The following is a 55,579-nucleotide window of genomic DNA, read 5'->3' on the forward strand; positions in this document are numbered from 1 at the left end:
CTCAACGGGAACACGCCGAACAGCGAGAACGCGAGAACCGCACCGAGACCGAGCGCCATGAGGGCGTAGGCGACGCGGCGAGACCGTTCTTTGCCGAGGACGACCACGGCACTTCGCTTCGAGATGGAGCGGTCGTAATCGTAGTCTTTCGCGTCGTCGATGATTTTGATTCCCGAGAGGATGACGAGGAAGACGACTGCGAAGGCGACGACTGGGAGGGTAAGCGTCTGAGTCTGGACGTAGTAGCCCCCAAGGAGCGCGAAGGAGATGCCGAGCGGATAGCCCATCGTCGCGGTGACGGGATGCATGTCGAGTTGGGGGGCGTGGAGGAAGCCGATGAGCCACCCCGGAAGGGTAAGCAGCGCAGCCCAGAAATCGACGGTCAGGCCGATGATGATGAGGCAGGCGAAAAAACCGATAGAGGAGAGCGCGAGCGCGAGTTTCGCGCCGGGTGCGGAGAGGGGATGGTCGTCGTCCTCACCACGGACGTAGAAGTCCACGTAGCCGTCCTTGACGTGGGCGGTGTAGAGCGCGAAGAACGCCGCGAGCATGTGGAGTCCCGCCAGCGTCGGGTCGAGGTCGATGGCGAGGACGGCCCCGAACCACGACGCCGCGATGGGCGGCAGCATGAACACGGGGTGAATCTGGGAGGCGAGGGCGCGGGTCGCCGCGGCCAGACCGGTTCCGTGGCGGGCAACGTGCATGCCTGTAGCATGGACGTGTTGGCTGATAAACGTGTGTGCGAAAACAGCAGGCGGGAGACCGGTCAGCGAACTGCCGTAACGGCGTCGCCCATGATGGAGAGGGCGGTTTTGAGGTCCTCGATGCCCGTCGCGTAGGAGATGCGGGCGTAGCCCTTTCCGTGTTCGCCGAACGCCTCGCCGGGCACAAGGATGACGCCGTGGTCGATGACTTCGTCGACGAAGCCGTCGGGGACTTTCGGCATGGCGTAGAACGCGCCGCGTGGACGCGGGGTTTCGAGGCCGATGTCCTCCAGCCCGTCTACTACCACGTCACGGCGCTCCTCGAATGCGGCGACCATCTCTCCGACGCAGTCCTGTGGCCCCGAGAGGGCGGCCTCCGCTGCGTACTGCGAGGGCGCAGACGCACAGGCCTGCGCGTACTGGTGGACGCGAAGCATACGTTCGATTCGGCGGGTGCTGCCCGTGACCCACCCGAGTCGCCATCCAGTCATCGAGTAGGATTTCGAGCAGGCGTTCACGACGACGACGTTGTCCGACTCGGCGAATTCGAGTGGCGAGTAGTGTGCGCCGTCGAAGACGATGTGTTCGTACACCTCGTCTGAGATGCAGACCACGTCGTGTTCGTCCGCGATGCGGGCGAACTCCTGGATGTCTTCTTTCGATTGGACTGCCCCTGTCGGATTCGCTGGGCTGTTGATGACGAACGCGGCAGTGTCCTCGGTAATCGCTGCCTCGACTGCGGCGGGGTCCATCGTGAGGTCCTCGCGGAGGCCGACGGGTCGGGGAATCCCGCCCGCGATGTGGGTGAGCGCGTCGTAGGAGACGAATCCGGGATCGGGGTAAATGACTTCCTGGCCCTGGTCTACGTGCGCCTGGAAGGCGAGGTGGAGCGCCTCGCTGCCGCCAGCCGTGGCGATGACGTTCTCCGGGTCCACGGTGACGCCGTTGTCGCGTTCGTGCTTGACGGAAATAGCCTGACGGAGCGGGAGAATTCCCTTGTTCGGCGTGTAGGCGTCAACGGCCCCGTCTGCGATGGCCTGCTGGGCCGCTTCGCGAACGTGTGCTGGCGTGGGAAAATCCGGTTGCCCTATGCCGAGATTGATGGCGTCGGGGCCGGCCGCCTCGAACACCTTCCTGATACCGCTAATCGAGACCCGTTCGACTCGTCGCGCAAATTCAGTCATACGAAAACTCAGGTACGGGAGAGAATAACTCTGATGAGTGGTGTGTTGACACAGGCCTCGCGGCCTTCTTTTACGAATCTCGCGTTGCGATCAGTTCTCGAACTCTTCGCGAAGTTCATCGATGCGCAATTCCAGCACTGACAGCGCGGCGTCCGCGTCGGTGTAGCCACGTTCGTACTCGTTGTAGACGCTCTTCGATTTCCGCAAGAATTCGGAGACTGCGTCTTCTAAATCGCTCATAGAAATCCCTAGGACACGGACGTATTTCAAACTGTCAGAATGAACGCGCGGGAGACGGATTCGAACCCCGCCATGACACCGTCACAGACGAACCCTACCTGAAAGCGGCGCGGTTGCGTCGCGGAAGTGATTGCAGTATCAAAGCAGGCCTTGCGGTTTGCGGTGCAGGGCGGTAGCGGTGCGGCGACCGCCAGTGTAGCATCCGAACGCGCCGGTGGCGCGTTCGGCCTTTTTCATGAACGTTTTTGCAAGCGGGGTCGCTTCGCGACCCCGCAGCAAAAAGGTTCATTGGAACATCCGAAGCGGCTTCGCCTGCGTACTTTCCTCGTCTGCGTCCTGCATGCGCTGGGCGAGTTGTTCTTTCGCCTCGCGGATTTCTTCGGCGCGGTCGACGAGGTCGTCGGTGTTCACGTCGATGTCGGCGATGGGTCCGATGCCATGCATGAGCAGAATGCGGGCAGCCTCCGGGTCGGGGAACTGCTTGTCGCTTTCGACGACGAGACCGACGCCGGTCAGGTCAAGTTCGATGGCGCGGTTGATGAGCGAGCCTGTCGGTCCGGTGATGACGCCGCCTTCAGTGGGGGACGCGATATCTGCGCGGTCGAGCAGCGAGGCCCCGTCACCGGTCGAGACGCCGTAGAGGGCGGGTTCGCCGTCGCCTTTCTCGGTCGGCAGGCCGGAGAGGAAGATGGGCGTCGCGCCGTGGTCTGCAATCCAGCCGGTGAGGCAACTCGAGAAATCGGCGGCCTGCGACGGCGAAACCGGAACGTCGCTCTGGAGGACGACGAGGTCGCGGTCTTCGTCCGCATAGAGGCGGACGGGCGCGCGGACGGTCGAGTTGCCCTCGCCGTAGACCGCGACGCGGGGAATGCCCTCGCAGTGGAGCGACCCGAAATGGCTCATCTCGAAGGTTTCGACGAGGTGGTCGGCCGCGATTTTTCCGACGAGACCGACGCCGGGGAGTCCTTCGACGAGTGTCGGCGCGTCGAATTCGAGCGACTCGTCGTGAATCTGGACGTGTGCCATATGCCCACATACTCGTGGAGATCGTATAAGCTTCCGGCCGGTGTGCGCGTTCGAAACCCACAAACGGTCGCCCGAAATAGAGACAGCAAATGGAGGCTCTGGAGCGGTACGAACCGCTGATGGACGACGTGACGGCCTACCGGGAGGCGTGCGCCCGCCCCCTGCCCTCCGTCGTCCGGGTGAACACGCTGAAAGCAACGGGAAAACAGGTTCGTGCGGCCCTCGACGAGGAGGGCGTCGGCTACGAACAACTCGAATGGAACGCAGACCTGTTCAAACTCGACACGCGCAGTCCGGGTACGACGTGGCCGTACTTCCACGGCTGGATTCACGGACAAGAAGAGGTGTCTGCGGTTCCTGCGCTCGCGCTCGACCCACAGCCGGGTGAGCGTGTCTTCGACACCTGCGCCGCACCGGGGAGCAAGACGACGCAGTTGGCAGCCCGGATGGACGACCGAGGCGTGCTCATCGCGAACGACAACAACCTCGGACGGCTCTCAGCACTTCGATTCAACGCGGAACGACTGGGCGCGACCTGTGTCGCGGTCACGAATCAGGACGCCCGCAACTTCTCGATGAAACCGTTCGACTCGCCAGACGAGGGTGGGTTCGACCACTTCGACCGCGTCCTCGTGGACGCGCCGTGTTCGTGTGAGGGGACGGTTCGGAAGAACCCGGACGTCGTGGACGAGTGGACGCTAAACCACGTCGAATCAATCGCCGGCATCCAGAAGGGCATCCTTCGGCGGGCGATGCAGGTGACGCGCCCCGGCGGGACGGTGGTCTACTCGACGTGTACCTTCGCCCCTGAGGAGAACGAGGCCGTGCTCGACCACGTCCTCGAACACGAACCGTGTCGCGTCGTTGATTTCGACCTCGACCTTACCCACGTCCCCGGTGTCACCGAGTGGCGCGGCGAGACGTACGACGAGCAGGTCACCAAGGCAAAGCGCATCTATCCCCAGCACAACGACACCGGCGGGTTCTTCTGTGCGAAATTGGAGGTGGAAGGATGAGCGGAGACGGCAACGTTGGCCAACAGTTCGACCGCCTCCCCGAGACCCACGACCAACAGGAGGTAGACGGCCGCGCCTCCCGCGAGCAGGTCGTGAGCTTCTGGCACGACCGCTACGGCGTGCCAAAAGATGTGTTCGACGACTTTTCCATCTGGGAGAAGGGCGCGGGCAAAATCTGGATTTTCGGCGGCGACGTGGCCTCGCCAATCCACATCGAGGGCCTCGGCATGAAGTTCCTGCGCACCCGCCAAGAACACTGGAAACCGACGACGAACGCTGCCCAGCGCTTCGGTCGCCACGCGACGAAGAACGTCATCGTGCTCGACGACGAACAGGCGGACCGGTTCGCCCACGGGAACGACGTGGACTACCCCGACTGGGACGGCGACTGGGGCTACCTCATCGCCGCTCACGAGCTGGCTGGCGTGACCGAGCCGATCGGCGTCGGCCTCTACCTACACGGCGAACTGCGCTCTGTCGTGCCCAAGGGTCGGCAGTTCGATTAACCGAGGCGTTTTTCGAGTTCCGCCACTCGCGCTTCGAGCGCGTCGTAGCGCTCTTTCGGGACGTACCCCTCCAGATTCAACCCCTCGACTGGCAGTCCCTTGAAGTCGATACAGGGGTCGTCGCCGAGGGAAATTTCGAGCAACTCCTTCTTCCGCCCGAGGTCGTTGATGCGCAGCGACTCGCGGTCGCTATCGACGTAGATGACCACGCGCTCTCCGGCCCGCCGACTGCGGAGGTCGAGAATCGGCTGCTCTTCGGCATCGACCCACAGCCGGACGTTTTCGGGACTCATGAATCGGGCGATGGTGTCGGCCATGCCGCCGCTCATCGAGAGCCGTTTGACCCGCTTTCCGGAGGGGTTGCCGAGCGGGTGTTTGCGCGTGTAGACGCCCCAGTGGTTGTGTTCTGCGTCTGCGGCCGTCCGCGCGAGGAGCGTGCCGTCGGAACCGCAGTAATCGACGAAGCAGGCGTAGGCGTCAGATGACGTGCCTGCCGCGTCGTCCAGTGCGTGGAGCGCCAGTGAGTGTCGTCGTTCGCTCATACCCGAAAGACGCCCCTCACGGGCTACTGGCTTGCGGCCGAGTCGTCCCACAAGTAGCGGCCCAGCGGTGTCGGACCGAGCCATGGCGAAGCGACGGTAGTCCGGAAAGTACCGCTCGCGCTAGTCAATTGACTTTGCTCGCACCGTGCCGCCGGACAATCCCTCCCACTCGACGCGGTAACCGAGCCGCGAGAGAATCGCGCTCGCGTCGTCGAGTCCGTAGGTCGCAAAAACCCCCTCCGCCTCCGACAACGACATCCCGGCCTGAATCTCGTCACGGAGCGAATCGAGTACGGCAGGTCGGACGAGCGTCCGCCCCACTCGCTCGTGGTCGGGGAAGCGTTTCTCGGAGAGCACCGATTCGCTCACGCCGAGGTCGCTGGCAAGGGTTTCGAGCGTAATCACGTCGGCGTCCGGCGACAGTTCTTCCGCAAGGTCAGCGGCGCTCGCTGCGACGAGGTCGGCCTCGTACTCGCGGAGGACGTCCACCACGTCTTTGACCCGAACCGATCCGGTGTAGGGAATCGCGCGGTGGTCTCGGGCGGCGATATCCTCACCAACTCCGAGCGTGCTATCGACTGCGACGAGCAGTTCCACGTCCTCGACGAGGTCCATCTGCCGGAGCTTCTTTTCTACGTACTCGGGCGTCCAGAAGCCCATGATTTCGAAGTAGATTCGGTACTTCGAATGCTTCCAGTCGAACGCGAAATCCGGAATCATCACGCTCGCACCCGCTTCGAGAGGTTCGGGTTCGCGCACGAGATTCCAGTCCAGTCCGAGGGCGCTAAAGCGGGCGGCGAAGTCGGATTCGACGCCGCTGTCGAACGACACTTCTGCGACTGGGTCTGCGTCCGGGACCGCCACGTCTTCGTGAGTGAGGGTGAGCAGGCGCTCTGTTCCGCGGTCGTCGATGGTTGCCTCGATGCGCCACTCAGAGGCCTTCGCCACCGAGCGCAAGAGGCGGGCGAACCGCGTCCCGTAGCGCCGACTCGTCTGGAACAGGCCGGTCGGTCCGGTGACGATGACCTCGCGACCTGCCTCTGTCTTTCGAATCTCGTACATCAGGCGAAGGCGCTTTATCGCCGAGATGAGCGCCTTCGGGTCACTGCTCCGAATCCGCAGTTCCGTGGCGTCGAACAGCGCGGTTTGAGCGAGCGAGAGGTTATATTGGTCAAGCAGGTCGTCCGGGTCCCAGCGCACGCTGAGTTCGTCGAGGATCTGTCGCTCCGTGAGGTCGGCGTAGAGGGATTCTGAGACCTGCTCCGGCGTGGACGCGAGGTTCGTGGCCGCCTGTGAGAGCGCCTCCTCGCGTTCGGCTACCGTGACGACCGACCCCGCCTCCGCAGCGGCGAAGACGGCGGCACGAGTGCGCTCCGGTGGGAGCGGGGCGCGCGTCTCGAACGTCGCTTCGCGTTCGACGAGTTTCGCCAATCCGCGGACGAGTTTGAAGTCCGCGTCAGCTTCCAGCCGGGCGAGCGCCGCCTCCAGGTCGGCGCGGGGTTCGCCGACGTGACCCTGGAAGGTGCCGATGACCCGGGCGGCGAGCGGACGGTCGGCGCGGTCGGCGAACTGTGGAGCGTAGCCGCCACCCGCCCGTGAGATTCGGAGGAGGTCCTTCGTGAGCACACCTAAGCGTGGGAGACGGTCGCACAAAAATCGTCTGACGTCGGCCCCAACACTCTTACAATCGAATGGATACAACAGTAGTATGGAACGTCGGACTTTCCTTCGCAGTGTTGGCGCGACAGCCTCCGTCGCGTCTCTCAGTTTTGCCGCCGGTTGTTCGAACTCTCCGCTCGGCAGTGACGACGAAGAACCGCAAACGACCACACAGGGCGACGGCGGAGAATCCACCGTCTCCTACCCCGAGGGCTGGACCGCGGAACTCAGTAGCCTCGAGACCGACGGCGACGCGCCGTCGAACAAATTTCAGATGGAATCGTTCGACGTGCAAGCAGACGATTCGGGCAACCTCGTCGTCACGGGCACCGTCAAGAACACCGCGAGTGAGACGGCAACGCATGCTGTCGTCGTTCACGTGGACGTCGAAAAGGAGAGCCACAAGGCGGGGAAAGCCTTCGAACTCGACGGCGGCGCAACCAACTCGTTCGAACTCCCATTCCCGGTCACGATGGACGAGTTCAATCAGCAGGGCAGCCTTCGGTTTACCTTCCAGTAATCCGCTACCGTCTCCGGTCTGCGACCCGCTCTTCTGCCGTTTCGCGGCTGACGAGTTCGTACAGCAGCGCCCGTCCACCGTCTGCTTTCGGTCGGAGGATGCGGCCGAGTCGCTGGGTGAACTCCCGTTCGCTCCCGCTTCCGGAAAGGACAACAGCCACGTTCGCGTCGGGCACGTCTACTCCTTCGTCTAAGACGTTTGCCGTGACGACACGCGAGTACTCGCCGGTGCGGAACTTCGCGAGGATGTCGCGGCGCTCTTTCGTCCCGGTTCGGTGGGTGATGGCGGGAATCAAGAATCGCTCGGAGATGCGGTAGACGAGGTCGTTGTGCGCGGTGAACACGATGATTCGATCCCCGCGGTGGCGAGCGAGAATCTCTGCGAGCTCGGCGAGTTTCGCCGCCGAGTTCATCATCACCTCGCGGGCGCGTTGCTTCGCCAGCAGCGCCTCCCGTGCACGCGGGTCCGACCCGGAGCGCATCACGAGTTTCTGGTAGTCGCTGCCGCTCCGGAGTTGCAGGTTCGAAGTGGCGAGATAGTCGGTAAATATCGACTGGTGACGCTCGTACTCGCGGCGTTCGTCGGGTGTCAACTCCACCTCGATGCGCTTTACGTCGTAGTTCGCGAGGTGTTCACCCGCGAGCGTGTCGATTTCGACCGTGTAGACGAGCGGGCCGAGGAGCGATGCGACGACCTCGTGGGCGTCGTCTTCGCGCTCGAATGTCGCCGTCAGGCCGAGGCGGGCGGGTGCGGCGAGCAACCGCGCAATCTGGCGAAAGCCCTCGCCGCCGAGGTGGTGGACTTCGTCAAAGATGACGAGCCCGAACCGGTCGCCGATGGCGTCGGCCTTGAGGTAGGCTGAGTGGTACGTCGAGACGGTGATGGTTTCGAGAGTCTGCTCACCCCCGCCGAGTTGCCCAATCGGCACGTCGAACTCGGCTTCGAGTTCCTCGCGCCACTGGGTGAGCAGGTCGATGGTCGGGACGACGATGAGGGTCGGCGTACAGAGTGCCTCGATAGCGGCGATGCCGATGACGGTCTTGCCACTCCCGGTCGGGAGTTCGAGGACGCCCCGGTCGTCAGCATCGCGCCACGCGTCGAGGGCGGACCGCTGGTAGGGGCGCAACTCGTAGGTGGACTGAAGCGTGGGTACGTCCGGAAGCGAGAGGACGTGATCAGAGACGGTGTGCGTTGTCTTGTCAAGGGCATCGCGCAGGTCCGAGTAGAACATCGCGGGTGCTCTCGCTGTTTTCGACCGCGGGTCGAACCGCGTGTGCGGGAGGGCAGTCGCTTCTGCCTCGGAGAGTCCGTCTACGCGGATAGTTCCGTCTTCGAAGGTGAGCGAGACCGCGGACACGTTTCAAAGACGGCGACGGCCACACTTAACTTCGCCACCCGTCGAGTCGCCGCGAACACATTTCTGAATTTTTATGGCCGCTGGAGCGCCTTGCTCCACCTATGAGCGAAAACCAGGGTGCAGACGAGCAGTCGCCCACGACTGACCCCGAGGAAGCCGCCGAAACCGAGGCCGAACAGGTGGACGCCGACGAGTCGGAAGCTGCCGACGCGTTCGCCGACCTCGTCGCGCGCGTCGAGGAGTCGGACCCGGAACAGCTCGCCCGCGAAATCGAGTCCCTCCGCGAGCGGGCGGCCTCCATCGACGACGTCCAGTCGGAGCGCGAGGACCTCGAAGCACGCCTGAAACGAAAGCAAGCCGAGTTCCAGAACTACAAAAAACGGATGAAAAAGCGCCGCGAACAGGAAAAACAGCGCGCGACGGAGGACCTCGTAGAGCGCCTCATCGACGTGCGCGACAATCTGGCTCGGGCGCTTGAAGAGGCCCAGGAGACGGACGCCGAAGGGTCTGATATCGTCGGCGGCGTCGAATCGACGCTGCGCCAGTTCGACCGCATCTTAGAAGACGAAAACGTCGTCGAGATTCGCCCGGAACCCGGCAGCGAGGTAGACCCACAGCGCCACGAAGTGATGCTCAGGGTGGACTCGGACCAGCCAGCGGACACCATCGCGGAGGTGTACCAGTCGGGCTACGAGATGGCAGACCGCGTCCTGCGTCCCGCGCAGGTGACGGTGAGCAAGGACTGACTGAGCAAGCGCTGACCGTGCAGGCACGCGGCGGTCGAATTGCGGTCATCATATAAGCACAGGGTGTGAGACGCACCCGCACGTTGAAATCGCCCGACTGAGGGGCTGTGTGAAAGGAGTGTGAGGCAGCGTATCTAGCAACTTTTAACCGGACGAAAGCGATAGTAGCCACCAAGATGGCGAGCAACAAGATTCTCGGTATCGACCTTGGTACCACGAACAGCGCGTTCGCGGTCATGGAGGGCGGTGACCCCGAGATTATCGTCAACAGTGAAGGGGACCGAACCACGCCCTCGGTGGTCGCGTTCACCGACGATGGCGAACGGTTAGTCGGGAAACCGGCCAAAAACCAGGCCATCCAGAACCCGGAGAAAACCATTCAGTCCATCAAGCGTCACATGGGCGACGACTACTCCGTCGACATCGACGGAGAGGACTACACGCCGGAGCAGATTTCGGCGATGATTCTCCAGAAGATAAAGCGCGACGCAGAAGACTACCTCGGCGACGAGATCGAGAAGGCGGTCATCACCGTACCGGCCTACTTCAACGACCGCCAGCGCCAGGCGACGAAAGACGCGGGCGAAATCGCCGGCTTCGAAGTCGAGCGCATCGTCAACGAGCCGACCGCCGCGTCGATGGCGTACGGCCTGGACGACGACTCCGACCAGACCGTCCTCGTCTTCGACCTCGGTGGCGGGACGTTCGACGTCTCCATCCTCGACCTCGGCGGCGGCGTCTACGAAGTGGTCGCCACGAACGGGGACAACGAACTCGGTGGCGACGACTGGGACCAGGCCATCATCGACTGGCTCGCAGAGGAGTTCGAGGCCGAACACGGCATCGACCTTCGCGAGGACCGGCAGGCCCTCCAGCGTCTGAAGGACGCAGCAGAGGAGGCGAAAATCGAGCTCTCCAGCCGCAAGCAGACGGAGATCAACCTCCCGTTCATCACGGCCACGGACGACGGCCCGGTTCACTTAGAGAAGGACCTCTCTCGCGCGAAGTTCGAGAGTCTCACGTCCGACCTCATCGAGCGCACCGTTGGCCCAACGAAGCAGGCCCTCGAAGACGCCGGCTATGCCGCCTCCGAAATCGACGAAGTCATCCTCGTCGGTGGCTCGACTCGCATGCCGCAAGTCACGGAGAAGGTCGCAGACGTCGTCGGCCAAGAGCCGAAAAAGAACGTCAACCCCGACGAAGCCGTCGCTCTCGGCGCGGCGATTCAGGGTGGCGTCCTCTCCGGCGACGTGGACGACATCGTCCTGCTCGACGTGACCCCGCTTAGCCTCGGTATCGAAGTGAAAGGCGGCCTCTTCGAACGCCTCATCGAGAAGAACACCACCATTCCGACGGAGGAATCGAAGGTGTTCACGACGGCCGCACCGAACCAGACCTCGGTGCAGGTCCGTGTCTTCCAGGGCGAGCGCGAAATCGCAGACCAGAACGAACTTCTCGGTGAGTTCCAGCTTTCAGGAATCCCACCCGCACCCGCCGGCACGCCGCAAATCGAAGTCACGTTCAACATCGACGAGAACGGTATCGTGAACGTCGAGGCGGAGGACAAAGGCTCCGGCAACGCCGAATCCATCACCATCGAAGGTGGCGCTGGCCTCTCTGACGACGAAATCGACCGCATGACCAAGGAAGCAGAGGAGCACGCAGAAGAGGACAAGGAGCGCCGTCGCCTCATCGAGGCGCGCAACGAGGCCGAAGGCTCCATCCAGCGTGCGAAGACCCTGCTCGACGAGAACGAGGAGAACGTCGACGACGAACTCCGCGAGGACATCGAAGCCGCAATCGAGGACGTCGAAGCAACCCTCGAAGACGAGGACGCGACGGCCGACGAACTCGAAGACGCGACCGAGGACCTCGCCGAGAACCTCCAGGAAATCGGCAAGCGCATGTACCAGCAACAGCAGGCCCAGCAGCAGGCCGCAGGCGGCGCTGGCATGGGTGGCACGGGCGGCGACGCCGATGCCGAGACCAACGGCGGCGACGAATACGTCGACGCCGACTTCGAGGACGTAGACGACGAGAAGGACAACTAACGTCGACTACTGATTCCCGCGGTTTTTCGGTTTTTCGACACCCTCACCAGTCACAGCGACTGCTGTGAAACCATCAGCGACGAACGAACAACCGCGAACTCAGAGTACCTCGTCGTCCCGGTACTCGTACGTGTTCTCGGGAGAATCGTCGGCGAAGAAGCCGAAGGTCTCGTCGTCCCGCCGGAGATAGTCGTTTTCGAGCATCTCGGTGACGACTCGGCCGAGCGAATCGAGTTCCAGTTCGATGTCGTCGACGACCGCCGGGTCGAGTTCGTCGCGGGCGTCGTCGGAGATCGTCGGCGACCGATAGCCAACTTCGTCACTACTGGCATCCCAATAGAAGTCGAACTCCTCGACGAGGTCGTATTCGAGGACGATTTCGAATTGGTCTTCGGACATCCCAGTGTGGGCCGCCCACTCGTCGAAGGCGTCCTCCCACGCACCGTCCGCTAAGATGGTCGCGAGTTCCTCTCGACGATAGTCGTCTTCGGGATTCTCGACCGGATTGGCAATCGCTTCGTAGGTGCCGCGGGACTGTGGCCCAGAGAGCGATGGTGGGTCCGGAATGGAAACGTCAAGCGCCATGCTAGACGATTCGTCGTTTGGTGAGAAAAATACGCCGTCTGCCAGCAGGAAGTCGGCTATTCGGTCGACTCCACGTCGATGTGGTGGACCGCGTTCGGGGACAGCAGGCGGCCACTCGAAACCTCGACCCACCCATTCACCCGAATGCGAGCAGGGCCTTCGTGGAGAACTGTCGATTTGTCTTCGTCGCCGTAGATGACGACGTCGTCGTACTCATCTTCGAAAATTTGCGCGAACTCGTCGGCGAGCGATTCTGGTGAAATCACTATGACTCACCATTGAGCCTGCGAGTGAAAAATGTGGTTCACATGGCGGGAAACAATTATTGAATCTCCGACACGAGGTGGGGCATGTATCGACGAATCCTCGACGTCGGCGTCTTCCTGGTCATCGTCGCCATTCTCGGGTACGGAATCGTCATTCTCCAGCAGGTCCTGTTCGCGCTGGTTGCGGCGGTTGGTCTGTACCTCACGTACGCGGAGTGGAAAGGGGGCAAAGCGGAGCGCGCTCTCGTGCTTGTCTGCATCTGGGGGCTCCTCGCAGGGGCGTTCTGGACCGCGCGTCTCGAATTCGAACTCGGAGCTATCGTCGTGGCCATCATCGGGTATCTCGCGTGGGCGACGACGCGAAATCCCGACGAGCCGACGGTCTGATGGCTATTCCTCGTAGATTTTCTCTCCCCGGTGCAACCGCGACGCAATCGTGAACGTCTGTTCTGCCTCCCGGCGCGTCGGGAAGTGAGCGGCCATGTAGCGGGCCGTCGCCATCAGCGCGAGTCGCTTTTCGGATTTGGACTCGGCCACCTCGAACTGCTTGAACGAGGCTTCTACGTTCTGGAGCGTGTGGAAGTTCGCGTCCTCGCGGAGCAGGGCCTCGCCGAGCGTCTGTATGAGGTCGGCGGGGTCGCCGCCACAGTCGAAGTGTTCACTCACGAGTGCTGCGGCCCGGTTCACCTCGCCCTCCTCGTCGAAGGCGTCCATGAGTTGGGCGCGGATGTCGGCGGGGTCGGTGTCCGACTCGCCGGGTTCGGGAAGTGGCGCTCGCGGCATGTTCAGGAAGCGGTCTAAGTACACCGAGATGGCTCCGTCGAAGACGCCGCGATAGAGTTCGACGGCGTCGGTCCGGTGGGTGGCCTGCTCTACCGCGTTCGCGTAGGTGAACGTGTGGTGAACGGTGTTCCAGTCTGAGAACTCGTTGGACGTGGCGAAGTGAGCCACCCGGCGCATCGCGGCGATGGAGACGGCGTGGGCGAGTTCCGTCGTGGTCGCGCCGGATTCGACGGCTTCTACGAGGGCATCGACGATTGCGTGCGGGTCGTCCTGCAGCAAGGTTTCGGTGAAGTTTTCGGGTTTCTGCCAGGTCTTTCCGCGGCCCGTTTCGACCATCTCGTCTAAGTCTGCGTAGGCGTCTGCGAGCAGGCCGGCCACGTCGATTGGCTGTCGCCACGAGGAGAGTTCCTCGCTGCGGGTCGCGCCGGTCAGTTCGTCGACGAGCGTCGGGAGAACGTTCGGGGCGCTGTCCCAGCCGATGTGGTCGAGCACCTCGAACGCCTTGTTCACGAAGTCGAAGGAGTGGCCGGCGTTCAGATAGCGGTGGTCCGTCGCGGCAGTGTACATGATTTCTGCCACGTCCTCCGGCGGCAGGGAGCCAATCGCGGTGCGGAGGGTGCGTTCAGAGGGGTCGTTGTCCCGAACTTCGATGGTTTCGCGGAACCACGACTTGAGACGCGCTTTCGAGACGTCAGTCGTCGAGAAGCCGGGTTGCTCGAAGCGCGGCGGTTCGCCCGCCGCGTCGTTCGCGACGTACCGGAGGCCGGTGTAGAGGGCGCGTTTCTGGTCGACCTCGGAGAGCGCGGGGAGGATGTTCGCCATCGCGGCGTGGACGGTCAGCCCGCTGCCCCACCCGGCGTCGCGGTACTTCGTGCCGAAATCGACGCCGGTTTTGATGGGCACAGCGGGGTCTTCGCCTTCATCTGCGAGACCGATAACAGCTTTCGCCATGACGAGGCTGAGGTTCTCCTGAAGGCCGTCTGCGAGGCGGTTTCGCCAGTGGGTGGCCGGCGGGACGGACGGTTCTGGGTCGGGGTCGATGAGAATGTCGTCACCATCTACGCGGACGGGGAACGTCTGGACGTCGTCTGCCCACGGGTCGAACGTATCACCGCAGGAGAGTTCGAAGCGGGCGTGGTGCCAGTGGCAGGTCAGGACGCCCTCGTCGACGGTTCCCTTGGAGAGCGGGAATCCCATGTGCGGACAACGGTTGTCCACCGCGTACACCTGGTCTTCGTGGTAGAACAGGGCGACAGAGCGCCCGTGGTGTGAGACGATTTGCGTCCCCTCGTCTTTGAGCTGGGAGAGCGATGCGACGGGGACGAAGTCAGCTTCTGCAGCCATAGATGTGGGTTGTTATCATGCAAACATAACCGTTCGCTGAATCCGATTTTTGTAGATTGTCTGAGGTTTCTGCGGCGAACCGTGACCCGTTCTTTTCAAGTATTTCCGGGGATTACCACGGATAACGAATGAGCGAGGACTTCTACGAAGTGCTCGGCGTCTCGCGTGACGCTGACGAAGACGAGATAAAGAGCGCCTTCAGAAAGAAGGCAGCGCAGTATCACCCTGACGTCAGTGACGACCCCAACGCAGACGAGAAGTTCAAGCAGGCGAAGAAAGCGAAGGAGGTCCTCTCTGACGAAGAGAAACGTCGCGCCTACGACCGCATGGGCCACGAGCGGTTCGAACAGGCCGAAAAACGCGGCGGGTTCGACGGCGGCGCTGGCGGTGGCGGAGCCGGTGGCTTCGGCGGATTCGGCGGCGGCGGTGGCGGCATGGGCGGGATGAACGACATCTTCGAGCAGTTCTTCGGCGGCGGCCGCAACCAGCGCAACGGCCCACGCCAGGGCCAGAACCTGCGCACGTCGATGACCATCACGCTACAGGACGCCCACGACGGCCTCCAGCGCCAGTTCACCCTCACCCGGCCCGAACAGTGTGACGACTGTAACGGGAAGGGCCATCCCGCGGACGCCGACGCGGAGACCTGCCCACAATGTGACGGTCAGGGCCAGACTACCCACGTCCAGCAGACGCCACTCGGACGCATCCAGCAGACGCAGACCTGTAACCACTGTGGCGGCGAGGGCACGCTCTATTCGGAGACGTGTGACACCTGCCACGGCGACGGGCGCGTGCGCCGCGAGGCGACGCTTTCGGTGGACGTTCCGGCGGGCATCCGCGACGGCCAGACCCTCCGGATGGACGGCGAGGGCGCACCAGGTGAGAAAGGCGGGCCAAATGGCGACCTGCTCATCGACATCCAGGTCGAACCGCACCCGGACTTCGAGCGCGACGGCGACGACCTGTACTACCGCCACCCAATCTCCTTCCCGCAGGCCGTCTTCGGCGACAAGGTGGAAATCGAAACCCTCGACGGCAGCGTCACCATGGACATCCCGAAGGGCACGCAATCGGGCGAAACCTTCCGCCTGAAAGGCAAGGGTATGCCGCGCCTGCGCCGCCGTAGCAAGGGAAGCATGTTCGTGAAGGTACAAGTCGTCACCCCGGAGAAACTCAGCAAAGAACAGAAGAAGGCGCTCAAGAAGTTCGCCGAAGCCGGCGGGGAGGAAGTGGACGTGAGCGAAGGCTTCTTCGAGAAGCTGAAGAACAGTTTCTAACCGTCTATGCCAATCGTACTTCTGACCAGCGTCTCGGTCGCCCGGCGAATGCGCTCTGAGGTGGCTTGATTCGACACGTCGAGTTTTTCGGCGAGCCCATCGAGGCTCGTCTCGCGCGGAACCTTGAAGAATCCGAGCGCAACCGCTTTCGTGAGGGTCTGTCGCTGTTTCTCAGAGAGTCCAAAACTCGCTTCCTCGTCGGTCCCGCCGCTCCGATAGAGTTGACGCAGTTCGACGGCGACGTCCGCGTCTCGACAGCGCGACTGAAACTCCTTCAGCGACTCTCTGTCTTGGAACCGCATCCGGACCCTGAGACCGCGATGTGTCGCAACCACCGAGAGTTGCGTCGCGCCGATCTCGACGCTGATGGGGTAAAGAACCACGTTCGCCTCCGGCGACACCGCCACGCGGTAGAGCTTGCGTTCAGAGAGGTCGTCTAATACGGTGTAGTCGAGAACCGTCTCGTCTCCATCCAATCCCGTTTCGAAACGTTCGAAGTCGTCGCCTGCGGCCCAGAGAAACAGTCGCAACTTCGAAGGGTCCGTCGCCACGGCTTGCTCGACGGTGAGTTCGAGGTCCGGAACGGGAGACAACGCTGCCATCAGCGGCAGTTCGTCGCTCGACAACCGGAGCTCTGCAATGACAGTCATTGACTGGCATTACGACTGAACGGACAAGTACCTTCCATCTCGAGCGGGTGGCTCGTGGGGCGACTCGCGCGGAGTTACGTCTCCAGTCCAAACGATTCAGTATCGAGTCGAATCACGCGTCCTTCCGAAGCCTCGCCCTCTGCAACCGCAATCGTTCCCTCGCCGTCGTCCCCGGGGAAGACAATCGTCCCACCGACGACGAGCGGCGCGAGAATCCCGGCGACGACGGTCCCGGGTTCGGTGAGCGGGGTGCGAACGGCAACCTCGTCTTCGTCGGTGAGGTCGTATTCGTCAACCACGCGCTCCGCCGCCGCGAGCAGTTGCCCCTGCGTGTAGACCGCCCCACCCGCCGAAAGCACCTCGTCGTCGGCCGAGATGTCGATGGGCGGAATCACCGGGTTCTCGCTCCAGACCTCCTTCTCGAAGAACATCGTGGAGGGGTCGTCTGGGCGCTCGCCGTAGGCGATTCGCTGGCCGCCGGGTGGCAGTTCGTAGTCTGCAATCGTCGCGGAGGGCGCGACGAGTGCGCGAGCGTCAACCTCCGTTTCGGGTTCGAACTCGACCGTCGCGCCGAGCAGGCCCGCGCCGAGGAACGTGAGGACCGGCTCGGGAGACGGTGAGGCGGCGAGGGCGACCCGTCGCCCCTTCGTGACGCCGACGTGGCGGAGGACGCTCCCCGACTGCCACGAGAGGGTACACAACTGGGTGTAATTGTACCGCCGGACGCGACTCCCGTGTGCCCGGAGGGCCGAGGCGTTGCTCCGGCGGTCGCGGGCCAGCAGGTCGGCGAACGTGTTCATGGCTGGTCGTAGTGACGGCGCGAGCAAAAGTGGTGCGAGTCGAAGCTTACCGAGCGTTCTTGATGGCGTCCAGCGCGTCGGGGTTCTCGATGCTGGAGAGGTCGCCCATGCTCCCGCCGGCGTAGGCCGAAGCGATGGCGCGACGGATGATTTTCCCGCTCTGGGTCTTCGGGAACTCGTTGACGAATAGGATTTCGCGTGGGCGGAACGGCTTGCCGAGTTCTTCGCCCACCTGGTCTGTGAGTTCCGCGCGCAGGTCGTCGGTCTCTTCGACGCCGTCTTCGAGAATCACGTAGGCGACGACGGCGGTTCCGGTGGTGTCGTCGTCGACGCCGACGGCGGCGGCCTGATTGACCGCGTCGTGTTCGATGAGCGCGCCTTCGACTTCCGCCGGGCCGACCTTGCGGCCAGCCACGTTCAGCACGTCGTCGGAGCGCCCGTGGAGGAACCAGAGGCCGTCTTCGTCCTTCTGGGCCCAGTCGCCGTGATTCCACATGTCCCCGAACTTCGACCAGTACTCCTCCAGATAGTGTTCGTCGCCGTCCCAGAGGCTCTTGGTCATCGACGGGACCGAGTCGCGAGCGACGAGGTAGCCGCGTTCGTGGTTCTCGGCGATGGAGTCGCCGTTCTCGTTTACGATGTCGATGGCCATGCCGAGTCCGGGGCCGCCGAGGGTACACGGCTTGAGCGGCTGAATCGGCATCGGCATGAGGAAGCAACCGCAGATTTCGGTCCCGCCGGAGATGTTGATAATCGGCGTGTCGCCGCCGCCAACTTCGTTGAAGAACCACATCCAGGATTCGGGGTCCCACGGTTCGCCGGTCGAACCGAGCAGGCGCAGCGACGAGAGGTCGTGACCCTCGACCCAGTGGTCGCCCTTCTTGCGAATCGCGCGGATGGCCGTCGGAGAGATACCGAACGTAGAGAGTTTGTGCCGGTCGATCATCTCCCAGAATCGGTCCGGGTTCGGGTAGTCAGGCGCACCCTCGTACATCATGATAGTGCCGCCGAAGGTGTGGTTCCCGATGAGCGTCCACGGCCCCATCATCCAGCCGATGTCGGAGACCCAGAAGAAGCGGTCGCTCGGCTTCTGGTCGAATCCGAAGTGAATCTCTTTGGCCGTCATCAGTTGGACGCCCGCGTGGGTGTGGACGATGCCCTTCGGCATGCCCGTCGTTCCAGAGGAGTAGAGGAGCATCGACTCGTCCGAGGAGTCCATCGCGACCGTCTCGAACTCGTCGTCCTGCGTGAGGACGGCGTCCGCCCACCACTCGTCGCGGGCGTCGTCCCACGGCGTATCCTCGTCGTCGAAGCGGTTGTAGACGATAGTGTGTTCGACGTGCCCGGCCTCCTCGATAGCCTCGTCTGCCTGCCCTTTGAGGCGGACTTCGCTGCCGCGGCGGTAGAACCCGTCACCCGTAAAGAGGACGCGACACTCTGCGTCCTCGATGCGCGTCGCCGTCGCGTCGACCCCGAACCCGGAGAAGATGGGCACGGCGATTGCGCCGACCTTGAAACAGCCGTAGAGAATCGAGATGACTTCGGGAACCATCGGCATGTAGAGGCCGACGGTGTCGCCCTTCTCGATGCCCCGTTCTGCGAGCGCGTTCGCCACCTGATTGGACTGACGAGCGAGTTCGTGGTAGGTGAGTTCTCGCACGTCGCCCGGTTCGCCCTCCCAGATACAGGCGACCTTGTTTCGGTTCGGCGAATCGATAGCCGCGTGGCGATCGACCGTGTTGTGTGCGATGTTGAGTTTGCCGCCCGGATACCACTTCGAGAACTGCGGCCCGTCCGTGTCGTCGCGCACCTCGTCGTAGTCCTCGTAGAACTCGATGTCCATCCAGTCGACGAGTTCGTCCCAGAACCACTCCACACCCGACTCGCCGTCGCCTCGGTCGACGGTAGTTCGCTCGATGAGCTCGTCGTAATCTTCGATGCCGTGTTCCTGCATGAACCGCCAGACGTTCGTCGATTCGACGAACTCTTGGGAAGGTTCGTACACGATGTCGTCAAAGTCCTCGAGAGATTCCATGGGATGTCTATATGGAGATATTCAACGGAATACAAAGTAGTTGTGCCACGACATCACAACGCAGTGTCACAGTTTGACACCGAGTGGTGGGGCTTCCTCCCCCGAATCGCGCGCCAAATCCTTTTGCTCGTCGCGCGACAACGACCCAGCATGTACGTCCGAGATGCGAGGAACCGAGATGAGGTCTGGCTGCTCGACCACATCGAGGCGATGGGGCTCGACGGCACGGCCTTTCGCTCTCGGGACTACGTGATTGCGGTCGACGAGAACACGAACGAACGCGCTGGGTTCGGACGCATCCGCATTCACGTCCTCGACGACGACAGCGAGATTCTCGAACTCACGAGCATCGGCACGCTCGAAGATTGGCGCGGCCAGGGTGTCGGCGCGCACGTCGTCGAACGCCTCGTCACGAAGGCGAAAGACGCCGATTTCGAGACGGTGTACGCGCTGACCGGCGCACCGGAGTACCTCGCCCAGTTCGGCTTCGAGTCGATTTCGGCCGACGAGTTGCCCGAAAAGCTCCAGCAGCGACTCGACGAAAAGCGCGAGGAGTTAGAACCCGAGGCGGCGCCGGTCGTGGTCGAAATCGACGACTTCTCGATTCCAGAAGCGCTCAGAGAGCGATTCAAGAACGCGGAAAAGTACGTCGAACCGGAACCCGAAGACACGGCAGAGGACTTCGGTATCGACCCCAAGGGAGCGACGTACAAGTACGACACCGGGCGCTGAGTTTCGTCGGTGCGGTTTTATTCCCGCGACCAGTGCTCGGGGCGCTCTTCGTTTTCTCGCGTCCTGAGCTTCTGCTTCTGTATCTTCCCCGTCGGCGTGTACGGGAACTCGTCGACGAATTCGACGTACTGGGGGACTTTGAACGACGAGAGTTCCGCTTCGCAAACCTCGATGATTTCCTCCGGCGTGAGGTCGTGGCCCTCCTTCTTGATGACGAGCGCCTTCACCACTTCGTCGTAGAACTCGTCTGGACTCGGGATGATGGCGACTTCTTCGACCGCGTCAAGCGCCTTGATGACGCCCTCGATTTCGTACGTCGAGATGTTCTCCCCGCCCCGACGGACGATGTCCTTCTTGCGGTCTAAGAAGTAGACGAAGCCGTCCTCGTCGATTTTTCCGTAATCGCCGGTGTAGAACCACCCGTCGACGACCGCCTCGTCGGTCTTGTCCGGTTGGCGGTAGTAACTCGCGAGCATCGCCGGGCAGTTCTGGATGATTTCACCCTTCTCGCCGCGGGGCACCTCGTTGCCGTCGTCGTCCACGACCTTGATGCGCTTTTCGGCGGGTGGCAGGCCGATGCTTCCCACCTTGCGCTTTGCTTTGTTCGTGGGGTTGAGCATGAGCAGGGGGTCTTCGGTGAGCGAGTACCCCTCCACGATCTGAATGTCGAAGCGTTCCTCGAACGGTTCGAATAGGTCGGCGGGCGTTCCGGCCGAGAAGACGTACTCGACGGGGTTGTCCGCGTCGTCCTCGGCGGGTGGCATGTTGTCGAGCATCTTCAGCATGCTCCCCATCGCGTTGAACTCGGTGACGCCGTGTTCGCGACACCAGTCCCACCAGCTAGAGGAAGAGAACTTCTCGTAGATGACGACCTCCGCCCCGGCGGCGGCCGCGCCGAGCGTCGAGTAAATCTGGGCGTTCGCGTGGAACAGCGGCAGCGCGGTGAACAGCACGTCCTCGTGGGTGAAGCCCATCCGTTTCTGGAAGTCGATGGCCGAGATGGTCCAGTTGCGGTGTTCGCACTCGACCGCCTTCGGCGGCCCCGTCGTCCCGGAGGTGTACATGTGGAGGCCGATTGCCCGGTCGTCAGATGCAGGCGTGGTCACGTCCGTCGATTGGTTCGCCGCGAGCGCCGGCAGCGACTGGTAGTCTTCGACGTCGTCCACGACGAGAATCTCCTCGACGGTGGTTCCGCGGGCCGCCTCGATCGCCGTGTTGAGCAGCGGTTCCGAGGTGACGAGCACCACGGGCTGTGAGAGTTCGAGGGAGTGGCGAAGCGCGCTCGCCTTGTATTCGGGGTTCGAGGGCGCGGTGATGCTGTCGAGGTAGGCGTTCGCGAACATCGTGAACAGGAACTCCGGCCGGTTCTGCAGAAAGAGTGCGACTCGGTCGCCCTGTTCGACGCCCCACTCGGCGAGGGCGTTCGCGTAGCGCTTCGAGGCGGCGACGGTTTCGGCGTAGGTGTACTGCTGCGATTCGAACGTCAGAAACGGTTTCGCCGGCGTCTTTTCGACTCGCATCTCCAGCAACTCGTCGATTCGCATGTGTCCTGTGGTATGAAATACCAGTATAAGGGTTTTCGCAAGCCGTCGGCGGTTGCTGTCACCCCCGGTGACTGTTCAGCCGTCGAATCGCGTCAGGGTGGAGAGTTCATCGGGGTTCACTTCGTCGAAGGCGTCGCGGGCGATGACGCGCTTGTGAACCTCGTCTGCGCCGTCCACGATGCGGAACTGGCGAACTTCCTCGTAGAAGTCAGAGATCGGGAGGTCTTTCCCCATGCCGTTTGCGCCACAGAACTGTAGCGCGGTGTCGATGGCCTCCTGGGCGACGTTCGCGGTGAACACCTTACACATCGAGACGGGGATGCGGGCCTCATCACCCTCGTTCTGTTGCCACGCGGCGTGACGAACCATCGTCCGGGCGGCGTGGAGTTTCGTCTCGTGTTCGGCGATGGCAAAGCGAGGCCCCTGTTTCTCTGCGATTGGACCGCCGAACGCCTCACGCTCTGAGATGTAGGCCTTCGCCACGTCGAGCGACCGCTGGGCCATCCCCGAAAAGCGCATACAGTGGGTCAGCCGTGCGGGACCGAGGCGCTGTTGGGCGTGTGTGAAACCCATGTTCTCGGTGCCGAGGAGGTTTTCCCCGGGGACGCGCACGTCGTCGAACTTGATCTCCGAGTGGACCGTCCCGAGGACGCCGCCGCCGGTGTGCGGGATGTCGCGGACGATTTCCACGCCGGGGGTGTCGATGGGGACGAGGATGAGCGACGCACCTTGGTACGGGTGGGCGTCGAAGTCCGTCCGGGCCATCACGATGAGAATGCTCGCGTCGCTCCCGTTCGTGGTCCACCACTTGTGCCCATTTACGACCCACTCGTCGCCGTCCTTCTCCGCGCTCGTCTGGAGCATCTTCGGGTCGGAGCCACCGCCCTGAATCGGCTCGGTCATCGCGAATCCGGAGTGAATCTCACCCTCGACGAGCGGGCGAAGCCATTCGTCTTTCTGTGCTTTCGTACCAAGCATCTCGAAGGTGTGCATGTTCCCCTCGTCGGGCGCATCGACGCGGAGCGCCGGCGCGCCGAGGAGGCTCCGACCTGCCTCCTCGAAGGCGGGGAGCACGTCGCGGAATTCGAGGCCCATCCCACCGTACTCTTCTGAAATCTGGGGCGCGTAGATGTCGTACTCCTTTGCCTGCTCGCGGAGGTCCGCGAGCGTCGAATCGGAGACCAGCGTGCCCGGTTCGAGCTCTCGCTCTGCTGGAATCACCACGTCGTCCATGAACTCTCGTACCCGTCCCGCGACTTCCTGTGCGAGGGCAGAGTCGTTGTACTGCATTACCTTGTCAAGGGTAACCACGTCCTAAGACGTTTGGGATAAAAGCAACCGTGGCGAGAGCAATCGCCGGAATGACAAGTGCTAACTGCACTCACCCGTAGCTCTGGGCATGCTTTTCGACCACGAATTCGAACGGGCACGGTTCGTGTGGGGCGACGAGAGCGTCTCTCGACTCGACGACCTTCTCGCTGCTGACGCACGGGTGATGGTTGTCACGGGCGAACACGTCGGCGCGACGCCGTCGGTGATGGATCCCGTGAGAGCCGCGATCGGCGAGCGACTCGTCGAGACGTACACGGGCGCGCGGCCGAACGTTCCCCACGAGACCGTCACAGAGGGTGTCTCGCGGCTCGAAGCCAGCGGGGCGGACGCGCTCGTGAGCGTCGGCGGAGGCAGCGCGAGCGACACGGCCAAGGCCATCGCCATCTTCGCCGGCGAGGAGACGGACGACCTCGACCAACTCAGAACGCACACCGTAGACGGTGAGGTGACGGTACCCGACCTGCCGGCGGCGAAGGTGCCACTCTACTGCGTGGTGACGACGCTCTCGGCCGCGGAGGTGACGAACATCTGTGGCGTCTCGACGCCGGAGGAGAAGGTCGTCCTGCTCGACGAGAAGGTGCGACCGCAGGCGTGTCTGTACGACCCTACAGTCGCCGCGACCACGCCCGACGCCGTCATCGCGTCGACCGGGATGAACGCCCTCGATCACGCGGTGGAAATTCTCTACTCGGAGGGGCGAAGCGACAATCCGTTCTACCAGGCCACGGCGGAGAAGGCGATTCGGCTGCTCACCGAGAACTTGCCGGGTGCGGTGTCCGGCGACGCGGACGCTCGGGTACAGACACAACTCGGGGCCGCGCTCTCCGGCCTCGGCGTGGTCGGCGGCGTGAGCATCAATCACGGGGTGAACCACATTCTCTGTGCCCGTCACCCGCTCTCGCACGGTGACGGAAACAGCATCCTCTTGCCTCACGGCGTCCGGTTCACCGCTCCCGAGGCTCCCGAGGCGATTCGACGCATTGCTCGGGCGATGGGCGTCGATGCGACGGGTACCGACGACGAGGTCGTAGACGCCGTCGTTGACGCGATTGCGACGCTTCAGGAGACGCTCGGGACGCCGACTCGCCTCCGCGACGTGGGCGTAGACCGCGACGATTTCGAGGCGGTCGCGGCCATCGCCGTTGGAGAACCGTCGCTCGCGAGCAGCCCGCGCGATATCACGGAGGCAGACATCGTTTCCTTCCTCGACGCAGCCTGGTGATTACTCGCGCGACCGGATGTATTCGAGCGTCTCACAGACGAGGACAGTTCGCCCGTCTCCCGTCGTCACTTCGTCGTGGAACGTGACGATGCCGCCTTCCTCGCGGTCCTCGCGGTCGATGATTTCGCGGGAGACGGTGATGGTGTCCCCGACGAACGTCGGGTTCGGGATGCGCATCTTGTCGAGCCCGTAGTAGCAGATGTTCGAGTCCTCGTGGCGGAAGTCGCTCGTGATGAGTCCCTCCATCATCGAGTAGGTGAGCGGCGCGTGAACCGCCCGCTCGCCGAAGCGCGTCTCCTTTGCGAACTCCTCGTTCATCTGGAGTTCGTTCATGTCGCCCGTGTTGCCCGCGTGAGTGACGAGGTGACTCTCGGTGATGGTCCGTCCGCGCGTCTCGAAGGTGTCGCCGACCGCCAAGTCGTCGTAGAAATACGCCGTGTGTGGCATACCCAGACAGGGTGACACGGCGGCTTGTATCGTCGGATTGGCACCCGTTCTTGCCGTGAAATCCATCGGTTGCGGCAAGGTGAGGCACGAGGCCAATCGTTTTGTGTCGCGTCAGAGAGTCACACACATGAACTTAGGGCATATTCTCCGACGGGCCGCACGACGACACCCGGACCGAACCGCACTCCTCGGACGCGGTGTCCCCGACGGGCGCACCTACGCGGAACTCGACGACCGGGTGGACCGTCTCGTCGCGGGACTCGCCGAGTTGGGCGTCGAAGCCGGCGACCGCGTCGGCCTGATGGTGAAAAATCACGCCGCCTTCGTCGAAACGTCGGTCGCCGCCTACCGCCTCGGGGCGCTCAAAGTGCCGCTCAACACGATGCTCACGCCGGGCGACCACGACCACCTCGTCTCTGACGCCGGCATCGACGTGCTCGTGGTCGAATCACAGTTCGCAGCCCACTGCGCCGAGATGACGGCGCGCGCGTCTCACTACGTCGTCGTCGGCGAGGAGGCGACGTTCCCGGGTGAGACCCACGCCTACGAACGTCTGCTCGGGGCCGACCCCGACTCCCGAGCGGAGGGCAGCGGCGACGACCCCTGTGCGCTGATGTACACCTCCGGGACGACCGGCCTCCCGAAGGGCGTCACCCACACCCACGACACCTGGCTCTCGACCGCCCTCTCGCTCAAGACCGAGCTCGGGCAGCGCGACGGCGAGGTGACGTTGCACGCCGCCCCGCTCACCCACGGGACGGGCTTCCTCGTCGAATCGACGATGCTGGTCGGCGGGACGAACCTGCTCGTAGACGGGTTCGACCCCGATGAGTTCCTCGACGCGGTGGACGACCACGGCGTGAACTCTATCTTCGTCGTCCCGACGATGATTTACAAACTCCTCGACACCTACGACCCCGAGGATGGCCGCGACCTCTCGTCGCTGCGAAATCTCTACTACGCCGGTGCGCCGATGAGCGCCGCCCGCCTTCGGGAAGGGCTCGACACCTTCGGCGACGTGTTCGTCCAGTCGTACGGCCAGATGGAGTGCCCGATGACCATCACCGTCCTCAACCACGAGACCCACCGCCGGGCAGTCGCAGAAGACGAGCAGTTGCTCCAGTCTGCGGGCCGCGAGGTGGACACGGCAGAGGTACGCCTCGTCGACGACCGAAACGAGCCGGTCGAGCGGGGCGAGCTCGGAGAGATTACCGTTCGCTCGCCGCTCGCCACGCCCGGGTACTGGGAGTTGCCCGAGAAAACGGCGGAGACCATCGTCGACGGCTGGCTCCACACCGGCGACGTGGGCCGCTTCGACGAGAACGGCCTCCTCTACATCTTAGACCGCAAGAAGGACATGATAATCACCGGCGGGATGAACGTATACCCCCGCGAAATCGAGGAGGTGCTCGCAACCCACGAGGCCGTCTCGAACGCCGCCGTTATCGGCGTCCCCGACGACTACTGGGGGGAGAAAGTGGTCGCCGTCGTCGAACCGCGTCCCGACGCGGATGTAGACGAGGCGACGCTCGCGTCACAACTCGAAGCCACCTGCGAGGCCGAACTCGCGGCCTACAAGAAACCGAAACGAATCGACATCGTCGACGAGCTTCCGCGCAGTTCCTACGGCAAGGTCCGAAAAACCGACCTGCGAGAGGAGTACTGGGACGACGCGGAGCGAAACGTGAACTGAGTCAGCCGTAGACGCGCTCGCCGTGCTTCACGACCGTTTCGACGAGATTCGTCCCGTACTGATACGGCACGTGAACGTGGTTCGGCGCGTCCACGACGACGAGGTCAGCGGGCGCACCGACGTCGAGGCGGCCAAGGTCCGGTCTATCCAGCGCGAGCGCCGCGTGATCGGTCGCCGCGACGAGCGCCTGTGCCGGCGTCATGCGCATCTCCACGCAGGCGAGCGACTGGGCGAAGCCCATCGAGTGGCTGTGGCAGTTCGGGTTGAAATCCGTCGCGATGGCCACGGGCGCACCCTGGTCGAGCATCATCTCGGCGTCTGCGAACTCTGCGCCGAGGCCGAATGCGGTGCCCGGCAGGAGGACGGGCACGACGCCCGCATCGACGAGCGCGGCGATGTCCTCCTCTGTCGAGTGAAGCAGGTGGTCTGCGCTCGTCGCGCCAATCTCTGCGGCCAGTTGTGTTCCGCCGATGTGCGCCAGTTCCTCGGCGTGAACCTTCGGCGTGAGGCCGTGCGCTTCGCCCGCTTCGAGGATGCGACGAGACTGTTCGACCGAGAACACGCCCTCCTCGCAGAACACGTCGTTGAACTCGGCGATGCCCTGCGCTTCGACGGCGGGCAGTTGTTCGTCGATTACTTCCTGGGTGTACTCGTCTGCGTCCATTCCCTGCGGCACGGCGTGTGCGCCCATGAACGTCGGGACGACCTCGATAGGATGCTGGTCGTCGGCTTCCGCAATCGCGTCGAGCATCCGGAGTTCCGTCTCCGTATCGAGGCCGTAGCCGGATTTGACTTCGACCGTCGTCGTCCCGTGGGCGAGCATCCGGTCTAAGTGTCCCAACAAGTTCGTGACGAGCGTCTCGTCGCTCGCCTCGCGCACCGACCGAACGGACTTGAGAATCCCGCCACCGGCGGCGAGAATCTCCTGATACGTCTTGCCGCGCAGCTTGGCCTCGAACTCGTCGGAGCGGTCGCCCGCAAAGAGGCCGTGGGTGTGTGGGTCGACGAAGCCGGGGAGCACCGTCCTGCCGGTGGCGTCGATTGCCTCTGTGGCGTTCTCTGGCGGGTACTCGCGGATGACTTCGTCTGTTGGGCCGACGGCGACGACCTTCCCATTCTCGACCGCAATCGCGGCGTTCTCGTAGCGTTCGAGCGGGGCGTCCTCGGCCTTTCCAACCACCAGTTCCGCGGCGTCGTAGACGACGAGGTCAGTCACGCCGCCCACCCCGCGAGGAAGTGCGCGACGGTACGCGCGGCCGCATCGACGGTTCGGTTGTTCGCATCGAGTGGAGGTGCGCACTCCACGACTTCAAAGCCTGCGACCCGGTCGTCGCTCGCAGCCATTCGGACCATCCGGAACAGGTCGCCCGGCGAGAGACCACCCGGTGTCGGCGCGCTCGACCCCGGGTAGGCGGCGTCCAGCACGTCGATATCCACGCTCAGATAGAGCGTATCCACGTGAGAGAGCGCGGAGAGGGCGCTGTCGATGGCCGTGACCGGGTCGTCGCGTGCCTCCTCTGCGGTCACGACTTCGCCGTCGTTGTCGCAGACGAAGTCGTGGTACTTCGTGCTCGTCTCGAAGTGTCGCGCCCCGACGCAAGCGTAGCCATCGAGGCCCGCGTCGTGCAGTTGTCGGTACGGCGTCCCACTCGTCAGCCCCGATTCAGGGACTTCGCGCACGTCGAGATGGGCGTCGAAGTTGATGACGCCGACCGAGCCATCGTCGAGAAGTGGAGCCACGTTCGGGAATGTGAGCGAGTTGTCCCCGCCGAGGAACACGGGAATCGCGTCCTGTCCGTGAATCGCGTTCGTGGCTTCGAGGACTGCTTCCTGAACTTCTGCGACTGACCCAGATGGAATCGCCACGTCGCCGAGGTCACCGATTTTCGAGACGGGCCCGGCGTCGAAGTGGTGGCTCTTCGTCCCGGCGAGCGCGTCGCGAATGGCGGCGGGCCCATCCGCCGCGCCCTTCCGCGAGATGACCGCCCCGTCGTAGGGTTCGCCGACGATGACCGCGTCGTACTCGTCCGCTTCGTCGAGCGACGTTTGCTGGACGACGTGGCCGAACTGCTCGTCGTTCGGGTCCGACGAGGTCCCCTGCCAGTCTGCGGGTGGGTTGAATTTCATTGGCGGTCTCGCATCGGAATCGGGACGTTCGACACCGTCGCCTCGTCTAAGGCCTCCTCGTAGCCGGCGTCGGCGTGGCGGATGACGCCCATGCCAGGGTCGGTGGTGAACACGCGGCGGGCCTTCTCAGCGGCGAGGTCAGTCCCGTCGAGGACGACGTGGTTGTTCGTGTGGAGCGCGTTGCCGATGCCGACGCCGCCGCCGTCGTGGACGCTCACGATGTCTGCACCCGCAGCACAGTTGAGCAGGGCGTTGAGAATCGGCCAGTCTGCCACGGCGTCAGAGCCGTCACGCATGGCTTCTGTCTCGCGGTTCGGACTCGCGACGCTGCCCGCATCGAGGTGGTCACGGGTGACGACGACGGGAGCCGAGATTTCACCGTCGCGGACGAGGTCGTTGATTTTGAGCGCGAACTTCGCCCGCTCGGTGACGCCCTCGTCGTCCGTCGAGTAGCCGAGCCAGCAGACCCTCGAAGGGAGGCCCTGGAAGGCGACCTGCTCCTGTGCGAGGTCGATCCAGCGGTGGAGGTGGTCCTTCTCAGGGAACAGTTCTTTGACCGCTTCGTCGGTGCGGTGGATGTCGGCTGGGTCACCCGAGAGTGCGGCCCAGCGGAACGGCCCCTTGCCGCGGCAGAACAGCGGGCGGATGTACGCCGGGACGAAGCCCTCGAAGTCGAATGCGTGTTCCATCCCACGGTGTTCTTTGACCTGCCCGCGAATGTTGTTCCCGTACTCGAAGGCAATAGCGCCCTTCTCCTGCATCGCGAGAATGCCTTCGACGTGGCGAACCATCGTATCAAGGCTTGCTTCGACGTACTGCTCGGGATTTTCGGCGCGCAGTTGGTCGGCTTCTTCGACGGTGTAGCCGGATGGGTAGTACCCCTCTAGTTCGTCGTGGGCGCTCGTCTGGTCGGTGACGATGTCCGGGACGAACCCGCGTTCGAGCATTCCCTCGAACATGTCGGCGGCGTTCATGTGGAGGCCGATGGAGAGCGGTTCGCCCTTCTCTGCGGCTTCCTCGGCCATGTCGATGGCCTCGTCTAAGTCGTCGGTCTTCTCCATGCAGTAGCGCGTCTCGATGCGGCGGTCGATGCGGTGTTCGTCCACCTCCGCGGCGATGCAGACGCCGTGGTTCATCGTGACGGCAAGGGGCTGTGCCCCACCCATCCCGCCGAGGCCACCGGTGACGGTGATGGTTCCGGTGAGGCCCTTCACGTCCGGGAAGTGCTGGCGGCCCGCTTCGGCGAGCGTCTCGTAGGTTCCCTGGATGATGCCCTGCGTGCCGATGTAGGCCCACGACCCGGCGGTCATCTGGCCGTACATAATGAGGCCTTTGGCTTCGAGTTCGTGGAAGTGCTCCCAGTTATCCCACTTACCCACCAGATTCGAGTTCGCGATGAGGACGCGCGGAGCGCGTTCGTGGGTGGTGAACCGGCCGACCGGCTTGCCGGACTGGACGAGCAGCGTCTCGTCGTCGTCGAGGTCGCGGAGTTCTGCGAGAATCGCGTCGTAGGCGTCCCAGCTTCGGGCGGCGCGACCGGTCCCGCCGTAGACGACGAGATCCTCCGGTCGCTCGCCCACGTCCGGGTCTAAGTTGTTGTTGAGCATGCGCAGGGCCGCTTCCTGCCGCCAGCCCTTACACTCGATGTCAGTGCCGGTCGGCGCGCCCTGATACTGTTTCCACTGTTCTGAGGGCTCGCCGAGACGGCGTTTTTTGTCGGTTGGCTGCTGGTGTCCCATGGATACGCATACCACGTGCTGGAACGGCGAGAGGGTGAATTCTCCACACGGAGATGTATTTATATACTACTGTGGCGAACCGCCTTGCATGTACAAAGCCGTGTTCCGAATCCACGGAAGCGGCCCGTACGCCCGGGCTACCGAACGAAACGACACCGAAATCGAACTCTGGTGTAACGACCACTGCGACCTCCTGCACGTGACTGGCGAGCACACAGAAAGCGTGCTGGCGAACGTCGAGGAAGAGGTGGGCATCCGCGAGCACATCAACAACGACACGGACCAGGTGGTCATCACAGACGCCTGTCTGAAAGAACACGGCAGCGACTACGTCGAAGCGTATCTCGCGAAACACGACTGCCTGCTGTTGCCCCCGCTTCGCTACGAAAAAGGAGCGAAAATCGTTCGCGTGCTCGCTCTCGACCCGGCGAATCTCACGAACTTCTACCGCGATATCACCGCAGACCACCGGGTCACGGTAGAGTCGAAACAGGAACTCGCCACCGTCACGTCCGACACGCCGCTCATGTCGATGGAGTCTGTGCTTCCGACGCTGTCGGCCCGCCAGCGCGAGGTGTTTCTCGCCGCGCACGCGGCAGGGTACTACGAAATTCCACGACGGACGACGACGACCGAACTCGCCGAAACAGTGGGCGTGGGCCGCCGGACGGTCGAACACCACCTCAGACGGGCAGAGCAGAAGTTCGCGGACGCGCTGGTCGAATACCTCTAACCGAGCAGGCCGAGCGCCGCGACGAGGTGGGTCATCCCGGCGACGACGGGCACGAGGATGATGGTGCGGATGACGAACAGGCCAACGAGGTCACGAAAGCGAATCGGCACGTCGCTGAACATATCCATGATCATCGGGCCCACCGAGGAGAAGAAGATGAGCTGTGAGACGGCGAGCACTGCGACGAAGAATTTGGCCATCGGCGCGGCCTTCGTCACGAGCAATACGGGCACGAACATCTCGGTGATGCCGACGATGGTCGCCGGGGCGACCATGGCCGCGTTCGGGATGCCGAGGGCGGCGATGACCGGCACGAGCGGCTGGCCGAGGATGTCGAAGACGGGCGTGTTCGCAGAGAGCAGCGTCGCCGCCAGTCCGACGGCGAGAATCGTGCCGAGGATGAGGCTCGTCAGTTTGATACCGTCGACGAACCCGCGAGTCGCCGCTTCGAGGAAGGTTTCACCCTCGTCCGCTTTTTTGACCGCTTCTGAGAGCGCAAAGCGGACGTAATCGCCGAGCGACCCTTCGAATCCGACCTCGGGTTCGGGTTCGGCGATGTACTCCTTCGGCGTGGTCGAAATCGGCGGAATCCGCACGAGGATGATGCTCGTGAGGACGATACAGCAGAAGTACGCGCCGAAGATGACCGGGAACAGCGAGAGCATGTCGAGGGTGGCGGCGACGACGCCGACGAACCCGATGCTCACCGTCGAGAAGCAGGTGGCGATGGTGAACACGTCGCGCTTGTGGTAGCCGCCCTGCTCGAAGACGTTCCGGGTGACGTAGAGGCCGACGCTGTAGGAACCCACCCACGAGGCGAGGCTGTCGAGTGCCGCCCGACCGGGCACCTTGAACAGCGGCTTCATGACCGGCCGCGAGAGCGTGCCGATGAATTCGAGGCCGCCGAGTTCGACGAAGATGGTGATGAAAATCGCACCGATGGGGATGATGATGCCGACGCTGTAGACGAGCGTTCCCCACATCAGGCCGCCCGTGCCCGGCGTGTGCAGCAGGTCGGGGCCGAGTTTGAAGAACATCACCGGCGCGAGGACGACGCCAGCGACGCGAAGTAACCAGAACACGACCGAAGTCTCGAAGTACGAGAGGTCGAACCCGGCGACCTCACCGTCGGTGAGCATGGCGAGCGTCGTGAGCACGCCGCCGGCCACGATGATGGCGAAAGCGTAGACGCCCACGGCCGTCGGGAACGTTTCGATGATAAAGCTCACGGCGATGTCGAACGGGACGGTGATTTCGCCGCCGTGGCTCACCGGGAGCAAGAAGAACACGCCGCCGACCAGAAACGCGAGAAGAAATTTGACGACCGGTTGCATCGCCAGGTCGTGGAGGTCGATGTCGTCGATGCTCCGCACCCGGGGTTCGCTCTCTACTTTCCACGTTTGCCCGCCTTCAGTAGCCATGAAACGTCCATTGTGAACGTATTGCATAGGCATTCGATTTCCAAGCGGAGAGGCGTTTAAGTGTGTACGTCGCGTGAGCGGCGAACCTGTCGGCATACCAACTACCAGTCTTGCAGTTGTCCGTGCGCTTAATACTGAGTGCCTGAACCCCACACACGAGCAATGTCAACAATAGACACCGAGGGGCTAGCGGAGTACGACCTGTTCGTAGATGGTAGGTTTCGGGCATCTTCCGGCGACGACCGAATCGACGTGTCGTTCCCCTACGACGGAACGGTGTGGGCAACCGTCCCGGACGGAACCGCAGCAGACGTAGACACCGCCGTCGGCGTCGCTCGCGCCGCCTTCGAGAGCGATGCGTGGGGGGACGCCAAACCGAGCGACCGGCGCGTTATTCTGAACCAGATTGCGGACACCATCGACGCGAACACGCGAGAACTCGCGGAACTCGAGACGCTCCAGAACGGCAAGTTACTGCGCGAGATGGAACAGCAGATGGAGGCGCTTGGCGAGTGGTATCGCTACTATGGCCGCATTTGCGAGGAGGTCGAATCCGGACGCACCATCCCGGTAGACAAAAAAGACGGGCAGATGTTCAACTACGTGCGCCACGAGCCGTACGGGGTCGTCGGCGCGATTACGGCGTGGAACTCACCGTTGCTGTTGACGGCGTGGAAATTCGCTCCCGCGCTCGCAGCGGGCAACACCGTCGTCCAGAAGCCGAGCGAAGAGACGCCGGTTAGCGCGCTTCGATTCGCCGAGTTGGTCTACGAGCACACCGACCTCCCGCCGGGCGTCTACAACGTCGTTCCCGGGTACGGACACACCGGGGCGGCGCTCACCGCACACCCCGACGTGGACAAACTCGCATTCACCGGGAGCACTGCTGTGGGACGCGAGGTGGCAAAGACGGCCGGAGAGAACCTCACGAAGGTCTCGCTCGAACTCGGCGGGAAGAGCCCGAACGTCATCTTCCCCGACGCCGACCTCAACGACGCGGTAAACGGCGTGATGAAGGGGATTTTCGCCGCGACGGGCCAAACCTGCATGGCAGGGTCGCGGGTACTCGTCCACGAGGACGTCCACGAGGAGGTCGTGGCACGACTCACCGAAAAAGCGAGTGACATCAAACTCGGCGACCCACGCGACCCGGAGACGGAGATGGGGCCGGTCGCCTTCCGCGGGCAGTGGGAGACCGTCCACGAGTACGTCCAGTCCGGGCTCGCGGAGGGCGCGACCATCACCGTCGGCGGCGAGATGCCGGCGGACCAACCCGGCGAGTGCTTCATCCAACCGACGGTGTTCGTCGACGTCGAAAACGACATGACCGTCGCCAGAGAGGAAATCTTCGGACCGGTGGCGAGCGTCATCTCGTTCGAGGACGAAGCGGCGGCACTGGACATCGCGAACGACACCGAGTTCGGCCTCGCAGCGGCCATCTGGACGCGAGACATGGACCGGGCGAACCGGTTCGTCGAGACCGTCCAAGCGGGCACGGTCTGGGTAAACGAGTACCGACTCATCGCGCCGAACTCGCCGTTCGGCGGCTACAAGGCGAGCGGCCTCGGGCGAGAAAACGGGCGGGAAGGCTTAGAGGAGTACTATCAGACCAAAAGCGTCTGGTACAACCACGCCGGCGAGGTCGGCGACCCCTTCGTGCTCGACGCCGAGTAAGCCGGGGCGGTCAGGCCGCCTCGAAGAAGAACACGCCGTCGCGTTCCTCGACGAACTGCACCGCGTCGTCCGGTTCGAGGCCGGGGTTGTCGAGGATTCGCGCCGTGACCCGGACCGCATCCGCGACGTCCACGACGCACACCTCGAACGGTTCCTGGCCCTGGTGGTCCGCGCCGGGAACGCGGATGGTCGTCCGAGCGTAGACGGTTCCTTCGCCGGGGAGTTCGTTGACCTCGAAGGATTCGCCGCCGCAGGCGCGGCAGGCGACGACGGGGAATCCGTACACCTCGCCGCAGTCTGCGCACGCGGTGGCGGGGAATGCGGGCATTACGCACCCCTCCCGAGGACGGTGACGGTACACACCGCGCCGCTCCCGCCGAGGTTGTGGGTGAGCGCGAGTTCCGCGCCGTCGACCTGATTCTCGTGCTCGCCGAACAGTTGCAGGCAGGCTTCGTACACCTGTCCGATGCCCGTCGCGCCGACGGGATGGCCCTTCGAGAGCAACCCGCCGCTCGGGTTGATGGGCACGTCGCCATCGACGGCCGTCACGCCCTCTGCTGCGGCCCGCGCGCCCTGTCCTTTCTCGAACAGGCCGAGGTCCTCAGAATCGCCGATTTCGGCGGCGGAGAAGCAGTCATGGAGTTCGACTAGGTCGAGGTCCGTTGGTGCGATGTCCGCCTGCGCGTAAGCGTCCTCGGCCGCGGTCACGGTGGCGTCGAGCGTCGTCAGGTCGTCGTAGCGGTACGCGCCACTCCGGCCGCTGGCGTGGGCGCTCGCCAGCACGTCGATGGGCGTGTCGGTGAACTCGCGGGCCCGGTCACGGGCGGTGAGGACGATGGCCGCGCCGCCGTCGGCGGCCGGACAGCAATCGTAGAGTCTGAGGGGGTCTGCGACGAGGCGCGACTCGGTCACGTCCGCGACGGTCACCGGGTCCCGGAAGCGGGCGCGGGGGTTCTGTGCGCCGTTTTTCCGATTTTTCACCGGAATTGCCGCGACCTCCTCGCGCGTCGTCCCGTGTTCGTGCATGTAGCGGTCGAGCCAGAGCCCGTAAAAGCCGGGGAAGGTGAGGCCGGTCTTCCCCTCTGTCTGGTTGTCTGCCGCGCTGTTGAGCGCCCGGGTGAACTCCGTCGTCTCGGCGCTCGTCATGCTCTCGACGCCCGTGACGACGACCACGTCGTGGACGCCGGTGGCGACGGCCTGATACGCCTGTCGCAGGGCGATGCCGGAACTCGCACACGCGCCTTCGGTCTTCATCGTCGGGATGCCGGTAAGGCCCACGCTATCGGCGACGAGCGGCGCGATGGTCTCCTGACCCTCGAGGATGCCCGCGACGAAGTTGCCGAGGTAGAGCGCGTCTACGTCTTCCCTGTCCACTTCGCACGAGCGGAGTGCCCGAGAAACCGCGCGTACACCGAGGTCCTTGACGCCGGCATCGAGCACGCCGAACTCGGTCGTGCCCATGCCAACGATACTCACATCTCGCATACGTGGAACCTCCCGGTGGAGGCGAATAAGCCTACCTGTGTCACCATTTATCACCGTTCGCGTGGGAGGGAGGGCATGACAGAACACGTCACCTACGACCTGGAAGACGGTGTCGCGACGATTACCCTCGCCCGACCGGAGAAGTTGAACGCACTCACGCTGGAGATGTGGGGAGCGATTGACGATTTTCTGACGCAGGCTGACGACGACGGCGCGCGGGTGGCGGTGTTGACGGGAGAGGGCCGTGCGTTCTGTGCGGGCGACGACATCGCCACGTTGCGAGACATCGAGGACACGCGGGCCGTGCGCGAACTCACGAAAATCGCGCTCGATTGCTTCGGAGCCATCGAAGGCGCCCCACTGCCCGTCGTCGGAAAGGCGAACGGGTCGGCCTACGGCGGCGGGTTCGAACTGCTGCTCGCCTGCGACCTCACCGTCGTTCCCGCCGACGCCGAGTTCGCTCTCCCCGAGGTGCAAATCGGGGCCTACCCATTCTACGGCGCGAAGCGACTCGCGCGGATGATCGGCCGCCAGCGGGCCGCTGACCTCGCGCTCGCGGGTCGGAAACTCTCCGGCGAAGAAGCGACCGACTGGGGGCTGTTCGCCCGGGCGGTTGACGCGGACGAACTGGACGACGCCGTCGCGGACATCGTGGCGAGCCTCAAGCGCGGGTCGCCGCCGGCCATCGAGACGACGAAAGCGTGGCTCAACACGAGCCTCCGGTTCGCGGGCGAAGACGACGCGATGCGAGCGGGCCTTGGCTACCTGTTTGCCGGGCCGGAGGCACAGGAGGGGGCGCGCTCGTTCCTCGAAAAACGCGACGCGGACTATGCCGAGTGAGAACAACACACATATGCGTTCGGTCGGTAGGGTGAACCCATGACGGGCATACCAAGGGCGGCCGATTTTACCTGGGAGGCGGTGTTCGACCAGTTCGACTGGGACGCCCCCCGAGAACTGAACCTCACCCACGAAGTCGTCACGCGAAACGTCGGCAAGGGCACGGCACTGACGTGGTACGGCGACGGCGGCGACGCGGTCGAGCTCACCTACGCCGACCTCGAAGCACAGAGTTCGCAGGTGGCAAACGCGCTCTCCGACCTCGGCGTCTCCCGGGGCGACCCCGTGGCGACGCTCGTCCCGCGACTACCGGAACTCTACCCGATTTTCCTCGGCATCTGGCGAGCGGGAGCGGTGTACGTCCCGCTGTTCACCGCGTTTGGCCCGGACGCCATCGCGGCACGGGCAGGCGACGCCGACGTAAACGTCATCTTCACGACCCCGGAGTACCGCGACCGCGTGGCGGCCGTCGAGGACGAGGTGGGCTTCGAGCACGTCGTCGTGGTGGACCGGGAGGGGGTGGGCGTCGCCGAGGAAGACCACGCCCACACAGACCTCCTCGCGGGCCAACCGACGAGCCACGAGACGGTGCGGACGAGCGCCGACGACGTGTCGACGCTCGAATACACCTCTGGAACGACGGGCCCTCCGAAGGGCTGTCTGCTCACCCATCGCGTGCTCGCCGCGCTCTACCCCTACCTCTGGTACGGAATGGGCCTCACCGGCGACGAGGTGTTCTGGGGCGCGGCCGACCCCGGCTGGATGTACGGCCTGCTCACCGCCGGCATCGCGCCCGTGAGCATGGGCGTCGAGAACGTGCTGTACGCGGGGGAGTTCGACCCGGCGGCCTGGTACGACGTGATGGAGCGCGCCGGAGTCACGACCCTCGCGAGCAGTCCGACGGCCTACCGCGGCCTCATGGCGGAGGACACTCTTCACGAGGACTACGACCTCGCACTCGAACGGGGGAACAGCGCGGGCGAACCGCTCAATCCGGAGGTCGTCCGGTGGTTCGACGACGAACTTTCCGTGCCCGTGTACGACCAGTACGGCGTCACGGAAGTCGGGATGGTCGTCGGCAACCAGCACGTCGCCCCCGACCGGTTCGTCCAGGGGAGCATGGGGACGTCGATTCCGGGGTTCGAGGTGCAGGTGCTCGCAGACGGAGAGCGAGCCGCGGAAGGCGAGACCGGCGAACTCGCGGTCAAACGCGGCGGCGGGACGTATTTCGACGGCTATTTGAACCGGCCGCAAGCGACCGCGAACTCCTGGACGGCAATCGACGGTGCGGAGTGGTTTCTGACCGGCGACGCGGCCACCTTCGAGGACGGCGTCTACTGGTTCGTCGGCCGGGCCGACGACGTCATCATCTCCTCGGGGTATCGTATCGGCCCGTTCGAAGTCGAGAGCACGCTCATCGAACACGAGGCCGTGGCGGAGGCAGCGGTCGTCGGCGTCCCCGACGACCAGCGCGGCGAGGTGGTCGCGGCGTTCGTCGTCCTCAGAAACGAGTTCGAGGCGACCCAACAGCTCCGCGAGGACATCGTCGGATTCGTGAAGGGGAAACTCGCCCACCACGCCTACCCGCGTCGTCTCCACATCGTAGACGACCTGCCGAAGACGTCGAGCGGGAAGATCCGACGCGTCGAGTTGCGCGACCGCGTTCGCTCCGTGTGAAGTCGCCGCCACCCTGAACGCTATAACCCCACTTCTCATCGTGTGGAACGAACCCATGAGTCAGGGAATCAGAGACCGGGCGGTCGAGATTCGACGAACCTTCCACCGATACCCAGAACCGTCGTGGCGCGAATTCCTCACGACGAGCCGACTGGTAGACGAACTCGAAGCCCTCGACGTGGACGAGCTTCACGTCGGCAGCGACGTGCTCGTCTCGGAATCGCGGATGAGCGTCCCCGAGGAAGCCGACCTCGACCACTGGTTCGAGAAAGCGCGCGAAAACGGGGCTCGCGAAGACGTTCTCGAAAAGACGAAGGGGGGTCACACAGGTGTCGTCGCGGTCGTCGAGAAAGGCGACGGCCCCGTACTCGGCCTGCGCGTGGACATCGACGCGCTCCCGCAGCCGGAATCGACCGACGAGAGCCACTACCCCGTCCAAGAGGGCTTTCGCTCCGAAAACGAGAACGCGATGCACGCCTGCGGCCACGACTCGCACATGACGATGGGCCTTGGAACCATCGAGGCCATCCAGCAGAGCGACTTTTCGGGCACGCTCAAAGTGTTCTTCCAGCCCGCAGAGGAGGTTCTCGGCGGCGGCAAGTCGATGGCAGACTCGCCGCTCATCGAGGACGTGGAGGGATTGCTCGCGGTCCACATCGGCCTCGGCCACCCGTCCGGTGAAATCGTCGCCGGGAGCGTGAAACCGCTCTCCGTCCAGAAATCGACGGTGAGGTTCACCGGCGAACCGGCCCACGCGGGCCTCGCGCCGAACGAGGGGCGCAACGTCATGCAGGCGGCCGCCGCGGCCATTCAGAACCTCTACGCGATTCCGCGCCACGCAGACGGCATGACGCGGGTGAACGTCGGCAAGGCCAAGATTGGCGAGGCGTCGAACATCATCCCCGACCACGGCGAACTGCAAATCGAGGTTCGTGCCGAGACGAACGACCTGCGAGACTACATGCAAGAAAAAGCAGAACGCACCATCCGGGCGGCCGCCGAAATGCACGACGTGGAGGTAGACATCGAGATGGTGAGCCGTGCTCCGCGCGTGGACAGCGACGAGACATCGATTGACGCGGTTGCGACCGCTGCAAAAGAGACCGACGGTGTCACTTCGGTGCTGCGCACCGGGAACTTCGGCGCGAGCGAGGACGCCACCTACCTCATGCGAGCGGTGCAGGAGAACGGCGGCGTCGCTGGCTTCCCCATCGTCGGGACGGACCACCCCGGCGGCCACCACACGGCGACGTTCGACGTGAACGAGGACGACATCTTCGTCGGCATCGACGTCCTCTCGGGGGCGCTGTTGGAACTCGAGCGCCGAGTATGACAGACAGGCTTACGTGCCAGACGACGGAGAAAGTCGTATGACACCACACATCGCGGTTCTTTCGACTGGCGGAACCATCGCGAGCACCGGCACCGACAAGGGCGCGACCCCCACGAGGGCGGGCGACGAACTGGTTGAGGCCGTCCCCGGCCTCACCGACCACGCGGACATCTCGGTCGAGGAGGTGGCCCAGATTTCGAGTTTTGCACTCGGTTTCGATACGATGGCCACCATCGTCCGGCGAGTCCGCGAACTCGCCGCAGAGGGGGTAGACGGCGTCGTCGTCACCCACGGCACGGACACGATGGAGGAGTCTGCGTACTTCGTCGACGTGGTCGCGGGCGATACGATTCCGGTCGTGTTCACGGGAGCGCAACGTCGGGGCGACGAACCCGGCGCAGACGGCCCGGCTAACCTGCTCACAGCAGTTCGCGCTGCGAGTCACGAGCGCGTCCGCGAGGCGGGCGGGGCGTACATCGCTTTCGCGGACAGTCTCTACTCCGCACGCACCGTGACGAAGGGCCACACCAGCAATCTCGATACGTTCTACGCGCCCGACGCGGGGCCGGTGGCGAACGTGCTTCGGGGCTACGTCCGCTTCTTCCGCGAACCGGGCAGCGAGTCGGTTTCGATTCCCGCGACGGACGTGACCGCCCGCGTCGAGATGGTGAAGAGCGCCGCGGGCGTCGATGGCCGGCAGATAGAACGCGCCCTCGAAGACGGCGTCTCCGGCATCGTTCTCGAAGGGATGGGCCTCGGAAATACGACGCCGGGGCTCGAAACGGCGGCAGCCGAAGCAATCGACCGGGGCGTGCCCGTCGTCGTCACCTCGCGGTGTCACGGCGGCGCGGTCAACGGCATCTATGGCAAGGAAGGCGGCGCGCGCACCCTCGAAGAACACGGCGCGATTCTGGGCGGCGACCTGCCGGCGCAGAAAGCCCGCATCACCCTGGCGCTCGCGCTGTCTGCGACCGACGACCCAGAGGAAGCGCGCGAACTCGTCGCCACTGCAGCGATGTCCGCCATCTGAAGCGTTTTCTCCCTCCTTTCCGTAGCACGGCCCATGCGTGCCATTCGATACCACGAGTACGGCGACGAGTCTGTGCTCTCGCTCGACGAGGTGCCGAAACCGAATCCGGGAGCGGGCGAAGTGCGCGTCGCCATCGAGGCGGCGAGCGTCAATCCGATCGACGCGAAACTCAGAAGCGGCCTGCTCGAACCGACGGCGGGCCTGCCCCACGTCTGCGGCGTGGATCTCGCGGGCGTCGTGGACGCGGTCGGTGCGGGCGTCACGCGCCTCGAACCCGGCGACAGGGTCTATGGAACGGGTTTCGGGTGGAAGGACGACGGGACGTACGCCGAGTACGCGGCGGTTCCGGCTGCTAGACTCGCAACCCTCCCCGATGCAGTCTCCTTCGAGACGGGCGCGGCGGCCGCGCTCGTCTGTGCGACGGCGTGGCGCGGACTCGTCACGCGAGGCGACCTGCGGGTCGGTGAAACGTGTCTCGTCCACGGCGCGTCGGGCGGCGTCGGCCACGTCGCCGTCCAGATTGCGGTCAACGCCGGGGCGACCGTCGTCGGGACGGCCCGCGGCGAGGAAGCGACCGCGTTCGTGGAGGGACTCGGCGCGACGGCCGTCGTCGACTACCGCGAGGACGACCTGGCGGATGCGGTCCGCGCGTCGCTCGCGGGCAGACCCGTGGACGTCGTGCTGGATTCGCACGCGGACAAACACATCGAAACCGACCTCGCGGCGGTCGGCCGCGGCGGCCGCGTCGTCGTCATCGGGCAGGGTGCGCGCGCGGCGCTGACCCCCGAACGAGCCCTCGCGGCAATGTTTGACGACGCCGACATTCGGTTCATGTCTATCATGGCTTCGATGGACGACCAACGACGGGTCCTTACGGCGGTTTCACCACTACTCGCAGCGGGGTCTATCGACCCCGTCATCGAGGCGGCCTACCCCCTCGCCGAGGCGGCGGACGCGATGGCACACGCGGCGTCGCCAGGAGTGTTAGGAAAAATCGTGATAGAAACAACTGAGTGATTATTGATATATGGCGCGCACCTGACCGTCAGGGTGAGAGACACGAACGCAGATTTAACTTAAACCACCGGGTATAGCCGGGTATTCTGCACGAATTATAGTCGGAGTTCAGTCGGCGATGTGTCGAACCGGTTCGACGTGCCCTCCATCTACGTATTCTAATTCTGAAACGAAATCCCAATTAATTAATTCTCTGTCTGGTGACAACGTGTACCAAACCATTATATAGCACTTCTTCAATGGATGAACACGGTGCAGTAAGGTAATGGCAATCACAGACCCAATACGTAAACTCGGTGGCGTTTTCGCTGAACTTTCGCTGAGATACGTTCCAAATCCGTACGTTCTTGTAATACTACTGACAGTCATCGCATTCGGTGGTGCAGTCGCCGTCGGGTCCACCCCGACGGAGGCCATGGATGCGTGGGTCGGCGGGGTGTGGACACTCCTCGGCTTCATGGCGGCGTTCGCCGTGACACTGATGATGGGTGACGCAATCGCGAAATCCCCAACAGTAACCAACTTTCTCGCGCGTATCGCGAAACTCCCATCGAGCCCGTTCACGGCCGTCGCGTTCGTCTCGTTCGTCGGGATGCTCGCCGGCCTCATCTCCTGGGGGCTCGGCCTCATCGTCGGCGCGGTGATGGCAAAGCAGGTCGCCTACCACGGTAAAGAGAAGGGGCTTAACCTTCACTACCCACTGCTGGCGGCCGCCGGGTACACCGCGCTCATGATCTGGCACTCCGGGCTGACCACCTCGAGTGGTCTCATCATGGCGGACCCCGCACTCATCCCACCGACCTTCGAGGCGGCACTCGCGAAGTTCCCGAACGAGAACGTCATGGAGAATGGCTTCTCGCTCGGCCGGACCCTCGGGCACCCGGTGAACTTGGTTACGGTGGCGCTCATGCTCACTGTCATCCCACCGCTCATGGGTGCACTTCACCCCAAAGATGACGATGAAATCAAGAGCCTGCCGGACAAAGTCTACCGGCAGATGTCCGGCGGACAGGCCGCGACCGACGGCGGCGTCGCAGAGGGCACGAAAACGGCCTCTGCGACGGGCATCGCAGAAGATACCTTCGCAGACAAACTCAACAACTCGAAAATTATCGGGCTCGTCATCGCGGCGTTCCCGCTCTACTACGTCATCGACGCGTGGATTATCAGCGGTGAAGGGCTCTCGAGTCTCACCCTGAACTCCATCAACGCGATGTTCATCTTCTTCGCGATGATTCTCTGGGTCACGCCAAAGCGCATCGTCCAGCAGATGGACGAATCCGTCGAGAACGTCGGCGGCATCATCTTCCAGTTCCCGTTCTACGCGGGTATCTCCGGGCTGCTCACAGGCACGGCACTGACCGCGACCATCGCGAACTTCTTCGCGAGCATCGCGACGCCGACGACGTGGCCGGTCATCGGTCTCATCAGCGCCGGTATCGTGAACGTCTTCGTTCCGTCCGGCGGCGGCCAGTGGGTCGCACAGGGACCAATCCTGCTCGACACCACGGCGCAACTGGGCATGCCACTCGAGACGGCTATCATCATCGAAATGTTCGGCGACCAGCTGACCAACATGATTCAGCCGTTCTGGGCGCTCCCACTGCTGGCACTCGCGAACCTGCGTGCCCGTGACATCATCGGGTACTCCACGGTCGCGATGGTCGGCGGCTTCATCATCATGGCCATCACGATGACGGTCATGCTCGGCCTGCCAGCCGCGTAATCGAACTCACCCCTTTCCGGGCTTTTTCTTCACACCCACAGAGCCGCAGGCACGAGTTGCGCGAGAGACGGCAAGGTTGGGACAGTCTCACAAACCTTTAGGCCGCCCGCTGCATCGATTCTGATAATGTTCGACCCCGACGACCTGGCGCAGATTCGGGAGGAAAAGGAGACCTGGGAGGACCAACAGGTCAAACCGACGCTCGACCGTTTTGGCGAGCGCAAAGAGGACTTCACCACGGACACCGGCGGGCAATCCGTACAGCGCCTCTACACGCCAAACGACATCGCAGACCAGGACTACGACGAGGACATCGGGTTCCCGGCGCAGGAACCCTACACCCGCGGCGTCTACTCGACGATGTACCGCGGTCGCCTCTGGACGATGCGCCAGTACGCTGGTTTCTCGACCGCAGCGGCCACGAACGAACGCTTCCACTACCTGCTCGACAGCGGGTCTTCGGGGCTCTCGATGGCGTTCGACCTGCCGACGCAGATGGGCTACGACTCGGACGCGACGATGGCACAGGGCGAAGTCGGGAAGTCCGGCGTCGCCATCGACTCGCTCGCCGACATGGAGACGGTGTTCGACGGGATTCCGCTCGACGAAGTTTCGACGAGCATGACCATCAACGCCCCCGCATCCATCTTGCTCGCGATGTACATCGCCGTCGGCGACAACCAGGGCGTCGACCGCGAGAAACTGCGCGGAACCATCCAGAACGACATTCTCAAAGAGTACGTCGCGCGCAACACCTACATCTTCCCGCCGGAACCGTCGATGCGCATCATCACGGACATCTTCGAATTCTGTGCCGAGGAGGTGCCGAAGTTCAACACCATCTCCATCTCCGGGTACCACATCCGCGAGGCGGGTTCGACCGCCGCACAGGAACTTGCCTTCACCCTCGGTGACGGCATCGAGTACGTCAAAGCCGCCCTCGACGCAGGCCTCGACGTGGACGACTTCGCGCCACAGCTCTCCTTCTTTTTCAACTCGCACAACAACATCTTCGAGGAAGTCGCGAAGTTCCGCGCCGCGCGCCGCCTCTGGGCGCGCATCATGGAAGAGCGCTTCGACGCGCAGAATCCGAAATCGAAGCAACTCAAGTTCCACACGCAGACCGGTGGCTCCACGCTCACGGCCCAACAGGTCGAGAACAACGTCGTCCGCGTGGCCTACCAGGCACTCGCCGCAGTCCTCGGCGGAACCCAGAGCCTGCACACGAACGGGAAAGACGAGGCTATCTCGCTGCCGACCGAGCAGTCCGTCCAGACGGCGCTGCGCACCCAGCAGATTCTCGCCCACGAGTCGGGCGCGGCGGACACCATCGACCCGCTCGCTGGCTCCTACTACGTCGAGAGTCTGACCGACACCCTGGAAGAAGAGGCGATGAAACTCATCGAGGAAGTCGACGAGCGCGGCGGGATGCGCGAGGCCATCGAGGACCAGTGGGTCCAGCGCCAGATTCAGGACGTGGCCTTCGAGCGCCAGAAAGAGATCGAGAACGAAGAGCGCATCATCGTCGGCGTGAACAAGTATCGCGTCGAAGAGGACCCCCAGCCGGACGTCCAGGAGGTCACCGAGGAAGACGAGCGCCGCCAAATCGAAAGCTTAGACGAGGTCAAAGCCGACCGCGACGAGGAGGCCGTAGACGACGCGCTCGCGGCGCTCACGGAGGCCGCAGAAGGCGACGAGAACCTCATGCCGTACATCATCGACGCGGTGAAGGTGTACGCGACGACGGGCGAGATTTCGAACACGCTGCGCGACGTGTTCGGCGAGTACCGTCCCGGCGCGGCGCTCTAGGTTCGCCACTGTCCCTCGTTTTTATCACCTGTTCGCGCCTCGGGTGAGACATGGAATTCGACCACGCCGGCATCGCGACAGACGACGCAGACGCGCTCATCGACCTCTACGGCGACCTGTTCTCCATGCCTGCCGTCCACGAAGAGGAGTTCGGCGGCCTCCGCGTCGTCTTTCTCGACTGCGGAAACGGCTACTTCGAGTTGTTAGAGCCAATCGAGGACGGGACCGTTTCACGGTATCTCGAAAACAACGGGCCGGGTATCCACCACCTCGCGGTGGCGACCGACGACATCGAGGCCGCCCTCGACCACGCCCGCGACATGGGCATCGAACTCATCGACGAGGAACCGCGCCCCGGCGCGTGGGGTCACGACGTGGCGTTCCTCCACCCCAAATCGACAGGCGGCATCCTCATGGAGTTCGTCCAGCACTGATGGCCGCCGTGAAAGCCCTCGGCGAAATCGCGTTCCGTACGGAGTCCATAGACGAGATGGCCGACTTCTACGAGAACGTGGTCGGCCTCTCCGTCCTCGAACGCGGCGACACCGCCGTGTTCTTCTCGCTCGGCGAGTCCTACGGCGGCCACACGCAGGTGTTCGTCCTCTTCGACCGCACCGCCACGGACGAGTACGAGGGCATCGACCAGCGGTTCACGACCGTTGACCACGTCGCGTTCACCATCGACCTCTCGGATTTCGATTCCGAAGTTGCGCGACTCGAAGACGCTGGACTCGACGTGCGAACCACCACCCACGCGTGGGTGCAGTGGCGGTCGCTGTACTTCGCGGACCCGGACGGCAACTCGGTGGAGTTCGTCTGTCACGACGAGACGATTACGGGGTGACGATGTCCACCGCGATGGAGACGTTCGGCCTCGGCCTCGTGTTCGGCGTCTCCATCGCTGCGCCGGTCGGCCCAATCGGCATCCTCTGCATCCAGCGAACGCTCGAACGCGGGTTCCCGTCGGGGTTCGTTTCGGGACTGGGAGCGGCGACGGCCGACGCGCTGTACGGGGCGCTCGTCGCCTTCGGCGCGACGGTGGTCGCAGCGGTGCTTGTGACCCACGCGGCGGCACTCAGGCTCGGCGGCGGCCTCTTGCTCGTAGCCCTCGGGGTGCAGACGGCACGGAGAGCACCAGCAGCCCGGCCCGCTGGAGTTCCGACGGGGACGAGCCTTGCCCGCGACTACGCGACCACCCTCGCACTCACGCTCGGCAACCCGGCGACGATTCTCGCGTTCGCCGCCGTCGTCACGGGGTTCGGCGTCGCCGTTGGCTCGGTCGTCGAGGCGGGGGCGCTCGTCGCGGGCGTGTTCACCGGGTCCGTCGGGTGGTGGCTGTTCCTCGCGGGCGTCGTCTCACGGATTCGCGACCGGGTTACGGCACAATGGCTCAAACGGGTAAACGTCATCGCGGGCGTGGTACTCGTCGGGTTCGGCGTCGTCGCGCTCTCTGGGCTGTTCTAGCCGGACGAGTCCCACGCTTCGACCGTGGGGCGAAGCATCTCGGGGATGGTGTCGAGCGGTGGCGGCGTCTCGAACCAGCGCGCCTCGACGGCTTCGTCGTTTGGCGTCGTGAACGACCCGCCGGTCGCCACGGCGTCGAAGAAGACGCCGAAGGTGAGAATCGCGTCGTCGCGATTCTCGGTCGTGTAGTAAAAGCGGTGTGGAAGACAGACGTCGGTCACCTCACACGCGATGCCCGTCTCCTCGCGCACCTCGCGGACGGCGCAGCCTTCGAGCGAATCGTCCTCGGGTTCGAACCCGCCGCCAGGATACGTCCAGTCGCGCGGCGCACCCCGGTCGCGCAACATGAGCAGGCGGTCCTGGTCGTCGGTCACTCGCGCGCCCGCCGCCCGGACGAACCCATCGTCTGCGTACTCCCAGAAGTCGGCGAAGCGGCCGGCGGGAATCGGCACCTCCTCTTCGTACACGTTAGGAAGGTCGCCGTAGTCCGCGCGCAGTCGCTCACAGAGACGCGTGGCTTCGCGCTCGGCGTTGGGAGTCTGGGACACACCGGAAGATGTGTGCCTTCCGATAAAACGGTTGTTGCCGTCTCAGCCGAAGTTCTCGACCTTGGCCGTTTCCGGGTCTGCACCGGCCTCCTGGAGCGCAGTCGTCGCGGCGTCCAGGAAGTCTGCGAATCCGTAGATGAACAGTTGTTCATCGCCGGTGAGCACCGAGGCGACGGCGTCGGTCATGTCCTCGTCGTCTGTGAGGATGTGGACCGCGGCCCCCTTCTCGGTGAGCGCGGCGAGGCGGTCCTCGTGGACCGGTGCGTCGTCCTGGTAGACGAGTCCGGCTTCGCCGCCCTCGGCGACGGCGCGCTCTGCGATGCCGATTGCGGCACCGACGCCGGGGCCGCCCGCGAGGATGACGACGCGCGATTCGCCTTCGTAGTAGTCGTTGCCGAACGGGCCGGCAATCTGGACGACGTCGCCCGCTTCGAGCGCCTCCAGGTGCGGGGCAACGTCGCCTTCTGGGTCGATGCCCACCGTAATTTCGAAGGTGTCGGCCACGCTGGGAGAAGAGAGGGTGTAAAAGCGAGAGACGGGTTCGCCCTCGACTTCGAGGGTGAGTTTGACGAACTGGCCGGGTTCGGCGCTGAAGCCTTCGGGCGTTTCTAAGTCCAGTGCGACCGTGTCTGGGCCGACGCGACGGTTCGCCGCGACGGTCACTTCACGTGGTTCCATACCCCACACTTGTGGGCTATCGCCAAATGCGCTTTCGTTCCCAGTTTACTGACTGATTCAGAAGCCTTTTGCACTGCTACAGCAAACCCATCACCGACAATGCCAGAGGACCTGAACTGGGCCATCGGCGGGGAAGCCGGCGATGGAATCGACTCCACTGGGAAGATTTTCGCCCAGGCACTCTCTCGCGCAGGCCGACACGTCTTTACGTCCAAAGACTTCGCATCCCGAATCCGTGGTGGCTACACCGCGTACAAGATTCGTACCTCGGTCGACCGCGTCGAGAGTGTCGTAGACCGACTCGACATTCTGATTGCACTGACCCAACGCACGGTCGAAGAGAACATGAGCGAGCTCCACGAGGGCTCGGTCATCATCTACGACGGTGAACGAACCACGATGAAGGACTTCGAGGCCCCCGAGGGCATGATCGGCCTCAACGTTCCCCTCCGCCGCCTCGCAGAAGAGGCGGGTGGGGCCATCATGCAGAACATCGTCGCACTCGGCGCGGCGTGTGAAGTCTCCGAGTTCCCAATCGAGAACCTCGACGAATCGCTCGAAAAGCGCTTCGGCGCGAAGGGCGGCTCCATCGTCGAGAACAACTCCAAGGCCGCGCGCAAGGGACAGGAGTACGTTCGCGAGAACTACGACCTGGACCTCGACTACGAACTCGAAACCACCGACGAGGATTACGTCCTCCTGAACGGTGACGAAGCGATTGGCATGGGCGCAATCGCGGCCGGCTGTCGCTTCTACGCTGGCTACCCAATCACGCCAGCGACCAACGTCATGGAGTACATGACCGGACGCGTAGAGCAGTTCGGCGGCGCTGTCATCCAGGCTGAAGACGAACTGTCGGCCATCAACATGGCCCTCGGCGCAGCCCGCGCCGGTGCCCGAGCGATGACCGCAACCTCTGGGCCGGGCATCGACCTCATGACCGAGACCTTCGGCCTCATCGCGACGAGCGAGACGCCGCTGGTCATCACCAACGTCATGCGTTCTGGGCCGTCCACGGGGATGCCGACCAAGCAAGAACAGGGCGACCTGAACCAGATGCTCTACGGCGGCCACGGCGAGATTCCGCGCTTCGTCGTCGCTCCGACCAGCATCTCCGAGTGTTTCCACAAGACCGTGGAAGCGTTCAATCTGGCAGAGAAGTACCAGACGCCGGTCTACCTCGCCGCAGACCTCGCGCTCGCCGTGAGCGAACAGACCTTCCCGCCCGAAGAGTTCGACATGGACGCAGTCGAAATCGACCGCGGCAAGGTCGTAGACGACGAAACCGTCGGCGACTGGGTCAACGACAAACAGCAGTTCAAACCGCACGCGCTCACCGAGGACGGCGTCTCGCCGCGCGCGTTCCCCGGTACGAAGGGCGGCGCACACATGTCCACTGGTCTCGAACACGACGAACTCGGTCGCCGGACCGAGGACACGGACATGCGCGTAAAGCAGGTCGACAAGCGCAACCGGAAGGTCCAGACGGCCATCGAGAATGAAGACTGGTCGCCACGCGAATTCGGCGACGCAGACTCTGAGAACCTCGTCATCTCGTGGGGTTCGAACGAGGGCGCGATGCGCGAGGCGATGGAGTTCTTAGAGGAAGACGACGTTTCCGTGCGCTTCCTCTCGGTTCCGTACATCTTCCCGCGCCCCGACCTGACCGAGGAAATTGCGAAGGCAGACGAGGTCATCGTCGTCGAGTGTAACGCGACCGGCCAGTTCGCGAACCTCATCGAACACGATGCCCTCACCCGCGTAAAGCGCGTGAACAAGTACAACGGTGTCCGGTTCAAAGCAGACGAACTGGCAAACGAAATCAAAGCGGCTCTCGACGAGCCCGTGGAGGCAACGGCATGAGCTCCGACGTTCGATTCACTGACTTCAAATCCGACAAGCAGCCGACCTGGTGTCCCGGATGCGGTGACTTCGGGACGATGAACGGCATGATGAAAGCACTCGCCGAAACCGGCAACAACCCGGACAATACGTTCCTGGTCGCCGGGATCGGCTGTTCGGGCAAGATTGGGACGTACATGCACGCGTACGCCCTGCACGGCGTCCACGGACGCGCCCTGCCCGTCGGCATCGGTGCCAAACTCGCGAACCCGAACCTCGAAGTGATGGTCGCAGGTGGCGACGGTGACGGGTTCTCCATCGGCGCGGGCCACTTCGTCCACGCCGTCCGGCGCAACGTCGACATGACGTACGTCGTGATGGACAACCGCATCTACGGCCTGACGAAGGGGCAGGCATCCCCGACCAGCCGCGAGGACTTCGAAACCTCGACGACCCCCGACGGCCCGATGCAGGCGCCGGTCAACCCGCACGCCCTCGCACTCGCCGCCGGTGGCACGTTCATCGCCCAGTCGTTCTCGTCTGACGCGATGCGCCACGTCGAAATCATAAAGGAAGCCATCGAGCATCCCGGCTTCGCCTTCGTCAACTGTTACAGCCCGTGTGTCACGTTCAACGACGTGGACACCTACGACTACTTCCGCGACTCGCTCGTGGACCTGAAGGAGACGGACCACGACCCGACCGACAAGGACGCGGCCAAGGACGTCATCTTCGACACCGAGAAGGAGTACCAGGGCGTCATTTACAAGAACGAAGCGTCGGTTCCGTTCGAGGACCGCTGGGGCATCTCCGAAGACATGTCCAAAATCGAGAGCAAGCCGCCAGAAGGCGCGATGGACCTCGTCCGCGAGTTCTACTAAATCGCTCCGGGTTTGGTTTTTCGTTTTTTCACTCCGCTTCGAGCGACGCGTCTCGCCGCTCGACGGTGACGTTTTCGGGGAGGACGACCCGCGACTCGTCGCCGGAGATGTCGATGGTGATGATACCCGAAAGGCCGTCTACCGGGATTGTTCTATTCATGCCACTGCCGTGTAGTTCGATGTGTCCCATGGGGGTTTCCAAGGCGTGTCGTGGACCGGGCGACACCGCCGTGTGAGTATATGTTGTTGAGTTAACAAAACGTTGCTGGGCAACGTTCGTCCCGTTCGCTGAGAAATTCCCGCGCAATTCGCGAGTGAAACGTCCCTCTAGCGGGGTCACATACGTCGTTTTTTTAAGACCCGACAGTGTAGTGCGAACAATGGCAGCCGAACGCTACGATATTATCATAGTTGGGGGTGGCACCTCCGGGACCTTTGCGGCCGCGACGGCTGCGAACGAAGGTCTCTCTGTCGCTATCTTGGAGCGAAAGTCGAAGGAGGAGGGTGGGATGATTGCCTGCGGTGACGCAATCAAGGGGAAAAGTACGTTCCCCGACGTCATCGACCGGGACTATCTCCGGGCGGAGTCGTTCACCAACGAGAACATCCTGAAGGCCCGCTTCGAGAACCCGGTTACGGACAAGAACCTCGACATCCCGTTCCGGTCGCCGGGGGCCGTCGTGGACCGCAAACGCTACGGCGAAGTTCTGCTCGAAGAAGCAGAGCGCGCCGGCGCGGAGATTCACTGGGACACCGTCGTCCAGGACGTCGTCCAGAACGACGCAGGCCGGGTCACGGGCGTCACCGCCACGCGCAAGGGAAGCGTGAAGAACTACGACGCAGAAGTCGTCATCGACGCCGCCGGGTCGCTCTCGCTGCTCCAGGACAAGGTGGACTTCTCTGACACCACGTTCGATACGAAGGTGAGTTACTCGCAGTTCTGTTCTGCCTATCGCGAGGTGCTCATCACGAAGGAACCGGTCGATTACCACGACGCAATCGTATTCAAGCCGACCGAAGAATTGGGCTACCTCTGGTACTTCCCACGGTCGCCAACCGAAATCAACGTCGGGCTTGGCTTCCAGATGAACAAGCCGCCGATGAAGCTCGTCGAAGTCCTGAAAAAGGACATTCGCTCCCGCCCCGAGTTCAAGGGCGCGAAAATCAAGAACAAACTCGGCGCGGCGCTCCCGACCCGCCGAACCTACGATTCGGCGACGGCAAACGGCTACATGGCCGTCGGCGACGCCGCGGGCCACGTGAATCCGACCACTGGCGGGGGCATTCCCGGCGCGGCGAAAGCCGGCTACTGGGCCGCCCTCGAAGCCATCGAGGCAATCAGCGAAGGCGACGTGACCGAATCCAACCTATGGAACTACAACAAGCGCGTGATGGACGACTTCGGCAGTCGCTTCGCCGCAATGGACCTCTACAACATCTTCGGCGGCGCACACGACGTAAACGACCTCGTGAGCGTCATCAGCGCCCTGCCCGGCCAACAACTCCTCGACGCGCTCGGCAAGGAGGGAACGGCGTCGATGGGGCTCGGCCTCAAACTCAAAACCGCACTCAAGACGTTCGGCCACTGGAACGTCCTCTACGAACTCTACAAGGTCCAGCAGAAAGCCGGCGAACTGCGCGACGTGTACGCGGAGTACCCCACCGACCCGAGCGGCTTCGAATCCTGGCGAAAATCGCGTGACGCCGTCATGGACGACGTCTACAAGATTACCGGCGCGAATCCGAAGTACTGACCGCGGCCCCAACCCATTTTCCCGTCGAAGCCATAGCGTCGGGTGACGATGGCTGACCCTACCAGCAACCCAACAAGTGACGACTGTCCCCGTGTCGGCGGCATGCCAATTCTCGGTCTCGGCACCTGGGAGAACGACGACCAGCGCCAGTGTGCAGAGAGCGTGAAAACTGCCCTCGAAATGGGGTATCGACACATCGACACCGCCCAGATTTACGGCAACGAGGAAGGCGTCGGCCGCGGCATCGAGATGGCCGACGTCGACCGCGACAGCATCTTCCTCGCGACGAAGGTCTGGATCGAGAACCTCTCGCCAGAGGACGTCGTGAAGTCCACCGAAGAGAGCCTCGACAAACTCAACGTCGACTACGTCGACTTGCTGTACGTCCACTGGCCAGCGGACGAATACGACGCAGAAGAAACCCTCGAGGCCTTCGAAGCGCTCTACGACGACGGCAAAGTCAACCGCATCGGCGTGAGCAACTTCGAACCGGAGCAACTCGAAGCGGCACAGAAGGCACTCGGCCCCGGCAAAGAGATATTCGCGAATCAGGTCGAGATGCACCCGCTGCTCCCCCAACGCGAACTGCGCGAGTACTGTGCGGAGAACGACATCGAACTCGTCGCCTATTCGCCACTCGCCCGCGGTGACGTGTTCGACGTCCCTGAACTCTCGGCCATCGCCGACGACCACGGCGTGAGCGAGGCGCAGGTCAGCCTCGCGTGGCTCCGCGAGAAGGGCGTCACCGCCATTCCGAAGGCGACCAGCGAGGAGCACGTCCGAGACAACTGGCACTCACTCGACTTCGAGCTCTCGGAGCTGGAAGTGACGACCATCGACGAACTCGACCGCACGGAACGCAAGGTCGACCCGTCGTTCGCGCCGTGGTAGGCGGGCGATTTACCCGCGGGTAAGGTGGACAGTTAAGGGCATTCGCCCGAAATTCGGTTTCAATGTCGGTCGGTCAACGAAAAGACGGGGTCCTCGCGGGCATCCGCGTCGATTTGAAGCGATTACACGAGACGTGGATGGAACTGGTGTTCCCGCGCCAACTGGACACCGAACACACCGTTCTCGGCAAGTGGCGACCGAACAACACCCTCGGCAAGGTCTCCTACCGGCTGTGGGGTGCGCTCGGTGCGCCACTCGTCGCCATCTTCTACCCGCTCGCTCTGTTCGGCTACATGACGCGGTTCTACACTCGCAAGATAGACGGGACAGCCACGCGCCTCGGTGTCCTCGGCGTCCTCCTCCTCTCGCTGGTCGTCTGGGGAGCACTCACAGCACTGGCAAGGATGCGCTTTTCTGCGGATGGATTCATTGCCGTCGCCGCCGCGAGCGTCGTCGCCACTGTCGCGGCCGTGCTGGCCGTCCTCTCCAGTCGTGCGGGCGGGCGGGGAACCACCGTCCTGCTCGCCTATCCGTTCGGGATGACGGCGCTGTTCCTGCCACCCGTCGTCGCGGCGCTCTACTCGCCGACCCTCGCGGACGCCATCTTCCCCCAGAGCACGACGCTCGCGAAGTGGATTCTCGACAATCTGCTCACCGTCGGCGACCTCAACACGTACATCCGGACGAAGTACGACTTAGAGGGCGTCGCCTACGTCGGCATGTGGTTCGGCATCGCGGTTCCACTCGGCTGGCTCCTCGGTATTCTGGTCACCATCGCCGACCTCCTCCGGCCGAAGTAACGTTACTGCCGCATCCGATTCAGTGCCGCAACGAACTCCTTGGGCCGCTGTGTCCCCACGAGCAGTGTCTTTCCGTCGTACCTGAGTTCGACGCCGTCAGTTCCCTGTACGTTGTACGCCCAGCCGTTTCGCCCGCGGCGAATCCCCCACCCGCCGTACTCGGACAGCGGGCGGTATTCGCGGGCGTCGAAGCCCGTCAGGTCACTCGCCGGGACGTGCCGTTCGGTCAGGTGGAGCGGGAAAAAGCGAAGGTGAACCCCGTCGGCTCTGACCTCCGTTTGCAGGCCGAGAACGACGAAAAACAGCGGAAAGGCGACGCCGAGCGCAGCGACGAGGACACGCTCGCCCAACGATTCCGTCTCCGTGAACGCGACCCACAGGAGCAGTGCGGTGAGGCCGACGAGGAGCACCCAGAGCCACGGCTGTCTGAACCGCTGTGTTTCACGAAAGTATACCGACTCCTCGGACATGGCGAGAGGTACACGCGGTGGCCGGAAAACGGTTTCCGCCCTACTCGCCGTCGCGCAGTTCGGTGCGGCGAATCTTCCCTGTTACCGTCTTCGGTAAGTCCTCGACGAACTCGATTTCGCGGGGATACTCGTGGGCCGCGAGTTCGTTGCGGACGTGCTGGCGGATATCCTCCTTCAGGTCTTCGCTCGGTTCGGTTCCCTCGCTCAGGACGACGAACGCCTTCACGACGTGGCCGCGCTTCTGGTCGGGTTTTGGCACGACGGCGGATTCGGCGACGGCGGGGTGTTCGCCGAGCGAACTCTCGACCTCGAACGGGCCGATGCGGTACCCCGAGGAGATGATGACGTCGTCGCCGCGGCCCTCGAACCAGAAGTAGCCGTCTTCGTCTTTGCGGGCGACGTCGCCCGAGAGGTACCAGCCGTTTTTGAAGCAGTTCTCGGTCTTTTCGGGCTGGTTCCAGTACTCGGCGAAGAAACACGGGTACTCGCCACGTTGGGCGATTTCACCCGTTTCCCCGGGTTCCAGTGGTTCGCCGGTCTCCGGGTCTACCACGTCGGCTTCGATGCCGGGCAGCGGTTTGCCCATGCTGCCGGGGCGCAGTTCCATCGTCGGGTAGTTGTTGATAATCATGTTCCCCGTCTCGGTCTGGCCGTAGGTGTCGTGGATGGTGACGCCGAGGACGTCCTCACCCCACTCGACGACGCCCGCACTGAGCGGTTCGCCGATGCTGAGCGCGTGGCGCAGGTTCAGGCCCGTCCCGTCGAGAACGTCCTGATGTTCGCGGAGCATCCGGTAGGCCGTCGGCACGCTGAACAGCACGGAGATGGGGTACTCGTCGAGGAGGCCGGCCCACGTCTCGGGGTCGAACTCGCCCTCGTAGGTGAACAGACTCGCGCCCCAGTACCACGCACCGAGCGTATTTATCGGGCCGGTCAGCCATCCGAGGTCGCCGGTCGACCAGTACAGGTCGCCCGGTTGCAGGTCCACCGCGAACTTCTGCGTCGCGGCGACGCCACCGACCCAGCGGTGCTTGTGGAGGACGCCTTTTGCCCGGCCCGTCGTCCCGCTCGTGTAGTAGAGCAGCGCGTTGTCCTCGCCGCTCGTCTCGGCGACGTCAAAGTGCCTGCTCGCGCCGTCGAGTTCGGCGTGGAAACTCAGGTCGCCTTTCTTGATGCCCGTCCCGTCTTCGGAGACGACGATGACGTGTTCGACCGAGGGGGCGTCTTCGAGTGCCCGACCGACCGTCTCGCGGTTCGCCGCCGACGTCACGACGACCTTCGCGTCGCAGTCGTCGAGGCGGTAGGCGATGCCGTCCGGCCCGTAGCGTTCGTTCACGCTGCCCCAGACCGCGCCCGTCTTGAGCGTCCCGACGAGC

At 63.7% G+C, this 55,579-nt stretch carries 54 protein-coding genes (2 of these 54 running past the window's edge); 27 read left to right on the top strand and 27 right to left on the bottom strand.

Annotation, left to right across the window (positions count from 1 at the left end; translation table 11 throughout):
- The 4 genes from P1M51_RS09915 to P1M51_RS09930 form a co-directional block, all read right to left on the bottom strand.
- On the bottom strand, window positions 1-704 hold the 5' portion of the coding sequence (locus P1M51_RS09915) for a UbiA family prenyltransferase (RefSeq protein ID WP_276248042.1). 148 nt of this gene lie to the left of the window's left edge; the window shows 704 of its 852 coding nt (coding positions 1-704); it begins with the start codon at window positions 702-704; its stop codon lies off the left edge, out of view.
- Between the two features lie 62 nt (window positions 705-766).
- Window positions 767-1,888 carry a pyridoxal phosphate-dependent aminotransferase gene (locus tag P1M51_RS09920; RefSeq protein ID WP_276248043.1) on the bottom strand — a complete coding sequence of 374 codons (1,122 nt, stop codon included), beginning with the start codon at window positions 1,886-1,888 and terminating at the stop codon, window positions 767-769.
- 90 nt (window positions 1,889-1,978) lie between these two features.
- Window positions 1,979-2,128: a hypothetical protein gene (locus P1M51_RS09925; protein ID WP_276248044.1), complete on the bottom strand. Its 150-nt coding sequence runs from the start codon at window positions 2,126-2,128 to the stop codon at window positions 1,979-1,981.
- Between the two features lie 285 nt (window positions 2,129-2,413).
- Window positions 2,414-3,154: a proteasome assembly chaperone family protein gene (locus P1M51_RS09930; protein ID WP_276248045.1), complete on the bottom strand. Its 741-nt coding sequence runs from the start codon at window positions 3,152-3,154 to the stop codon at window positions 2,414-2,416.
- 89 nt (window positions 3,155-3,243) lie between these two features.
- On the opposite strand from P1M51_RS09930, the gene P1M51_RS09935 reads away from it, so the two are divergent.
- A complete protein-coding gene (locus tag P1M51_RS09935) occupies window positions 3,244-4,170 on the top strand; it encodes an RsmB/NOP family class I SAM-dependent RNA methyltransferase (protein WP_276248046.1) in 927 nt (308 codons plus the stop codon).
- On the top strand, window positions 4,167-4,676 hold the full coding sequence (locus P1M51_RS09940; protein WP_276248047.1) for a hypothetical protein: 510 nt from the start codon (window positions 4,167-4,169) through the stop codon (window positions 4,674-4,676). Before P1M51_RS09935 ends, P1M51_RS09940 begins: the two co-directional genes overlap by 4 nt.
- Here P1M51_RS09940 and P1M51_RS09945 read toward each other — a convergent pair.
- On the bottom strand, window positions 4,673-5,218 hold the full coding sequence (locus P1M51_RS09945) for a hypothetical protein (RefSeq protein ID WP_276248048.1): 546 nt from the start codon (window positions 5,216-5,218) through the stop codon (window positions 4,673-4,675). The two genes, P1M51_RS09940 and P1M51_RS09945, sit on opposite strands and share 4 nt — an antisense overlap.
- Window positions 5,219-5,338: 120 nt before the next feature.
- Window positions 5,339-6,844 (bottom strand): DUF790 family protein, encoded by a 1,506-nt coding sequence (locus tag P1M51_RS09950; protein ID WP_276248049.1) that lies wholly within the window; start codon window positions 6,842-6,844, stop codon window positions 5,339-5,341.
- 82 nt (window positions 6,845-6,926) lie between these two features.
- Here P1M51_RS09950 and P1M51_RS09955 point away from each other — a divergent pair, with 82 nt between their 5' ends.
- Complete coding sequence (locus tag P1M51_RS09955; protein ID WP_276248050.1) at window positions 6,927-7,397, top strand: hypothetical protein; 471 nt, start codon at window positions 6,927-6,929, stop codon at window positions 7,395-7,397.
- 4 nt (window positions 7,398-7,401) lie between these two features.
- Here the strand turns inward: P1M51_RS09955 and P1M51_RS09960 are convergent, their stop codons facing one another.
- Window positions 7,402-8,754, bottom strand: a complete 1,353-nt coding sequence (locus P1M51_RS09960; protein WP_276248051.1) for a DEAD/DEAH box helicase family protein — start codon at window positions 8,752-8,754, stop codon at window positions 7,402-7,404.
- A gap of 101 nt (window positions 8,755-8,855) precedes the next feature.
- Here P1M51_RS09960 and P1M51_RS09965 point away from each other — a divergent pair, with 101 nt between their 5' ends.
- Complete coding sequence (locus tag P1M51_RS09965; protein ID WP_276248052.1) at window positions 8,856-9,500, top strand: nucleotide exchange factor GrpE; 645 nt, start codon at window positions 8,856-8,858, stop codon at window positions 9,498-9,500.
- Between the two features lie 176 nt (window positions 9,501-9,676).
- Entirely contained in the window at window positions 9,677-11,551 is a 1,875-nt protein-coding gene (gene dnaK / locus P1M51_RS09970; protein ID WP_276248053.1) for a molecular chaperone DnaK, read from the top strand.
- Between the two features lie 99 nt (window positions 11,552-11,650).
- On the opposite strand, the gene P1M51_RS09975 is transcribed toward dnaK, so the two are convergent.
- Together P1M51_RS09975 and P1M51_RS09980 are read right to left on the bottom strand one after the other, a co-directional pair.
- Window positions 11,651-12,136 (bottom strand): hypothetical protein, encoded by a 486-nt coding sequence (locus P1M51_RS09975; protein ID WP_276248054.1) that lies wholly within the window; start codon window positions 12,134-12,136, stop codon window positions 11,651-11,653.
- Window positions 12,137-12,192: 56 nt separating this feature from the next.
- Window positions 12,193-12,399, bottom strand: a complete 207-nt coding sequence (locus P1M51_RS09980) for a hypothetical protein (RefSeq protein WP_369685102.1) — start codon at window positions 12,397-12,399, stop codon at window positions 12,193-12,195.
- 87 nt (window positions 12,400-12,486) lie between these two features.
- Between P1M51_RS09980 and P1M51_RS09985 the strand changes: the two genes are divergently transcribed.
- Window positions 12,487-12,789 (top strand): hypothetical protein, encoded by a 303-nt coding sequence (locus P1M51_RS09985; protein WP_276248056.1) that lies wholly within the window; start codon window positions 12,487-12,489, stop codon window positions 12,787-12,789.
- A gap of 3 nt (window positions 12,790-12,792) precedes the next feature.
- Here P1M51_RS09985 and P1M51_RS09990 read toward each other — a convergent pair whose 3' ends face one another.
- On the bottom strand, window positions 12,793-14,529 hold the full coding sequence (locus P1M51_RS09990) for a Rieske (2Fe-2S) protein (protein WP_276248057.1): 1,737 nt from the start codon (window positions 14,527-14,529) through the stop codon (window positions 12,793-12,795).
- Window positions 14,530-14,657: 128 nt separating this feature from the next.
- On the opposite strand from P1M51_RS09990, the gene dnaJ reads away from it, so the two are divergent.
- Window positions 14,658-15,809, top strand: a complete 1,152-nt coding sequence (dnaJ, locus tag P1M51_RS09995) for a molecular chaperone DnaJ (protein WP_276248058.1) — start codon at window positions 14,658-14,660, stop codon at window positions 15,807-15,809.
- Here the strand turns inward: dnaJ and P1M51_RS10000 are convergent.
- The 3 genes from P1M51_RS10000 to P1M51_RS10010 form a co-directional block, all read right to left on the bottom strand.
- Window positions 15,806-16,459 (bottom strand): helix-turn-helix domain-containing protein, encoded by a 654-nt coding sequence (locus P1M51_RS10000; RefSeq protein ID WP_276248059.1) that lies wholly within the window; start codon window positions 16,457-16,459, stop codon window positions 15,806-15,808. The two genes, dnaJ and P1M51_RS10000, sit on opposite strands and share 4 nt — an antisense overlap.
- A gap of 74 nt (window positions 16,460-16,533) precedes the next feature.
- Complete coding sequence (locus P1M51_RS10005; protein WP_276248060.1) at window positions 16,534-17,259, bottom strand: hypothetical protein; 726 nt, start codon at window positions 17,257-17,259, stop codon at window positions 16,534-16,536.
- Between the two features lie 46 nt (window positions 17,260-17,305).
- Window positions 17,306-19,294, bottom strand: coding sequence for an AMP-binding protein (locus tag P1M51_RS10010; RefSeq protein WP_276248061.1), 1,989 nt, complete (start codon window positions 19,292-19,294; stop codon window positions 17,306-17,308).
- 150 nt (window positions 19,295-19,444) lie between these two features.
- On the opposite strand from P1M51_RS10010, the gene P1M51_RS10015 reads away from it, so the two are divergent.
- Window positions 19,445-20,026: a GNAT family N-acetyltransferase gene (locus P1M51_RS10015; RefSeq protein ID WP_276248062.1), complete on the top strand. Its 582-nt coding sequence runs from the start codon at window positions 19,445-19,447 to the stop codon at window positions 20,024-20,026.
- A gap of 17 nt (window positions 20,027-20,043) precedes the next feature.
- Here the strand turns inward: P1M51_RS10015 and P1M51_RS10020 are convergent, their stop codons facing one another.
- Window positions 20,044-21,570 carry a class I adenylate-forming enzyme family protein gene (locus P1M51_RS10020; RefSeq protein ID WP_276248063.1) on the bottom strand — a complete coding sequence of 509 codons (1,527 nt, stop codon included), beginning with the start codon at window positions 21,568-21,570 and terminating at the stop codon, window positions 20,044-20,046.
- Between the two features lie 75 nt (window positions 21,571-21,645).
- On the bottom strand, window positions 21,646-22,860 hold the full coding sequence (locus tag P1M51_RS10025; protein WP_276248064.1) for an acyl-CoA dehydrogenase family protein: 1,215 nt from the start codon (window positions 22,858-22,860) through the stop codon (window positions 21,646-21,648).
- 109 nt (window positions 22,861-22,969) lie between these two features.
- On the opposite strand from P1M51_RS10025, the gene P1M51_RS10030 reads away from it, so the two are divergent.
- Entirely contained in the window at window positions 22,970-24,124 is a 1,155-nt protein-coding gene (locus P1M51_RS10030; RefSeq protein WP_276248065.1) for an iron-containing alcohol dehydrogenase family protein, read from the top strand.
- On the opposite strand, the gene P1M51_RS10035 is transcribed toward P1M51_RS10030, so the two are convergent.
- A complete protein-coding gene (locus P1M51_RS10035) occupies window positions 24,125-24,571 on the bottom strand; it encodes a MaoC/PaaZ C-terminal domain-containing protein (protein ID WP_276248066.1) in 447 nt (148 codons plus the stop codon). It lies immediately after the preceding gene.
- Window positions 24,572-24,698: 127 nt separating this feature from the next.
- Here P1M51_RS10035 and P1M51_RS10040 point away from each other — a divergent pair, with 127 nt between their 5' ends.
- Entirely contained in the window at window positions 24,699-26,264 is a 1,566-nt protein-coding gene (locus P1M51_RS10040) for a long-chain fatty acid--CoA ligase (RefSeq protein WP_276248067.1), read from the top strand.
- A 1-nt stretch (window position 26,265) separates the two neighbouring features.
- Here P1M51_RS10040 and hutI read toward each other — a convergent pair whose 3' ends face one another.
- Genes hutI through hutU form a run of 3 tightly spaced genes read right to left on the bottom strand, consistent with a single transcriptional unit; the run spans window position 26,266 to window position 30,130 of the window.
- Complete coding sequence (gene hutI / locus P1M51_RS10045) at window positions 26,266-27,480, bottom strand: imidazolonepropionase (protein ID WP_276248068.1); 1,215 nt, start codon at window positions 27,478-27,480, stop codon at window positions 26,266-26,268.
- The gene (hutG, locus tag P1M51_RS10050) at window positions 27,477-28,391 is read right to left on the bottom strand and encodes a formimidoylglutamase (protein WP_276248069.1); all 915 of its coding nucleotides are present in this window, start codon (window positions 28,389-28,391) and stop codon (window positions 27,477-27,479) included. Before hutG ends, hutI begins: the two co-directional genes overlap by 4 nt.
- Window positions 28,388-30,130, bottom strand: a complete 1,743-nt coding sequence (hutU, locus tag P1M51_RS10055) for a urocanate hydratase (protein ID WP_276248070.1) — start codon at window positions 30,128-30,130, stop codon at window positions 28,388-28,390. Before hutU ends, hutG begins: the two co-directional genes overlap by 4 nt.
- An 88-nt stretch (window positions 30,131-30,218) precedes the next feature.
- Here hutU and P1M51_RS10060 point away from each other — a divergent pair, with 88 nt between their 5' ends.
- Window positions 30,219-30,863 (top strand): helix-turn-helix domain-containing protein, encoded by a 645-nt coding sequence (locus tag P1M51_RS10060; RefSeq protein WP_276248071.1) that lies wholly within the window; start codon window positions 30,219-30,221, stop codon window positions 30,861-30,863.
- On the opposite strand, the gene P1M51_RS10065 is transcribed toward P1M51_RS10060, so the two are convergent.
- Window positions 30,860-32,284, bottom strand: coding sequence for a YjiH family protein (locus P1M51_RS10065; RefSeq protein WP_276248072.1), 1,425 nt, complete (start codon window positions 32,282-32,284; stop codon window positions 30,860-30,862). The two genes, P1M51_RS10060 and P1M51_RS10065, sit on opposite strands and share 4 nt — an antisense overlap.
- Window positions 32,285-32,446: 162 nt before the next feature.
- Between P1M51_RS10065 and P1M51_RS10070 the strand changes: the two genes are divergently transcribed.
- On the top strand, window positions 32,447-33,958 hold the full coding sequence (locus tag P1M51_RS10070) for an aldehyde dehydrogenase (RefSeq protein ID WP_276248073.1): 1,512 nt from the start codon (window positions 32,447-32,449) through the stop codon (window positions 33,956-33,958).
- A 10-nt stretch (window positions 33,959-33,968) separates the two neighbouring features.
- Here the strand turns inward: P1M51_RS10070 and P1M51_RS10075 are convergent, their stop codons facing one another.
- Both P1M51_RS10075 and P1M51_RS10080 read right to left on the bottom strand, forming a co-directional pair.
- Complete coding sequence (locus tag P1M51_RS10075) at window positions 33,969-34,286, bottom strand: Zn-ribbon domain-containing OB-fold protein (RefSeq protein ID WP_276248074.1); 318 nt, start codon at window positions 34,284-34,286, stop codon at window positions 33,969-33,971.
- Window positions 34,286-35,443, bottom strand: a complete 1,158-nt coding sequence (locus P1M51_RS10080; protein ID WP_276248075.1) for a thiolase domain-containing protein — start codon at window positions 35,441-35,443, stop codon at window positions 34,286-34,288. Before P1M51_RS10080 ends, P1M51_RS10075 begins: the two co-directional genes overlap by 1 nt.
- 75 nt (window positions 35,444-35,518) lie before the next feature.
- Between P1M51_RS10080 and P1M51_RS10085 the strand changes: the two genes are divergently transcribed.
- The 10 genes from P1M51_RS10085 to P1M51_RS10130 all read left to right on the top strand — a co-directional run bounded on the left by P1M51_RS10085 (window position 35,519) and on the right by P1M51_RS10130 (window position 46,339).
- A complete protein-coding gene (locus tag P1M51_RS10085; protein ID WP_276248076.1) occupies window positions 35,519-36,283 on the top strand; it encodes an enoyl-CoA hydratase/isomerase family protein in 765 nt (254 codons plus the stop codon).
- A gap of 39 nt (window positions 36,284-36,322) precedes the next feature.
- Window positions 36,323-37,960 (top strand): acyl-CoA synthetase, encoded by a 1,638-nt coding sequence (locus tag P1M51_RS10090; protein WP_276248077.1) that lies wholly within the window; start codon window positions 36,323-36,325, stop codon window positions 37,958-37,960.
- Between the two features lie 55 nt (window positions 37,961-38,015).
- On the top strand, window positions 38,016-39,293 hold the full coding sequence (locus P1M51_RS10095) for an amidohydrolase (RefSeq protein ID WP_276248078.1): 1,278 nt from the start codon (window positions 38,016-38,018) through the stop codon (window positions 39,291-39,293).
- 37 nt (window positions 39,294-39,330) lie between these two features.
- Window positions 39,331-40,323, top strand: a complete 993-nt coding sequence (locus P1M51_RS10100; RefSeq protein ID WP_276274436.1) for an asparaginase — start codon at window positions 39,331-39,333, stop codon at window positions 40,321-40,323.
- A 33-nt stretch (window positions 40,324-40,356) separates the two neighbouring features.
- Window positions 40,357-41,340: an NADPH:quinone reductase gene (locus P1M51_RS10105; protein WP_276248080.1), complete on the top strand. Its 984-nt coding sequence runs from the start codon at window positions 40,357-40,359 to the stop codon at window positions 41,338-41,340.
- A 265-nt stretch (window positions 41,341-41,605) separates the two neighbouring features.
- Window positions 41,606-43,066, top strand: a complete 1,461-nt coding sequence (locus P1M51_RS10110; protein WP_276248081.1) for a TIGR00366 family protein — start codon at window positions 41,606-41,608, stop codon at window positions 43,064-43,066.
- A gap of 126 nt (window positions 43,067-43,192) precedes the next feature.
- The gene (locus tag P1M51_RS10115) at window positions 43,193-44,875 is read left to right on the top strand and encodes a methylmalonyl-CoA mutase (protein WP_276248082.1); all 1,683 of its coding nucleotides are present in this window, start codon (window positions 43,193-43,195) and stop codon (window positions 44,873-44,875) included.
- A gap of 50 nt (window positions 44,876-44,925) precedes the next feature.
- On the top strand, window positions 44,926-45,309 hold the full coding sequence (gene mce / locus P1M51_RS10120) for a methylmalonyl-CoA epimerase (protein WP_276248083.1): 384 nt from the start codon (window positions 44,926-44,928) through the stop codon (window positions 45,307-45,309).
- Window positions 45,309-45,719 (top strand): VOC family protein, encoded by a 411-nt coding sequence (locus P1M51_RS10125; protein ID WP_276248084.1) that lies wholly within the window; start codon window positions 45,309-45,311, stop codon window positions 45,717-45,719. The genes mce and P1M51_RS10125 overlap by 1 nt, the downstream gene beginning before the upstream one ends.
- A 2-nt stretch (window positions 45,720-45,721) precedes the next feature.
- Entirely contained in the window at window positions 45,722-46,339 is a 618-nt protein-coding gene (locus P1M51_RS10130) for a LysE family translocator (protein ID WP_276248429.1), read from the top strand.
- On the opposite strand, the gene P1M51_RS10135 is transcribed toward P1M51_RS10130, so the two are convergent.
- Both P1M51_RS10135 and P1M51_RS10140 read right to left on the bottom strand, forming a co-directional pair.
- Complete coding sequence (locus P1M51_RS10135; RefSeq protein ID WP_276248085.1) at window positions 46,336-46,887, bottom strand: NUDIX hydrolase; 552 nt, start codon at window positions 46,885-46,887, stop codon at window positions 46,336-46,338. The genes P1M51_RS10130 and P1M51_RS10135 overlap by 4 nt on opposite strands.
- A gap of 42 nt (window positions 46,888-46,929) precedes the next feature.
- On the bottom strand, window positions 46,930-47,565 hold the full coding sequence (locus tag P1M51_RS10140; RefSeq protein ID WP_276248086.1) for an FAD-dependent oxidoreductase: 636 nt from the start codon (window positions 47,563-47,565) through the stop codon (window positions 46,930-46,932).
- A 99-nt stretch (window positions 47,566-47,664) separates the two neighbouring features.
- Between P1M51_RS10140 and P1M51_RS10145 the strand changes: the two genes are divergently transcribed.
- Entirely contained in the window at window positions 47,665-49,428 is a 1,764-nt protein-coding gene (locus P1M51_RS10145; protein ID WP_276248087.1) for a 2-oxoacid:acceptor oxidoreductase subunit alpha, read from the top strand.
- Window positions 49,425-50,288 (top strand): 2-oxoacid:ferredoxin oxidoreductase subunit beta, encoded by an 864-nt coding sequence (locus tag P1M51_RS10150; protein ID WP_276248088.1) that lies wholly within the window; start codon window positions 49,425-49,427, stop codon window positions 50,286-50,288. The genes P1M51_RS10145 and P1M51_RS10150 overlap by 4 nt, the downstream gene beginning before the upstream one ends.
- Window positions 50,289-50,316: 28 nt before the next feature.
- On the opposite strand, the gene P1M51_RS10155 is transcribed toward P1M51_RS10150, so the two are convergent.
- Window positions 50,317-50,448, bottom strand: coding sequence for a hypothetical protein (locus tag P1M51_RS10155; RefSeq protein ID WP_276248089.1), 132 nt, complete (start codon window positions 50,446-50,448; stop codon window positions 50,317-50,319).
- Between the two features lie 220 nt (window positions 50,449-50,668).
- Here P1M51_RS10155 and P1M51_RS10160 point away from each other — a divergent pair, with 220 nt between their 5' ends.
- The 3 genes from P1M51_RS10160 (at window position 50,669) to P1M51_RS10170 (ending at window position 53,733) form a co-directional block, all read left to right on the top strand.
- Window positions 50,669-52,042, top strand: coding sequence for a geranylgeranyl reductase family protein (locus P1M51_RS10160; protein ID WP_276248090.1), 1,374 nt, complete (start codon window positions 50,669-50,671; stop codon window positions 52,040-52,042).
- Window positions 52,043-52,090: 48 nt separating this feature from the next.
- Window positions 52,091-52,933 carry an aldo/keto reductase gene (locus P1M51_RS10165; protein ID WP_276248091.1) on the top strand — a complete coding sequence of 281 codons (843 nt, stop codon included), beginning with the start codon at window positions 52,091-52,093 and terminating at the stop codon, window positions 52,931-52,933.
- 62 nt (window positions 52,934-52,995) lie between these two features.
- Entirely contained in the window at window positions 52,996-53,733 is a 738-nt protein-coding gene (locus tag P1M51_RS10170; protein WP_276248092.1) for a hypothetical protein, read from the top strand.
- Between the two features lie 2 nt (window positions 53,734-53,735).
- On the opposite strand, the gene P1M51_RS10175 is transcribed toward P1M51_RS10170, so the two are convergent.
- Together P1M51_RS10175 and P1M51_RS10180 are read right to left on the bottom strand one after the other, a co-directional pair.
- A complete protein-coding gene (locus P1M51_RS10175; protein WP_276248093.1) occupies window positions 53,736-54,203 on the bottom strand; it encodes a hypothetical protein in 468 nt (155 codons plus the stop codon).
- Window positions 54,204-54,243: 40 nt separating this feature from the next.
- A protein-coding gene (locus P1M51_RS10180; protein ID WP_276248094.1) for an acyl-CoA synthetase crosses the window boundary here: on the bottom strand, window positions 54,244-55,579 show its 3' portion. Its footprint extends 308 nt past the window's final position; the window shows 1,336 of its 1,644 coding nt (coding positions 309-1,644); the start codon falls outside the window, past its right edge — the gene reads right to left on this strand; the stop codon is at window positions 54,244-54,246.

Source organism: Haladaptatus sp. QDMS2 (assembly GCF_029338295.1).
Taxonomy (GTDB): domain Archaea; phylum Halobacteriota; class Halobacteria; order Halobacteriales; family Halococcaceae; genus QDMS2.

Excerpts from the sequence above, each read along its gene's own strand:
- P1M51_RS09985 (WP_276248056.1), top strand. The coding sequence starts at position 12,487 with ATGTATCGACGAATCCTCGACGTCGGCGTCTTCCTGGTCATCGTCGCC.
- P1M51_RS09975 (WP_276248054.1), bottom strand. The coding sequence starts at position 12,136 with ATGGCGCTTGACGTTTCCATTCCGGACCCACCATCGCTCTCTGGGCCA.
- P1M51_RS10115 (WP_276248082.1), top strand. The coding sequence starts at position 43,193 with ATGTTCGACCCCGACGACCTGGCGCAGATTCGGGAGGAAAAGGAGACC.
- P1M51_RS09965 (WP_276248052.1), top strand. The coding sequence starts at position 8,856 with ATGAGCGAAAACCAGGGTGCAGACGAGCAGTCGCCCACGACTGACCCC.
- P1M51_RS09930 (WP_276248045.1), bottom strand. The coding sequence starts at position 3,154 with ATGGCACACGTCCAGATTCACGACGAGTCGCTCGAATTCGACGCGCCG.
- P1M51_RS10080 (WP_276248075.1), bottom strand. The coding sequence starts at position 35,443 with ATGCGAGATGTGAGTATCGTTGGCATGGGCACGACCGAGTTCGGCGTG.
- P1M51_RS10140 (WP_276248086.1), bottom strand. The coding sequence starts at position 47,565 with ATGGAACCACGTGAAGTGACCGTCGCGGCGAACCGTCGCGTCGGCCCA.
- P1M51_RS10165 (WP_276248091.1), top strand. The coding sequence starts at position 52,091 with ATGGCTGACCCTACCAGCAACCCAACAAGTGACGACTGTCCCCGTGTC.
- P1M51_RS10110 (WP_276248081.1), top strand. The coding sequence starts at position 41,606 with ATGGCAATCACAGACCCAATACGTAAACTCGGTGGCGTTTTCGCTGAA.
- P1M51_RS10030 (WP_276248065.1), top strand. The coding sequence starts at position 22,970 with ATGCTTTTCGACCACGAATTCGAACGGGCACGGTTCGTGTGGGGCGAC.
- P1M51_RS10060 (WP_276248071.1), top strand. The coding sequence starts at position 30,219 with ATGTACAAAGCCGTGTTCCGAATCCACGGAAGCGGCCCGTACGCCCGG.
- mce (WP_276248083.1), top strand. The coding sequence starts at position 44,926 with ATGGAATTCGACCACGCCGGCATCGCGACAGACGACGCAGACGCGCTC.
- P1M51_RS10005 (WP_276248060.1), bottom strand. The coding sequence starts at position 17,259 with ATGAACACGTTCGCCGACCTGCTGGCCCGCGACCGCCGGAGCAACGCC.
- P1M51_RS09955 (WP_276248050.1), top strand. The coding sequence starts at position 6,927 with ATGGAACGTCGGACTTTCCTTCGCAGTGTTGGCGCGACAGCCTCCGTC.
- P1M51_RS10150 (WP_276248088.1), top strand. The coding sequence starts at position 49,425 with ATGAGCTCCGACGTTCGATTCACTGACTTCAAATCCGACAAGCAGCCG.
- P1M51_RS10130 (WP_276248429.1), top strand. The coding sequence starts at position 45,722 with ATGTCCACCGCGATGGAGACGTTCGGCCTCGGCCTCGTGTTCGGCGTC.
- P1M51_RS10160 (WP_276248090.1), top strand. The coding sequence starts at position 50,669 with ATGGCAGCCGAACGCTACGATATTATCATAGTTGGGGGTGGCACCTCC.
- P1M51_RS10025 (WP_276248064.1), bottom strand. The coding sequence starts at position 22,860 with ATGCAGTACAACGACTCTGCCCTCGCACAGGAAGTCGCGGGACGGGTA.
- P1M51_RS09920 (WP_276248043.1), bottom strand. The coding sequence starts at position 1,888 with ATGACTGAATTTGCGCGACGAGTCGAACGGGTCTCGATTAGCGGTATC.
- P1M51_RS10015 (WP_276248062.1), top strand. The coding sequence starts at position 19,445 with ATGTACGTCCGAGATGCGAGGAACCGAGATGAGGTCTGGCTGCTCGAC.
- P1M51_RS10100 (WP_276274436.1), top strand. The coding sequence starts at position 39,331 with ATGACACCACACATCGCGGTTCTTTCGACTGGCGGAACCATCGCGAGC.
- P1M51_RS10090 (WP_276248077.1), top strand. The coding sequence starts at position 36,323 with ATGACGGGCATACCAAGGGCGGCCGATTTTACCTGGGAGGCGGTGTTC.
- P1M51_RS10145 (WP_276248087.1), top strand. The coding sequence starts at position 47,665 with ATGCCAGAGGACCTGAACTGGGCCATCGGCGGGGAAGCCGGCGATGGA.
- P1M51_RS09940 (WP_276248047.1), top strand. The coding sequence starts at position 4,167 with ATGAGCGGAGACGGCAACGTTGGCCAACAGTTCGACCGCCTCCCCGAG.
- P1M51_RS09925 (WP_276248044.1), bottom strand. The coding sequence starts at position 2,128 with ATGAGCGATTTAGAAGACGCAGTCTCCGAATTCTTGCGGAAATCGAAG.
- P1M51_RS10040 (WP_276248067.1), top strand. The coding sequence starts at position 24,699 with ATGAACTTAGGGCATATTCTCCGACGGGCCGCACGACGACACCCGGAC.
- P1M51_RS09935 (WP_276248046.1), top strand. The coding sequence starts at position 3,244 with ATGGAGGCTCTGGAGCGGTACGAACCGCTGATGGACGACGTGACGGCC.
- P1M51_RS10095 (WP_276248078.1), top strand. The coding sequence starts at position 38,016 with ATGAGTCAGGGAATCAGAGACCGGGCGGTCGAGATTCGACGAACCTTC.
- P1M51_RS10125 (WP_276248084.1), top strand. The coding sequence starts at position 45,309 with ATGGCCGCCGTGAAAGCCCTCGGCGAAATCGCGTTCCGTACGGAGTCC.
- P1M51_RS10085 (WP_276248076.1), top strand. The coding sequence starts at position 35,519 with ATGACAGAACACGTCACCTACGACCTGGAAGACGGTGTCGCGACGATT.
- hutU (WP_276248070.1), bottom strand. The coding sequence starts at position 30,130 with ATGGGACACCAGCAGCCAACCGACAAAAAACGCCGTCTCGGCGAGCCC.
- P1M51_RS10105 (WP_276248080.1), top strand. The coding sequence starts at position 40,357 with ATGCGTGCCATTCGATACCACGAGTACGGCGACGAGTCTGTGCTCTCG.
- P1M51_RS10035 (WP_276248066.1), bottom strand. The coding sequence starts at position 24,571 with ATGCCACACACGGCGTATTTCTACGACGACTTGGCGGTCGGCGACACC.
- dnaK (WP_276248053.1), top strand. The coding sequence starts at position 9,677 with ATGGCGAGCAACAAGATTCTCGGTATCGACCTTGGTACCACGAACAGC.
- dnaJ (WP_276248058.1), top strand. The coding sequence starts at position 14,658 with ATGAGCGAGGACTTCTACGAAGTGCTCGGCGTCTCGCGTGACGCTGAC.
- P1M51_RS10065 (WP_276248072.1), bottom strand. The coding sequence starts at position 32,284 with ATGGCTACTGAAGGCGGGCAAACGTGGAAAGTAGAGAGCGAACCCCGG.
- P1M51_RS10070 (WP_276248073.1), top strand. The coding sequence starts at position 32,447 with ATGTCAACAATAGACACCGAGGGGCTAGCGGAGTACGACCTGTTCGTA.
- P1M51_RS09990 (WP_276248057.1), bottom strand. The coding sequence starts at position 14,529 with ATGGCTGCAGAAGCTGACTTCGTCCCCGTCGCATCGCTCTCCCAGCTC.
- P1M51_RS10020 (WP_276248063.1), bottom strand. The coding sequence starts at position 21,570 with ATGCGAATCGACGAGTTGCTGGAGATGCGAGTCGAAAAGACGCCGGCG.
- P1M51_RS10010 (WP_276248061.1), bottom strand. The coding sequence starts at position 19,294 with ATGGAATCTCTCGAGGACTTTGACGACATCGTGTACGAACCTTCCCAA.
- P1M51_RS10075 (WP_276248074.1), bottom strand. The coding sequence starts at position 34,286 with ATGCCCGCATTCCCCGCCACCGCGTGCGCAGACTGCGGCGAGGTGTAC.
- P1M51_RS10170 (WP_276248092.1), top strand. The coding sequence starts at position 52,996 with ATGTCGGTCGGTCAACGAAAAGACGGGGTCCTCGCGGGCATCCGCGTC.
- P1M51_RS10175 (WP_276248093.1), bottom strand. The coding sequence starts at position 54,203 with ATGTCCGAGGAGTCGGTATACTTTCGTGAAACACAGCGGTTCAGACAG.
- P1M51_RS10000 (WP_276248059.1), bottom strand. The coding sequence starts at position 16,459 with ATGACTGTCATTGCAGAGCTCCGGTTGTCGAGCGACGAACTGCCGCTG.
- P1M51_RS10155 (WP_276248089.1), bottom strand. The coding sequence starts at position 50,448 with ATGAATAGAACAATCCCGGTAGACGGCCTTTCGGGTATCATCACCATC.
- hutG (WP_276248069.1), bottom strand. The coding sequence starts at position 28,391 with ATGAAATTCAACCCACCCGCAGACTGGCAGGGGACCTCGTCGGACCCG.
- P1M51_RS09945 (WP_276248048.1), bottom strand. The coding sequence starts at position 5,218 with ATGAGCGAACGACGACACTCACTGGCGCTCCACGCACTGGACGACGCG.